Origin of the sequence: Mesorhizobium sp. M0894 (assembly GCF_040319725.1) — a bacterium.
In the GTDB taxonomy this organism is placed as follows: domain Bacteria; phylum Pseudomonadota; class Alphaproteobacteria; order Rhizobiales; family Rhizobiaceae; genus Mesorhizobium.
This window is the reverse complement of the sequence record NZ_JAMYOG010000012.1, coordinates 55,597-112,333: the sequence shown is the minus strand read 5'-3', so window position 1 is coordinate 112,333 and position 56,737 is coordinate 55,597. Positions and strand designations below refer to the sequence as shown.

General features: G+C 62.7%; 51 protein-coding genes and 1 tRNA gene (2 of these 52 running past the window's edge). 25 read left to right on the top strand and 27 right to left on the bottom strand.

Annotation, left to right across the window (positions count from 1 at the left end):
* The 4 genes from glgA to bglA all read left to right on the top strand — a co-directional run.
* On the top strand, positions 1-584 hold the 3' portion of the coding sequence (gene glgA, locus NKH91_RS22315; protein WP_352848357.1) for a glycogen synthase GlgA. Its footprint begins 862 nt before the window's first position; the window shows 584 of its 1,446 coding nt (coding positions 863-1,446); its start codon lies off the left edge, out of view; its stop codon occupies positions 582-584.
* Positions 585-587: 3 nt separating this feature from the next.
* A complete protein-coding gene (locus NKH91_RS22310; protein ID WP_352848360.1) occupies positions 588-2,216 on the top strand; it encodes an alpha-D-glucose phosphate-specific phosphoglucomutase in 1,629 nt (542 codons plus the stop codon).
* Positions 2,217-2,469: 253 nt separating this feature from the next.
* Positions 2,470-4,473, top strand: coding sequence for a glycogen debranching protein GlgX (gene glgX, locus NKH91_RS22305; protein WP_023718445.1), 2,004 nt, complete (start codon positions 2,470-2,472; stop codon positions 4,471-4,473).
* Positions 4,463-6,091 carry a beta-galactosidase BglA gene (bglA, locus tag NKH91_RS22300; protein ID WP_023718444.1) on the top strand — a complete coding sequence of 543 codons (1,629 nt, stop codon included), beginning with the start codon at positions 4,463-4,465 and terminating at the stop codon, positions 6,089-6,091. Before glgX ends, bglA begins: the two co-directional genes overlap by 11 nt.
* 13 nt (positions 6,092-6,104) lie before the next feature.
* Here the strand turns inward: bglA and NKH91_RS22295 are convergent, their stop codons facing one another.
* Positions 6,105-7,889, bottom strand: coding sequence for a pilus assembly protein TadG-related protein (locus tag NKH91_RS22295; RefSeq protein ID WP_023718443.1), 1,785 nt, complete (start codon positions 7,887-7,889; stop codon positions 6,105-6,107).
* A 1-nt stretch (position 7,890) separates the two neighbouring features.
* Positions 7,891-8,370, bottom strand: a complete 480-nt coding sequence (locus NKH91_RS22290; protein ID WP_084642568.1) for a TadE family protein — start codon at positions 8,368-8,370, stop codon at positions 7,891-7,893.
* Positions 8,371-8,743: 373 nt separating this feature from the next.
* Between NKH91_RS22290 and NKH91_RS22285 the strand changes: the two genes are divergently transcribed.
* The 4 genes from NKH91_RS22285 (at position 8,744) to NKH91_RS22270 (ending at position 14,158) form a co-directional block, all read left to right on the top strand.
* Entirely contained in the window at positions 8,744-10,336 is a 1,593-nt protein-coding gene (locus tag NKH91_RS22285) for a peptide ABC transporter substrate-binding protein (RefSeq protein ID WP_352848362.1), read from the top strand.
* A gap of 166 nt (positions 10,337-10,502) precedes the next feature.
* Entirely contained in the window at positions 10,503-11,426 is a 924-nt protein-coding gene (locus NKH91_RS22280) for an ABC transporter permease subunit (protein ID WP_023718440.1), read from the top strand.
* A complete protein-coding gene (locus NKH91_RS22275; protein ID WP_023718439.1) occupies positions 11,419-12,537 on the top strand; it encodes an ABC transporter permease in 1,119 nt (372 codons plus the stop codon). The genes NKH91_RS22280 and NKH91_RS22275 overlap by 8 nt, the downstream gene beginning before the upstream one ends.
* A 1-nt stretch (position 12,538) precedes the next feature.
* Positions 12,539-14,158, top strand: a complete 1,620-nt coding sequence (locus NKH91_RS22270) for an ABC transporter ATP-binding protein (RefSeq protein WP_352848366.1) — start codon at positions 12,539-12,541, stop codon at positions 14,156-14,158.
* Positions 14,159-14,228: 70 nt separating this feature from the next.
* Here NKH91_RS22270 and NKH91_RS22265 read toward each other — a convergent pair.
* Positions 14,229-14,305: transfer RNA gene (locus NKH91_RS22265), tRNA-Pro, on the bottom strand.
* A gap of 205 nt (positions 14,306-14,510) precedes the next feature.
* Between NKH91_RS22265 and NKH91_RS22260 the strand changes: the two genes are divergently transcribed.
* Positions 14,511-16,025 (top strand): phosphomannomutase/phosphoglucomutase, encoded by a 1,515-nt coding sequence (locus NKH91_RS22260; RefSeq protein WP_502899020.1) that lies wholly within the window; start codon positions 14,511-14,513, stop codon positions 16,023-16,025.
* A 15-nt stretch (positions 16,026-16,040) separates the two neighbouring features.
* Complete coding sequence (locus NKH91_RS22255; protein ID WP_352848163.1) at positions 16,041-18,311, top strand: AGE family epimerase/isomerase; 2,271 nt, start codon at positions 16,041-16,043, stop codon at positions 18,309-18,311.
* On the opposite strand, the gene betB is transcribed toward NKH91_RS22255, so the two are convergent.
* From betB to NKH91_RS22225, 6 genes are read right to left on the bottom strand one after another with little or no spacing between them, the layout of a single operon-like run.
* On the bottom strand, positions 18,275-19,738 hold the full coding sequence (gene betB / locus NKH91_RS22250; RefSeq protein ID WP_023718435.1) for a betaine-aldehyde dehydrogenase: 1,464 nt from the start codon (positions 19,736-19,738) through the stop codon (positions 18,275-18,277). The genes NKH91_RS22255 and betB overlap by 37 nt on opposite strands.
* A gap of 57 nt (positions 19,739-19,795) precedes the next feature.
* Positions 19,796-21,448, bottom strand: a complete 1,653-nt coding sequence (gene betA / locus NKH91_RS22245; protein WP_023718434.1) for a choline dehydrogenase — start codon at positions 21,446-21,448, stop codon at positions 19,796-19,798.
* A 3-nt stretch (positions 21,449-21,451) separates the two neighbouring features.
* On the bottom strand, positions 21,452-22,459 hold the full coding sequence (locus tag NKH91_RS22240; protein ID WP_502899019.1) for a threonine/serine dehydratase family protein: 1,008 nt from the start codon (positions 22,457-22,459) through the stop codon (positions 21,452-21,454).
* Entirely contained in the window at positions 22,459-23,988 is a 1,530-nt protein-coding gene (gene betC / locus NKH91_RS22235) for a choline-sulfatase (protein WP_352848169.1), read from the bottom strand. The genes NKH91_RS22240 and betC overlap by 1 nt, the downstream gene beginning before the upstream one ends.
* Positions 23,985-24,575 (bottom strand): choline-binding transcriptional repressor BetI, encoded by a 591-nt coding sequence (gene betI / locus NKH91_RS22230; RefSeq protein ID WP_023718431.1) that lies wholly within the window; start codon positions 24,573-24,575, stop codon positions 23,985-23,987. Before betI ends, betC begins: the two co-directional genes overlap by 4 nt.
* A 43-nt stretch (positions 24,576-24,618) precedes the next feature.
* Positions 24,619-24,798 (bottom strand): hypothetical protein, encoded by a 180-nt coding sequence (locus tag NKH91_RS22225; RefSeq protein WP_156948046.1) that lies wholly within the window; start codon positions 24,796-24,798, stop codon positions 24,619-24,621.
* Here NKH91_RS22225 and NKH91_RS22220 point away from each other — a divergent pair.
* Positions 24,797-25,963 carry an acetyl-CoA acetyltransferase gene (locus NKH91_RS22220; RefSeq protein ID WP_023718430.1) on the top strand — a complete coding sequence of 389 codons (1,167 nt, stop codon included), beginning with the start codon at positions 24,797-24,799 and terminating at the stop codon, positions 25,961-25,963. The two genes, NKH91_RS22225 and NKH91_RS22220, sit on opposite strands and share 2 nt — an antisense overlap.
* Before the next feature lie 130 nt (positions 25,964-26,093).
* Positions 26,094-27,098, top strand: a complete 1,005-nt coding sequence (locus NKH91_RS22215; RefSeq protein WP_023718429.1) for an asparaginase — start codon at positions 26,094-26,096, stop codon at positions 27,096-27,098.
* Here the strand turns inward: NKH91_RS22215 and NKH91_RS22210 are convergent.
* Together NKH91_RS22210 and NKH91_RS22205 are read right to left on the bottom strand one after the other, a co-directional pair.
* Complete coding sequence (locus NKH91_RS22210) at positions 27,091-28,467, bottom strand: TIGR03808 family TAT-translocated repetitive protein (protein ID WP_023718428.1); 1,377 nt, start codon at positions 28,465-28,467, stop codon at positions 27,091-27,093. The two genes, NKH91_RS22215 and NKH91_RS22210, sit on opposite strands and share 8 nt — an antisense overlap.
* 153 nt (positions 28,468-28,620) lie before the next feature.
* Positions 28,621-29,367: a TetR/AcrR family transcriptional regulator gene (locus NKH91_RS22205; protein WP_352848172.1), complete on the bottom strand. Its 747-nt coding sequence runs from the start codon at positions 29,365-29,367 to the stop codon at positions 28,621-28,623.
* Between NKH91_RS22205 and NKH91_RS22200 the strand changes: the two genes are divergently transcribed.
* Both NKH91_RS22200 and NKH91_RS22195 read left to right on the top strand, forming a co-directional pair.
* A complete protein-coding gene (locus NKH91_RS22200) occupies positions 29,367-30,245 on the top strand; it encodes a class I SAM-dependent methyltransferase (protein WP_352848175.1) in 879 nt (292 codons plus the stop codon). The genes NKH91_RS22205 and NKH91_RS22200 overlap by 1 nt on opposite strands.
* A 74-nt stretch (positions 30,246-30,319) precedes the next feature.
* Positions 30,320-30,793 (top strand): GreA/GreB family elongation factor, encoded by a 474-nt coding sequence (locus NKH91_RS22195; RefSeq protein WP_352848178.1) that lies wholly within the window; start codon positions 30,320-30,322, stop codon positions 30,791-30,793.
* On the opposite strand, the gene NKH91_RS22190 is transcribed toward NKH91_RS22195, so the two are convergent.
* The 4 genes from NKH91_RS22190 to NKH91_RS22175 form a co-directional block, all read right to left on the bottom strand.
* Positions 30,790-31,179, bottom strand: a complete 390-nt coding sequence (locus NKH91_RS22190; protein ID WP_352848180.1) for a type II toxin-antitoxin system death-on-curing family toxin — start codon at positions 31,177-31,179, stop codon at positions 30,790-30,792. The two genes, NKH91_RS22195 and NKH91_RS22190, sit on opposite strands and share 4 nt — an antisense overlap.
* Positions 31,176-31,397 carry an AbrB/MazE/SpoVT family DNA-binding domain-containing protein gene (locus NKH91_RS22185; protein WP_095496758.1) on the bottom strand — a complete coding sequence of 74 codons (222 nt, stop codon included), beginning with the start codon at positions 31,395-31,397 and terminating at the stop codon, positions 31,176-31,178. Before NKH91_RS22185 ends, NKH91_RS22190 begins: the two co-directional genes overlap by 4 nt.
* Before the next feature lie 73 nt (positions 31,398-31,470).
* Positions 31,471-33,594: a methylmalonyl-CoA mutase gene (gene scpA, locus NKH91_RS22180; RefSeq protein WP_352848183.1), complete on the bottom strand. Its 2,124-nt coding sequence runs from the start codon at positions 33,592-33,594 to the stop codon at positions 31,471-31,473.
* Positions 33,591-35,033, bottom strand: coding sequence for a methylmalonyl-CoA mutase subunit beta (locus NKH91_RS22175; protein WP_352885408.1), 1,443 nt, complete (start codon positions 35,031-35,033; stop codon positions 33,591-33,593). Before NKH91_RS22175 ends, scpA begins: the two co-directional genes overlap by 4 nt.
* A gap of 276 nt (positions 35,034-35,309) precedes the next feature.
* Between NKH91_RS22175 and NKH91_RS22170 the strand changes: the two genes are divergently transcribed.
* Positions 35,310-36,842 (top strand): helicase HerA-like C-terminal domain-containing protein, encoded by a 1,533-nt coding sequence (locus NKH91_RS22170; protein WP_352848189.1) that lies wholly within the window; start codon positions 35,310-35,312, stop codon positions 36,840-36,842.
* Between the two features lie 248 nt (positions 36,843-37,090).
* Here NKH91_RS22170 and NKH91_RS22165 read toward each other — a convergent pair whose 3' ends face one another.
* The 3 genes from NKH91_RS22165 to NKH91_RS22155 form a co-directional block, all read right to left on the bottom strand.
* Entirely contained in the window at positions 37,091-38,848 is a 1,758-nt protein-coding gene (locus tag NKH91_RS22165; RefSeq protein ID WP_352848192.1) for an adenylate/guanylate cyclase domain-containing protein, read from the bottom strand.
* Positions 38,849-39,144: 296 nt separating this feature from the next.
* Positions 39,145-39,969 carry a L,D-transpeptidase gene (locus NKH91_RS22160; RefSeq protein WP_352848195.1) on the bottom strand — a complete coding sequence of 275 codons (825 nt, stop codon included), beginning with the start codon at positions 39,967-39,969 and terminating at the stop codon, positions 39,145-39,147.
* 174 nt (positions 39,970-40,143) lie between these two features.
* Positions 40,144-40,806: a haloacid dehalogenase type II gene (locus NKH91_RS22155; protein WP_023718415.1), complete on the bottom strand. Its 663-nt coding sequence runs from the start codon at positions 40,804-40,806 to the stop codon at positions 40,144-40,146.
* A 151-nt stretch (positions 40,807-40,957) separates the two neighbouring features.
* On the opposite strand from NKH91_RS22155, the gene NKH91_RS22150 reads away from it, so the two are divergent.
* The 4 genes from NKH91_RS22150 (at position 40,958) to NKH91_RS22135 (ending at position 44,118) form a co-directional block, all read left to right on the top strand.
* Complete coding sequence (locus NKH91_RS22150; RefSeq protein ID WP_023718414.1) at positions 40,958-41,836, top strand: branched-chain amino acid aminotransferase; 879 nt, start codon at positions 40,958-40,960, stop codon at positions 41,834-41,836.
* 107 nt (positions 41,837-41,943) lie between these two features.
* Complete coding sequence (locus NKH91_RS22145) at positions 41,944-42,540, top strand: superoxide dismutase (RefSeq protein WP_023718413.1); 597 nt, start codon at positions 41,944-41,946, stop codon at positions 42,538-42,540.
* Between the two features lie 174 nt (positions 42,541-42,714).
* On the top strand, positions 42,715-43,158 hold the full coding sequence (locus NKH91_RS22140; protein WP_352848198.1) for a c-type cytochrome: 444 nt from the start codon (positions 42,715-42,717) through the stop codon (positions 43,156-43,158).
* Positions 43,159-43,167: 9 nt separating this feature from the next.
* The gene (locus tag NKH91_RS22135; protein ID WP_352848201.1) at positions 43,168-44,118 is read left to right on the top strand and encodes a cytochrome c; all 951 of its coding nucleotides are present in this window, start codon (positions 43,168-43,170) and stop codon (positions 44,116-44,118) included.
* A 12-nt stretch (positions 44,119-44,130) separates the two neighbouring features.
* On the opposite strand, the gene NKH91_RS22130 is transcribed toward NKH91_RS22135, so the two are convergent.
* From NKH91_RS22130 to NKH91_RS22120, 3 genes are all read right to left on the bottom strand, one after another.
* The gene (locus NKH91_RS22130; RefSeq protein ID WP_023718410.1) at positions 44,131-44,514 is read right to left on the bottom strand and encodes an SET domain-containing protein; all 384 of its coding nucleotides are present in this window, start codon (positions 44,512-44,514) and stop codon (positions 44,131-44,133) included.
* Positions 44,515-44,656: 142 nt separating this feature from the next.
* Positions 44,657-45,283: a LysE family translocator gene (locus NKH91_RS22125; protein WP_352848204.1), complete on the bottom strand. Its 627-nt coding sequence runs from the start codon at positions 45,281-45,283 to the stop codon at positions 44,657-44,659.
* A gap of 79 nt (positions 45,284-45,362) precedes the next feature.
* On the bottom strand, positions 45,363-47,474 hold the full coding sequence (locus tag NKH91_RS22120; protein WP_352848206.1) for a S9 family peptidase: 2,112 nt from the start codon (positions 47,472-47,474) through the stop codon (positions 45,363-45,365).
* Between the two features lie 115 nt (positions 47,475-47,589).
* Here NKH91_RS22120 and NKH91_RS22115 point away from each other — a divergent pair, with 115 nt between their 5' ends.
* Together NKH91_RS22115 and NKH91_RS22110 are read left to right on the top strand one after the other, a co-directional pair.
* Positions 47,590-47,961, top strand: a complete 372-nt coding sequence (locus NKH91_RS22115) for an SH3 domain-containing protein (RefSeq protein ID WP_352848209.1) — start codon at positions 47,590-47,592, stop codon at positions 47,959-47,961.
* 413 nt (positions 47,962-48,374) lie between these two features.
* On the top strand, positions 48,375-48,800 hold the full coding sequence (locus NKH91_RS22110) for a Ros/MucR family transcriptional regulator (protein ID WP_023677844.1): 426 nt from the start codon (positions 48,375-48,377) through the stop codon (positions 48,798-48,800).
* 113 nt (positions 48,801-48,913) lie between these two features.
* Here the strand turns inward: NKH91_RS22110 and NKH91_RS22105 are convergent, their stop codons facing one another.
* Together NKH91_RS22105 and NKH91_RS22100 are read right to left on the bottom strand one after the other, a co-directional pair.
* Positions 48,914-49,342 (bottom strand): SufE family protein, encoded by a 429-nt coding sequence (locus NKH91_RS22105; protein WP_023718407.1) that lies wholly within the window; start codon positions 49,340-49,342, stop codon positions 48,914-48,916.
* A 113-nt stretch (positions 49,343-49,455) separates the two neighbouring features.
* Positions 49,456-49,824, bottom strand: a complete 369-nt coding sequence (locus tag NKH91_RS22100; RefSeq protein ID WP_023718406.1) for a DUF5330 domain-containing protein — start codon at positions 49,822-49,824, stop codon at positions 49,456-49,458.
* Between the two features lie 519 nt (positions 49,825-50,343).
* On the opposite strand from NKH91_RS22100, the gene NKH91_RS22095 reads away from it, so the two are divergent.
* From NKH91_RS22095 to NKH91_RS22085, 3 genes are all read left to right on the top strand, one after another.
* The gene (locus NKH91_RS22095; RefSeq protein WP_352848262.1) at positions 50,344-52,089 is read left to right on the top strand and encodes an ATP-binding protein; all 1,746 of its coding nucleotides are present in this window, start codon (positions 50,344-50,346) and stop codon (positions 52,087-52,089) included.
* Positions 52,064-52,831 (top strand): peptidoglycan-binding domain-containing protein, encoded by a 768-nt coding sequence (locus NKH91_RS22090; RefSeq protein ID WP_023718404.1) that lies wholly within the window; start codon positions 52,064-52,066, stop codon positions 52,829-52,831. The genes NKH91_RS22095 and NKH91_RS22090 overlap by 26 nt, the downstream gene beginning before the upstream one ends.
* A 94-nt stretch (positions 52,832-52,925) precedes the next feature.
* A complete protein-coding gene (locus NKH91_RS22085) occupies positions 52,926-53,273 on the top strand; it encodes a DUF1491 family protein (RefSeq protein ID WP_023718403.1) in 348 nt (115 codons plus the stop codon).
* 4 nt (positions 53,274-53,277) lie between these two features.
* Here the strand turns inward: NKH91_RS22085 and NKH91_RS22080 are convergent, their stop codons facing one another.
* A complete protein-coding gene (locus NKH91_RS22080) occupies positions 53,278-54,288 on the bottom strand; it encodes a DUF2336 domain-containing protein (RefSeq protein WP_352848212.1) in 1,011 nt (336 codons plus the stop codon).
* Positions 54,289-54,475: 187 nt separating this feature from the next.
* Here NKH91_RS22080 and NKH91_RS22075 point away from each other — a divergent pair, with 187 nt between their 5' ends.
* Complete coding sequence (locus NKH91_RS22075; RefSeq protein WP_031193791.1) at positions 54,476-54,667, top strand: hypothetical protein; 192 nt, start codon at positions 54,476-54,478, stop codon at positions 54,665-54,667.
* 14 nt (positions 54,668-54,681) lie between these two features.
* On the opposite strand, the gene NKH91_RS22070 is transcribed toward NKH91_RS22075, so the two are convergent.
* The 3 genes from NKH91_RS22070 to NKH91_RS22060 form a co-directional block, all read right to left on the bottom strand.
* Positions 54,682-55,230: a DUF1254 domain-containing protein gene (locus NKH91_RS22070; protein ID WP_352885409.1), complete on the bottom strand. Its 549-nt coding sequence runs from the start codon at positions 55,228-55,230 to the stop codon at positions 54,682-54,684.
* On the bottom strand, positions 55,223-55,807 hold the full coding sequence (locus NKH91_RS22065; protein WP_023718400.1) for a DUF1214 domain-containing protein: 585 nt from the start codon (positions 55,805-55,807) through the stop codon (positions 55,223-55,225). The genes NKH91_RS22070 and NKH91_RS22065 overlap by 8 nt, the downstream gene beginning before the upstream one ends.
* Before the next feature lie 97 nt (positions 55,808-55,904).
* On the bottom strand, positions 55,905-56,737 hold the 3' portion of the coding sequence (locus NKH91_RS22060; RefSeq protein WP_023718399.1) for a transglycosylase domain-containing protein. It continues 1,327 nt past the right edge of the window; 833 of the gene's 2,160 nt are visible here — the last part of the coding sequence; its start codon lies beyond the right edge, outside the window — the gene reads right to left on this strand; the stop codon is at positions 55,905-55,907.

Below are 56,737 nucleotides of genomic sequence, written 5' to 3'. Positions count from 1 at the left end.
GCGATGACAGCCCGATCGTCTGCGTTGTCAGCCGGCTGACCTGGCAAAAGGGCATGGACATATTGGCGGCGGCCGTCGACGGTATCGTCGCGGCAGGTGCACGGCTGGCAATCCTTGGGTCTGGCGACGCCGGTCTCGAAGGCGCGTTGCTTGCCGCCGCAGCCCGCCATCGTGGTCGCATCGGCGTCGTCGTCGGCTATGACGAGGGGCTCTCCCACACCATGCAGGGCGGCTGCGACGCCATCATTATCCCGTCGCGCTTCGAACCTTGCGGGCTGACGCAGCTTTACGGCCTGCGCTATGGCTGCGTGCCGGTCGTCGCGCGCACCGGCGGCCTTGCCGACACGGTTATCGATGCCAACGAAGCCGCCATCTCTGCCGGCGTGGCGACCGGCTTCCAGTTTGCGCCCGCCAATGCTGGCGCCCTGCTGCACGCCATCCGCCGCCTTGTCGAAGCGCATGCCAATTCCGCGGTGTGGGCGTCGATGCAGCGGCAAGGCATGAAGGCCGACGTGTCGTGGGACAAAAGCGCCGAAAAATATGTCCAACTCTATCGCTTGCTGCTTTCGAAAAGGGCTGCCTGACTGATGATCCGCACTGTCGCCACAAAACCCTATCCCGACCAGAAGCCCGGCACCTCCGGGCTGCGCAAGAAAGTCCCGGTGTTCCAGCAGGAGCACTATGCCGAGAACTTCATCCAGTCGATCTTCGACGCGCTGGACGGGTTCGAGGGCAAGACCCTGGTGATCGGCGGCGACGGCCGCTTTTATAACCGCGAGGTCATCCAGAAGGCCATCGCCATGGCCGCGGCAAACGGCTTCGGCAAGGTGATGGTCGGGCAGGGCGGTATCTTATCCACGCCGGCCGCTTCGCATGTCATCCGCAAATACAAGACCTTCGGCGGCATCATCCTGTCCGCCAGCCACAATCCGGGTGGCCCGCATGAGGATTTCGGCATCAAATACAATGCCGGCAATGGCGGCCCGGCGCCGGAAAAGCTGACCGACGCGATCTTCGAAAAAACCAAGGCGATTTCGAGCTTCAAGATCGCCGATATCGGACCGGTCGACATCGACACGATCGGCACGGTCAAGGCAGGAGACATGACCGTCGAAATCATCGATCCGGTCGCCGACTATGCCGAACTGATGGAAAGCCTGTTCGATTTCAATGCCTTGCGGGCGCTGTTCAAATCAGGCTTCCGCATGCGCTTCGACGCCATGCATGCGGTGACCGGCCCCTACGCCAAGGAGATCCTCGAAAACCGGCTAGGCGCGCCCAACGGCACCGCTCGCAATTTTATCCCGCTGCCGGATTTCGGCGGCCACCATCCCGATCCCAATCTGGTGCATGCAAAACACCTCTACGACGAGATGATGGGGCCGGATGCGCCCGACTTTGGCGCTGCCTCCGACGGCGACGGCGACCGCAACCTGATCATCGGCAAGGGCATTTTCATAACCCCGTCGGATTCGGTGGCGATGCTCGCTGCCAATGCCCATCTGGCTCCGGGCTACAAGGCCGGGCTGAAAGGCATCGCCCGTTCAATGCCGACCAGCGGTGCCGCCGACCGGGTCGCTGAAAAGCTCGGCATCGGCATCTATGAAACGCCAACCGGCTGGAAGTTCTTCGGCAATCTGCTGGATGCCGGCATGGCGACGATCTGCGGCGAGGAGAGTGCGGGGACCGGCTCCAACCATGTCCGCGAAAAGGACGGGCTGTGGGCCGTGCTTTTGTGGCTCAACATCCTTGCCGCGCGTGGTGAAAGCGCCAGGCAGATCGTCACCGAGCATTGGGCGGCCTATGGGCGCAACTACTATTCGCGCCACGACTACGAGGAGGTCGAGACCGATCGTGCCAACGCGCTTGTCGACGAGCTGCGCGCCAAGCTCGGCTCGCTGCCTGGCACCAGCGTGCGCGGCATGACGATCGCCAGCGCCGATGATTTCGCCTATCACGATCCGGTCGATGGCTCGGTCAGCAAGAACCAGGGCATCAGGGTGTTGTTCGAAGGCGGCTCACGCGTCGTCTTCCGCCTGTCCGGCACCGGCACCTCGGGCGCGACGCTGCGCCTTTATTTCGAGCGCTACGAGCCAGACAAGAGCCGCCACGATCTCGACACCCAGGAGGCGCTTGCCGATCTGATTGCGGCGGCCGACGACATTGCCGGGATTCGCAGCCATACCGGCCGCGCCAAGCCGAGCGTGATTACGTGAGCTTGGAGCGGCGCGCCTTTCCTTCTCCCCTTGTGGGGTCCGAAGGACGGGGCGAGACCCGTGGCTCGCCCCCGGGCGGTGGATCGGCGCGAAGCGCCGAGACGGATGAGGGGTGTTGGAAGGAATGCCGTCCGCGCCAAGCTGGAGCACCCCTCATCCGTCGCCTTCGGCGACACCTTCTCCCACAACGGGAGAAGGGGGAGCTAACCTGGCAACGCCTCAAACTGTCTACGACCTGCTGCTGTGAGCGCGCGTGAGCCAACTCGGCGCAACCATCACCAAAGAAGGCATTCGCTTCGCCGTATGGTCCTCGTCGGCTCGGCGCATCTGGGTCTCGATTTTCGACGAGCGAGGAAGGCGCGAGATCGACCGGCTTGAACTGCAGCCCGAGGGCGACGGCGTGCATACGCTTTTTGTTGCCGGTCTCGCCGCCGGCACCCGATACGGGTTCCGCGCCGATGGCGACTACGCGCCGGAACAGGGGCTCTGGTTCGATCCCGACAAGCTGCTGGCCGATCCCTATGCCGTCGAGATCGACAGACCCTATGCCTATGACGGCCGGCTCGCCGCACGCCAGGGCGAGGGGGGCGACACGGCGTCGCTGATGCCGAAGGCCATTGCCGGCGCCTTGCCGGAACCCTTGCCCGCCTTGCCGCCTCTGTTTAGGCCCGGCGGCCTCATCTACGAGGTGCAGGTGCGCGCCTTCACAAAGCTGCATCCCGACATTCCCGAGAAGCAACGCGGCACCATTGCAGCCCTCGCTCATCCTCTTGTTGTCGAGCATCTGCAAAAACTCGGCGTTGCAGCCGTGGAGTTGATGCCGGTGACTGCATCGATCGACGAACGGCATTTGCCGCCGCTCGGGCTGGGCAACGCCTGGGGCTACAATCCCGTGACCTTCATGGCGCTGGATCCGCGACTGGCGCCCGGCGGTCTGGCTGAGCTGCGCGAAACGGTCGCCGCGCTGCGCGAGGCCGGCATCGGTACCATTCTCGACCTGGTGTTCAACCACACCGGCGAAAGCGACCGGCTCGGCCCGACATTGTCGCTGCGCGGGCTCGACAACCGCGCCTACTACCGGCACGAGGCCGACGGCGCTCTGGTCAATGACACCGGAACCGGCAATATGGTTGCCTGCGATCATCCGGTCGTCCGGGAAATGGTCCTCGACACGCTTCGCCACTTTGTCCAGCACGCCGGTGTCGACGGGTTCCGCTTTGACCTGGCGCCGATCCTTGGCCGCGTCGACGGCGTTTTCGACGCCGATGCGCCGCTGCTGAACGCCATTCGCAACGACCCAGTTCTTGCCGACCGTGTGCTGGTCGCTGAGCCCTGGGACATCGGACCGGATGGCTATCAGCTCGGCAATTTTCCGCCGCCCTTCCTCGAATGGAACGACAAATACCGTGATGATATCCGCCGCTTCTGGCGCGGCGACGGCGGCATGATCGGTGCGCTGGCGACGCGGCTTGCGGGGTCGTCCGATGTCTTTGCCAAACCAGGCCAGGCAACGGTCCGCAGCATCAATTTCATCGCCGCACATGACGGGATGACACTGGCCGACATCGTTGCCTATGAACACAAGCACAACGAGGCCAATGGCGAACAGAACCGCGACGGCCACGACGACAACCTGTCCTGGAACAATGGCGTCGAGGGCCAGACCGACGACCAGTCAATCGTTACGGCCCGTTTCGATGACCAACGCGCACTGCTGGCGACGCTCTTTGCCTCGCGCGGCACGATCATGCTGACGGCCGGCGACGAATTCGGCCGCACGCAGCGCGGCAACAACAACGCCTACGCGCAGGACAATGACATCACCTGGCTCGACTGGGCCGGGCGCGACCGGGCGCTGGAGCGGTACACGGCTCTGCTCGCCAAGATGCGTCGTGCCGCGCCGGCGCTTTTGGACGCAAGCTTTCTCACCGGCGAGCCTGCGGCCGGCTCGGAAATAGCTGACGTCGTCTGGCTGAGCGAAACCGGCGTGCCGCTCGACGAAGCAGCCTGGCACGATCCTAGGCGGCATCGGCTGGTCATGGTTCTCGGCGATGAGGACGGTCGCCTTGCCGTGATCATCAATGGTGACCGTCGGGCCTGCATGTTCACGCTGCCGGAACGGGCGGGTTTTCATTGGTGCCCAGCCATCGAAACGGATAGTGGCGATATCTCACGGCCGGTTTTGGGGCGAACGGTCATATTCATGATCGAAAGCAGGGCCGCGCAGGCGGGCGCAGGGGAGAGCCATGATGGGTGACAATGCCGAATGGTGGCGCGGCTGCGTCATCTACCAGATCTACCCGCGCTCCTTCCAGGACACGACAGGCGACGGTAGCGGCGATCTCCTCGGCATCACCTCGAGGCTTGCCCATGTCGCATCGCTCGGTGTCGACGCCGTTTGGCTGTCGCCTTTCTTCAAGTCGCCAATGGCCGACATGGGCTACGACGTATCGGATTACTGCGCCGTCGATCCGATGTTCGGCACATCAGAGGATTTCGACGCGCTGATTGCAGAGGCGCACCGGCTCGGCCTGAAAGTGATCATCGATCAGGTCTTGTCACATTCGTCGGATCGGCACGAATGGTTCGTCGAAAGCCGAACGAGCCGCGATAACGCCAAGGCCGACTGGTACGTCTGGGCCGATGCGAAGCCCGACGGCACCGCGCCCAACAACTGGCTGTCGCTTTTCGGCGGCCCCGCCTGGGAATGGGACGCAACGCGCAGGCAATATTACCTGCATAATTTCCTCGCCTCGCAGCCGGACCTGAATTTCCACAATCCGCAGGTGCAGGACGCCTTGCTGGAAACGGTGCGGTTCTGGCTCGAGCGTGGCGTCGACGGTTTCCGGCTGGATACGGTCAACTATTACGTCCACGACCGCTGGCTCCGCAGCAACCCGCCTTTGGCGGAAAGCGTCGCCGGCACCAATACGGCAACCAGCCCCTATTTTTACCAGGAGCATCTGTTCGACAAGACGCAGCCGGAAAACCTTGCTTTTCTCAGGCGCTTCCGGGCGTTGCTTGACGAGTACGAAGGCCGCGCCGCGGTCGGCGAGATTGGTGACGAAAGCCGTTCGTTGCAGACGCTTGCCGCCTACACGGGCGGCGGCGACAAGCTCCAAATGTCCTACACGTTCGACCTGCTTGGCCCGCAATTCTCCGCGGCGCATGTGCGCGGTTGTGTCGAGGCCTTCGAGAGTACGGTGTTCGACGGCTGGGTTTGCTGGGCATTCTCCAACCACGATGTCGTGCGCCATGTCAGCCGCTGGACAAGGCCGGGCGGCGATCCGGACAGGGTGGCGAAATTCTCAATCGTGCTGCTTTCTTGCCTGCGCGGGTCGATCTGCCTCTATCAGGGCGAGGAGCTCGGGCTGGAGGAGGCCGAACTGGCGTTCGAGGATTTGCGCGATCCTTTCGGCATCCGCTTCTGGCCGGAGATCAAGGGGCGGGATGGGTGCCGCACGCCGATGGTCTGGGAGGCTGGCGCCGATAATGCCGGCTTTTCAACCGGCAAGCCGTGGCTTCCGGTCCCGGCAAACCATCGCGCCCGCGCGGTCGATGTCCAGGACGGCGAGCAAACCTCCGTCCTGGCGAGCTACCGGGCGATGCTGGCCTTGCGCAAGCAGCATCCGGCGCTGGTTCGAGGCTCGATCCGGTTTCTCGATGCTGAGGGCGACGTCCTTGCCTTCATTCGCGAAGGCGGTGACGAAAAGCTGCTCTGCGTCTTCAATTTTGCCGATGAGCCGGCCGGCTGGCAATCGCCGCCGGATCTGGATGTGATAGAGCCGATAGATCTTGGCAGTACTACCGGCGTCTTGCAGGAAGGAGCTCTATCCCTGCCGCCGCTCGGCTGCTTTCTCGGCCGGATCGGCTGATCTCTATTTGATCTCATTGAACGAGTACGGAGCGCCCGCAAGTCGCGCCGACAACCCGGACATCGGCCTCGCCGACATGCACGCCAAGCGCTGCAAGAACGTTATAAACCAGTGCGTCGACAGGCGCCGTCACGCCGTTCAGAACCGTTACCACCGCCGGCTTCACCGTTCCGAGCAGAGCCGTCACGTCCAGCCCGAGGCCCAGCGCATTGACCGAGAGCGACAGCCCGCTGACCAGTGACGTGGTGAGCGATTGCGTCAGGTTCTTCGTCGAAACCGTCTTTATCGTCTTGTTGGCGATATCGGTGCTGTCGAACGTCAATGTGGTCGGATCGTTGTTGGTGATCGCAAGTGCTGAAGAACCCTTCACATCGAGCAGATTGAGGGTGAGCAGCAGGAGCTTCACGCTTACCTGTGCAATCGTGGCATCGGAGAACGATTGCGGATTGCTGAAATCGGCGAAGGCCGATGGGTTGTTGTCGGCGTCGCTGGCGGCAAGGTGCAGCGAGGCCACGCCAGGCTGCGCGGCGATCGAGACCTTGATGCTATCCGGCCGGCCCGTCGGGCAGCTGATGTCGGTTAGTTTGGCTTCCGCATAGGCGACTTCGACATGCAGAGGCAGGTTGACGGATAGCAGACTGATGCCGCCGCCGAGATTGGAATTGCCGATGCCGACTGTGGTGACCAGCTTGATTCGTGTCTGCGCAGTGCGCACCACGGTGCCTTTTTCCCCGACGGCCAGCCAGGGTGAATATTGCATCGGTTCACCGATGGCGACGGCGAGCGTGGTGGAGGTAAGTCCCGGAATAGTGGCGCCGAGATCGACCTGGACCTGGTTTGAGCCATTGGCCAGCGAGGCGGCGGCACCCAGCATGCCCATCGCGCTTGCGTCGACGGAAAAGCCTGGAGACTTTTGTCCGAGGCCGAGCTTGCCGATCGAACCAAGGTCGACAAGATGATTGAGCGGTATCTTGGCCGTGTTGGTAGCCCTCGACGCGATTGTCTGTAGGACAAGTTTGCTGGCGCTGCCCGTCCCCGAAGCATTGGCCATGGCGGTCGCGATCTGGCCTACCGTCGCTTTCGAGGCCAGCACTTCGGAATAGCTGACGCCGGTCAGTTGCAACTGCACCGCAAGGGCATCGACGAACGAAAGCACGTTGACGTCGGCCGAAATCAGCGCGTTGTAGTCCATGACGCTGAGCGAGATGTTTCCGCCCAGCAGCTTACTGAGAAGCGCGTTGAGGATGCCGCCGTTGACGCTGAGAAGCCTGGATCCGACCGAGAACATCGCTTGCGGCGTCATGCTGGCAATGGCTTCGGTGCCGACAACCGGAGTAGGGATGAGCGAACTGGCGAAATACCGGGCGGGGATTTTGTGTAGAGTGACGCGAACGGCGTTGTAAGGCGTTTTACCGGCTTCGAAGCGCTTGTCGACCCCGACCGAGGACGCCGCTGAGTATCGGCCGCCGGTGACGGACACGACGGTTTTCCCAACCGTGGGAACGATTGTCTCACCCGGCTTTTGAACAATGATGCCGGGCATTCGGTTGTCACTGAGCGTGGTTACCGCCGCGGCTTCCATATTGTTGATGTTCGACGCCGCGGTGATCGCCGCCAGATCGGTCATCGCCTGGGCTTCCCTGCGCTCCGTGTAGATCGAACCTTCGTCGACAGCGAAGGCCGCCAGCCCCAGCGCGAATGGCGCTATCAGCGCAGTCATGACGGCAAAGTTCGCCTTCTTGTCGCCAACGATGGAGCGAGCGATCCGCCCGATGCCCCTCAGCAAGAACTGCGACATTTCAAATGCCTCCAATCCTGATGGTAGACCTGCGCGAGATCGTGGTTTGCGGCATCGCAAGGCTGGGCAACAGGTTCCAGATCGGCAGGTTGCTGGCATCGTACTGGATCGACACGACGAACTGATTTCCGTCGGCCGTGCTGTCCGTCGCCTGATAGGTCAGCTTGCCGGAATCGACGAACGGGTATCCACTGGCATTGTTTTTGACGAAACCCGCCACCAGCGCCTGGCGCTCGGTTTGGTTCAATCCGGCAATTGCAGTACGGGCGGCATCGGCGGCGATTTGCTGCAACGAGTTGCTTGCACCAAAATAGATACCATATGCAACCATTCCGAGTACGAGCAGGATAAAGATCGGGGAAAGCAGGGCGAATTCGACCGCGGAAGTTCCGGATTCTTCTCCAATTTTGCGTAGATTTGCCCTTATTGGGCGCAATATTTTACGCTTTAATGTGACAGTATTACTGTCTATCTTGTTCATTGCCCTTGCCCGTTGGACCATAAAGGTCGATGTGCCGAACCCATCGGGATTTGTAACCCTTGGTTGCCTAAGAACCAATTAATACATTCCGGTAAACTGAAATGATCAGCCAGATTATCGGCGTTCTGGCCAGGAAACCCAGCCAAACTCATGCTTTCGATCATTGATTGGCGGTTCGCAAAGCGGCTGCCCCGGCCCCCTTACTTTGGGTGACCCCGAGAGTCTGTTGAAATAAAAAATCTCCACGTTACTGTTTGGCCACCAGCTGCCGGAAAGGGAACCGGCTGCGCGCTCGAAAGGAACCAGCCAATCGGTTTCGGGGCGTCAACACTTAGAGACGTAGCTGAAGGGCGACGTCATTAGGGAGAACTCCATGCTGAAACATGTGCTGAAGGCGACGGTACTCGCCACGACCATGGTCTTGGCCGCCGGTACGTTCTACACGCCGGCTTTCGCCGAAACCGTCTACAACCGCGGAGCCGCCGCCGAAGCGGAGACGCTCGATCCGCACAAGACCTCGACGGTCTACGAAGCCGATATCATACGCGACCTGTTCCAGGGCCTCGTCATGCATGACCAGAAGACGAACCTCATTCCGGGCGCAGCCGAAAGCTGGACGGTGTCCGACGACGGCACTGTCTACACCTTCAAGCTGCGCAAGGACGGCCTCTGGTCGGATGGCAGCCCGGTGACGGCGGACGACTTCGTTTATTCGTTCCGTCGGCTGGAAGATCCGGCCACCGCTGCCGAATACGCTTCCATGCTCTATCCGGTGAAGGGTGCCGAGGAAGTCAACACCAAGAAGGGAAAGCCGGAGGATATGGGCGTCAAGACGATTGACGCAAATACCCTCGAAGTCACCCTCAAGGCGCCAACGCCTTACTTCCTGGAGATGCTGACCCATCAGGCGACCTTTCCGGTTAACAAGGCGTCCATCGAAAAGCTTGGCGCCGACTGGATCAAGGCAGGCAAGCTGGTCTCCAACGGGGCCTTTACAGCGGCGGAGTGGATTCCCAACGACCATCTCAAGCTGGTGAAGAATCCGAAATTCTGGGACGCCGCCAGCGTCAAGTTAGACGTGGTCAACTACATCCCGACCGAGGATCGCTCGTCTGCGATGAAGCGCTTCGAGGCCGGCGAATTCGACAGTTACGGTGACCTGCCGACGGAACAGCTCGCCGATCTCAAGTCCAAATTCGGCGACCAGGTCCGTGTCGGGCCATATCTCGGCACCTACTATTATGCGATCAAGACCGACAAGGCGCCGTGGGACAATGTCGAACTGCGCAACGCCATCTCGATGGCGATCGATCGCGACTTTCTCGCCGAAAAAGTCTGGCAGAATTCGATGCTGCCCGGCTATTCGATGGTGCCTCCGGGCATCGAGGGCTACACGCCGGCACTGGCCAAATACGCTGACATGCCGCAGATCGACCGCGAGGATGAAGCCAAGAAAATCCTGGAGAAGCTCGGCTATACGCCCGAGCATCCGTTGAAGATGCAGATCCGCTACAACACCTCGGAAAACCACAAGAACACCGCTGTCGCCATCCAGGAACAGCTGAAGCCGCTTGGCGTCGAGGTCACGCTGCTCAACACCGATACCAAGACCCACTACTCCTTCCTTGAGCAGAAGGGCGACTATGATGTGGCGCGTGCCGCGTGGATCGCCGACTACAAGGATCCGGAAACCTTCCTTGGCATCACCCGCAAGGCCAGCGGCAACAACTATTCGAGCTACGTCAGCCCGAAATACGAAGAGGCCATGGACAAGGCCGCCGCCGCCGGCGGCAAGCCCGAAGAGCGCATGAAGGAACTCGCCAAGGCCGAGCGCATCCTCGTCGACGATGTCGGTAACATCCCGCTTCTCTACTACAGCTACCACGACATCGTTTCCTCGAAGCTGCACGGCTTCGACGACAATGTGATGGACATCCATCCGTCCCGCTTCATCAGCAAGGACTGATCCCTTAGCCAGGCCGCCGCGCAACTCGATGCGCGGCGGCGCTGGTTTGCCATCGCATCGGCCCGGGAACCGGATTCGATTTTCGACAATGTCGGTGCGAAGATTTGAAGGCTAGAGCGCAATCGTCCAGTTGGACGCGCGCTGCTCTGGATCAAGCGGGGCACCGATGCTGCGTTACGTATTTCGGCGGCTGCTGACCGCCATCCCGACGCTGTTCGTCATCGTGACCATAGCGTTCTTCCTGATACGCGTCGCGCCGGGCGGCCCGTTCAACCAGGAGCGGGGCCTGAGCCCCGAGATCAGGGCCAATCTCGAAGCCCAGTTCGGGCTCAACGACCCGCTCTGGCTGCAGTACCTCCATTATTTAGGCAATCTTCTGCGCGGCAATTTCGGCCCCAGCTACAACATGCCGGATTTCACCGTCGGCGAGTTGTTCAGGGAAGGCCTGCCTATCTCGATCCAACTCGGCGCTTCGGCGCTCGTTCTGGCGCTGCTTCTCGGCAGCGTGCTCGGCACTGTTGCCGCGCTCAACCAGAACAAGCTTGCCGACTATTCGGTGATCGCGTTGGCGACCGCCGGCAGCACCATTCCGACCTTCGTCATCGCTCCGGTGATCCAGCTTGTATTCGGATTGACCTGGAAGCTGCTGCCGATCGGCGGCTGGGGCGATGGAGCCGTCATCAATAAGGTCGGCCCGGTGCTGACGCTCGCTCTGCCGCAGATCGCCATCGTCGCTCGATTGATGCGCGGCTCGATGATCGAATCGCTGCACTCGCATCACATCCGCACCGCCCGCGCGCTTGGGTTGTCGAACTGGTCGGTCGTCGTCAAGCATGCGCTGCGCGGCGCCATCCTGCCGATCGTCTCCTTCACCGGTCCGGCGGCCGCAGCCCTTCTCACCGGCTCGATCATCGTCGAGACCATCTTCTCTATCCCGGGCATCGGCCGCCATTTTGTCGTTGCCGCACTCAATCGCGACTACACACTGGTGATGGGGACGGTGGTGGTCATCGCGCTCTTCACCATTGTCTTCAACCTGATCGTCGACGTCCTCTATGGTGTCGTTGATCCGAGGGTGCGCTATGACTGATATCGCAGTTGCAGCACCGGTCGTCGGCCGATCCCTGTGGGGGGATGCGTGGGCGCGCCTCAAGGCCAACCGCGCGGCCATGTTCAGCCTCTATTATCTTGCCTTCATCGCCGTCATCAGCGTGTTTGGACCCTCTTTCGTGCCGCACCAATACACCACCATCTATGGCGACTATGTCCGCACGCCGCCGAGCTTCTCCGCCTATCCAAAGGCCGACATGATCGAAGGCGCTCTCGACGAGGCGATCAGGCGTATGCGCGTCGACATCAAGGAGTGGCGGCAGGAGGGCAGCCGTGTGTTCGTTACCGTCAGATCGTCCAAGCCGATCGACGACCGCAACATTCGCTACCTTGATCGTTCCGATACCTTCGATGACACAAAGATCGAGAGCAAATCGCCGGACGGTCTCGAAATGGTGATGAGTGCATCGATCAAGCAGCAATATTTCCTGTTCGGCACCGACAATACCGGCCGCGATCTCCTGTCGCGAACGCTGATGGCCGGGCGCATATCGCTGGCCATCGGCCTGCTTGCCGGCATTGTGGCGGTGGTGATCGGCGTGCTCTATGGCGCCACCGCCGGCTTTGCCGGCGGCAGGGTCGACGAGGTGATGATGCGTATCGTCGACGTGCTTTATTCTTTGCCGTTCATCTTCTTCGTCATCATGCTGGTGGTGTTCTTCGGCAGGAATTTCGTGCTGATGTTCCTGGCCGTCGGCGCCGTGCTGTGGCTCGACATGGCGCGCATCGTGCGCGGACAGGCGCTATCGATCCGCCGGCAGGAATATGTCCAGGCGGCGGAGGCGATGGGCGTCGGGCAGCGCGGCATTCTGCTGCGCCATGTGATCCCCAATTTGCTCGGGCCGGTGGTGATCTACATGACGCTGCTGGTGCCGCAGGTCATCATCCTGGAGAGTTTTTTGTCGTTCCTCGGGCTCGGCGTCCAGGAGCCGATGACCAGCTGGGGCGTGCTGATTTCGGTCGGCGCCCAGAATATCGGCTCGGCCAACTGGCTGCTTTTGTTCCCGGCCTTCTTTCTCGTCTCGACATTGTTCGCGCTGAATTTCGTCGGCGATGGGCTGCGCGACGCGCTCGACCCGAGGGATCGTTGAGATGGCTGCTTCCGAAACCATTCTCAGCGTCAAGGATCTTCGCGTCCGCTTCCGCACGCTCGACGGCGTGGTGGAGGCGGTGAAGGGCATCAATATCCATGTTAAATCAGGCGAGACGGTAGCCGTCGTCGGCGAATCCGGCTCCGGCAAGAGCCAGACGATGATGGCGGCGATGAGCCTGCTGGCCTCGAACGGCGAAGCCACCGGGAGCGTCGACTACCGCGGCCGCAATCTTTTGACCCTGAGCAAGCCCGAGCTCAACAAGATCCGCGGCCGCAAGATCAGCATGATCTTCCAGGAGCCGATGACTTCGCTCGACCCGCTCTATTCGATCGGTAGCCAGTTGATCGAACCGATCCGCAAGCATCGCGGGCTTGGCGCCGCCGAGGCGCGCGAAGAGGCGCTCAAGCTGCTGCGGCTGGTCCATATTCCAGATCCGGAGCGGCGGATGAAATCCTATCCGCACGAGATGTCGGGCGGTCAGCGCCAGCGCGTCATGATTGCCATGGCGCTGGCCAATGACCCCGACATATTGATCGCCGACGAGCCGACGACGGCGCTCGACGTGACCATCCAGGCGCAGATCCTCATGCTGCTCGCCGAACTGCAGCGCAAGCTCGGCATGGCGATCGTCTTCATCACCCACGATCTCGGAATCGTCAGGCGCTTTGCCGACCGGGTCTATGTGATGCGCTATGGCGAGGTCGTCGAGGAGGGCGAGGCGGAAGCAATCTTCGTCGACCCGCAGCACGCCTACACCAAGATGTTGCTTGCCGCCGAGCCGACCGGCACCAAGGCCCCGCCGCCTCCGAATGCCCCCGTCCTGCTCGAAGGCAGGAACGTCGAAGTGACCTTCAAGATCGGCGGCGGCTTTCTTGGTGGAGAACCGCTGATATTGCGCGCTGTCGATAGCATTTCGATCCGGCTGAAGCGCAACCAGACCATCGGCATCGTGGGCGAATCCGGTTCGGGAAAGTCGACGCTCGGCCGCGCCTTGCTGCGGCTCCTGCCCAGCGACGGCATCATCCGGCTTGGCGACCGCGACATCTCCCACGCCGACCGCCAGGCGATGCGGCCGCTGCGGCGCGAATTGCAGCTGGTCTTCCAGGACCCGTTCGGCTCGCTGTCGCCGCGCATGACCGTCGGCCAGATCATCACCGAAGGGCTCCTGGTCCACGAGCCCAATCTGTCGGGCAGGCAGCGCGATCTCCGCGCCGTCGATGCCTTGCTCGAAGTCGGGCTCGACCCGAACACGCGCAACCGCTATCCGCACGAATTCTCCGGTGGTCAGCGGCAGCGCATCGCCATTGCGCGCGCCATGATACTGAAGCCGAAAGTGGTGGTGCTGGACGAGCCGACCTCGGCGCTGGACCGCTCCGTGCAGAAGCAGATCGTCGAATTGCTGCGCAAGCTGCAGGCCGACCACGAACTGTCCTATCTGTTCATCAGCCACGATCTCGCGGTCGTGCGCGCCATGGCCGACTACATCATCGTCATGAAGCAGGGCAAGATCGTCGAGGAGGGGCCGTCCGAGGCGATCTTCAGCAATCCGCAGGCAACCTATACGCAGACACTGATGGCCGCGGCCATCGATGTGACGCGATTTCGCCTGAGCGCATAGCGCGATTGGTCAGAACTGCGGCGGAAGGTGGTTGTTTCGGGAACAAGAACAGCTAAGCCGCTGTTTTTTCTGGTCGGAGTGGCAGGATTTGAACCTGCGACCCCATCGTCCCGAACGATGTGCGCTACCAGGCTGCGCTACACTCCGTGACCAGACCGCGGGCTTATAGCCGCCGCATTTGGTTACTGCAAGCGCCAATGGCAGCGCTTCCGTCGCATTTCTTTCGCTTTAGCCGCTACGTCATACAGGTTTCAGTTTCCTGTCGCACAAACACGGCTTAAAGGGGCTTCTAGGTAACCGTCCACTTGCCTCGAAGCATCTGATTCAGCCGCCTGGAGTTGCAGCCTTGTCGATGAAGATCGTTAGCGATGTCAAACCAAACACTTTTGAGTTCGAAACCTCGGCGTTGATCAAGCCATCCGGGTTTCGCGAATATGATGCGCGCTGGTGGTTTGGCCATCCCGGTTCGAACGAGCCGCCGGAGCTCAATCTGATCGGCGTCCAGGCGCTCGGCATGGGGCTCGGCACGCTGATCCGCCGTCTGGGTGCCGGACCCGACATCGTCACCGGTCACGATTTCCGCTCTTATTCGCTTGCCATCAAGCTGGCGCTGGTTTCCGGGCTGATGGCCGCCGGCGCGCGGGTCAAGGATGTCGGGCTGGCCTTGTCGCCGATGGCCTATTTCGCCCAATTCGCGCTCGACACGCCGTCCGTCGCCATGGTCACCGCCTCGCATAACGAGAATGGCTGGACCGGCGTCAAGATGGGCGCGGCGCGCCCGCTGACCTTTGGTCCGGAGGAGATGAGTGCGCTGAAGGCGATCGTGCTCTCAGGCGATTTCGACCTTGTCGGTGGCGGCTCCTATGACTTCGTTGCGGATTTCCGCAAAACCTACCTCGACGATCTGACAGCGGGAAAGCGTATCTCGAGGAAGCTCAAGGTGGTGGCCGCCTGCGGCAACGGCACCGCCGGGGCTTTCGCTCCCGAGGCACTGGAAAGGAGCGGCTGCGAGGTGATTCCGCTCGACGTCGCGCTCGATCATACGTTTCCCAATTACAATCCCAACCCCGAAGACATGAAGATGCTGCACGCCATTCGCGACAAGGTGCTGGAAACTGGCGCCGATGTCGGGCTCGGCTTCGACGGCGACGGCGACCGCTGCGGCGTGGTCGACAATGAAGGCAACGAGATCTTCGCCGACAAGGTCGGCGTCATGCTTGCGCGCGACATCTCACACCTCTATCCCGGCTCGACTTTCGTCGTCGACGTCAAGTCGACCGGATTGTTCATGACCGACAAGGTGTTGCGGGAAAATGGCGCGGTCACCGACTATTGGAAAACCGGTCATTCCTATATCAAACGGCGCGTCGCCGAGCTCGGCGCTGTCGCCGGTTTTGAGAAATCGGGCCACTTCTTCTTCAATCCGCCGATTGGCCGCGGTTATGACGATGGCCTGGTCACGGCCATTGCTATATGCCAGATGCTGGATCGCAGCCCGCAAAGCAGCATGGCCGACCTCTACCGCGATCTGCCGCTGACGTTCGGCACGCCGACCATGTCGCCACATTGCGCCGACGAGCTCAAATACGGCGTCGTCGAGCGGGTCGTAGGCGATGTTCGCAAGATGAAGGACGAGGGCGCGGTCTTCGCCGGCCAGAAGATCGCCGAGCTGATCACCGTCAACGGCGTCAGGGTCGTGGCGGAGGATGGTACCTGGGGGCTGGTGCGGGCATCATCGAACAAGCCGGAGCTTGTGGTGGTGGTCGAAAGCCCGGTATCGTCCGAGCGGCGTCGCCAGATGTTCGAAGCCGTCGACGCGGTGCTGCGCCGCAGCCCGGAAGTCGGCGCCTACAATCAGACCTTTTGAGCGGGACTTATTTTCATGACCGAACGGATCGTCAGTTTTGTGATGAGCGGCGGCATCGGCTCGCGGCTGTGGCCGCTGTCGCGCGAGGACAATCCCAAGCAGTTCCATGATTTCTCCGGCGACGGCTCGATGCTGGCCAAGACGCTACGCCGGCTGACTGCGCGGCCGGAAGGCGAAACGCCGGTTTTCCTGATTGCCTCGGAAAGGCACGCCGACCGCGTTCATGCCGACATTGCCGGCCACGAGCTTTCCGGCGGCGGCCCGCTGTTCGAGCCGACCGGACGCAACACTGCCGCGGCCGTCGCTTTGGCAAGCCTGCGCACTTTGTCCGAATTCGGCGACAGCCTGGTGCTGGTGGTGCCGTCCGACCATGAGATCGCGACCGCGCAGCAATTCTGGCGGAGCGTCGAGGCCGGCACGGCGGCGGCGCGCGAAGGCAGGCTGGTGGTGTTCGGCATCAAGCCCACCCAACCGGAGACCGGGTATGGCTACATCGAGGTGGCAGGCGAGCGCGATGGCATCTGCGATGTCTCGCGTTTCGTCGAAAAACCCGATCTCGCCACCGCGCAGAGCTATCTTGAGGCCGGCAATTTCTACTGGAACACCGGCATCTTCCTGTTTCGCGCCAGTGCCATGCGCGACGCGTTCATCGTTTTCCAGCCAGACATCTGGAGCGCCACAGAGGCTGCCTACCAGGCTGCGACATCGGATCTTTCCGGCCTCTACATGCCTCTGGAGCTCTATGCCGCCATCCCTTCGACATCGATCGACTATGCGATCATGGAGCGCGCCAGCGGCATCGCCATGGTGCCGGCCGGCTTTCGCTGGAACGATCTCGGTTCCTGGCAATCGCTGCTCGATGTCGGGCCGTCCGACAAGCAGGGCAACGTCATTGTCGGCGACGTCGTCGCCATCGATTGCGAGAACTCCTATATCCGCAGCGACGGCCGCCTGCTGTCGGCCATTGGCCTGAAGGACGTCGCCATCGTCTCGACCGCCGACGCCACTTTCGTCGCGCCGGTCAGCCACAGCCAGAACGTCAAGAAGATCGTCGAGCAGCTCGAAAAGAGCGGCCGCCTGGAGACCAGGTTCACGCCCGCCGACGATCGCGTCATCGAAAGCGGCGCCTGGCAACGCCGCGTGCACCATTGGCTGTTCGAGGAGACGGTGCCGCTGTGGTCGACGATCGGCGTCGATGAGCGCCATGGCGGGTTCCATGAGGCGCTCGGTTTCGACGCCACCCCGCTGATGAAACCCAAGCGCATGCGCACGCAGGCCAGGCAGATCTATGCCTTCGCCGTCGCCAAGGCGCGCGGCTGGAACGGCCCGGCCGATCGGCTGATTAGCCACGGCCTCGAATTCATGGCCAGGAACGGCCGCACCGATAATGGCGGCTGGGTGCGCACGCTCAACGTCGACGGCACCGTCGCCGATGCCGCCGAGGATGCCTATGACCATTCCTGCGTGCTTCTGGCGCTGGCGCATGCCCATATGTGCGGCAATCCGGATGCATTGCGGCTTGGCGAGGAGACCTTTGCGTTCATCGACGCGCATCTCGAGGACGAACGCCTGACCGGCTTCCGCGAGACCTCGAGCGGCGAGGGCGAACGCCGCTCCAACCCGCACATGCATCTGCTCGAGGCGTTTTTGGCCTGGCATCAGGCGACCGGCGAGCGCGCCTATCTTCGCCGCGCCGCGCGCATCGTCGATCTGTTCCGCAGCCATTTCTTCGACCCGGAAAGCTGGACGCTGGGTGAGTATTTCGACAATGAATGGCGGCCAGCCCCTGGCGAGAAAGGCACGTGGACCGAACCGGGCCATCATTTCGAATGGGCCTCGCTGCTGGTCGACTTCGCGGGCCGCAGCGGCCAGAGCGGCTTGACCGGCCTCGCCAGGAAACTCTACGCGTCGGCGATTGCCAATGGCCTGAACCGCGCCACAGGCCTCGCCTACGGCGCCGTCTCGCGGCAAGGGCTGCCGCTCGACCGCGTCTCGCGCAGTTGGCCGCAGGCCGAAGCAATCAAGGCAGCGATCGCGCTGGACGGCTCGGGCGGTCCCGACCTGAAGCCGGAAATCGAGGCGCGTGTCGGCCGGCTGTTCCGCTGGCACATCAATCCGGCACCGCTCGGCCTGTGGATCGACCGCATCGACGAGCGTGGCCGCTCGCTGGCAAGCGAGGTGCCGGCCAGCATCTTCTACCATCTGGTCTGTGCGCTGACGCAGTATCTGGACGGTACGGCCCGCAAGGATCAGTACGGGCTGGCGACATCACCGGTCTCGACGTAGACCGACTTTAGCTGCGAATAGAGTGCCAATGCCGCGAGCGAATTCTCGCGGCCGATGCCGGACTGCTTGAAGCCGCCGAACGGGATTTCGACCGGCGTCAGATTGTAGGCGTTGATCCAGCAGGTGCCGGCCTGCAATTCGGCGATGACACGGTGGGCGCGCGCCAGGTCGCGCGTGAACACGCCTGCAGCGAGGCCGAATTCGGTGTCGTTGGCGCGCTCGATCACCTCGTCCTCGCTGTCGAACTTCAGCACGCTCATGACAGGCCCGAAAATCTCCTCGCGGGCGATGCGCATCGTGTCGGTGACACCGGTGAACACCGTCGGCTCGACGAAGAAGCCGCCCTGAAAACCCTGCAGCGAAGGCACATTGCCGCCGCAGGCGAGCACCGCACCATCCTGCTTGCCGGCCTCGATGTATGAGACGACCTTGTCGTGCTGCGCCTTCGAGACCAGCGGCCCCATCTGCGTGTCCTGGTCGAGCGGGTCGCCGATGCGGATTTTCTTGGTCCGCTCGGTCAGCCTTTCGACGAAACGGTCATGGATGCTGCGCTGCACGAAGACCCGTGTGCCGTTGGAGCAGATCTGACCGGTCGAATAGAAATTGCCGAGCATCGCGCCGCCGATGGCGTTTTCGAGGTTGGCGTCTTCGAAGACGATCAGCGGCGACTTGCCGCCGAGCTCCATCGTCGCGTGCTTCATCTTCGAGCCGGCGAGCGACAGCACCTTGCGGCCGGTCGGCACTGAGCCGGTCACCGAGACTTTGGCGACGACCTCATGGCCGACAAGGCCGGCGCCGACATCGCCAAAACCTTGCACGACATTGAACAGCCCGTCGGGCAGCCCGGCCTCGGTGTAGATTTCGGCGAGCGCCAGCGCTGAAAGCGGCGTGTTTTCCGACGGTTTGAACACCATCGCATTGCCCATGGCGAGGGCGGGTGCGGATTTCCAGCCGGCGATCTGGATCGGGTAGTTCCACGCGCCGATGCCGACGCAGACGCCGAGCGCCTCGCGCCTGGTATAGGCAAAGGGACCGCCGAGATCGACGGCCTCGCCATTAAAGGCGGCGACCGCGCCGCCGAAATATTCGAGGCAATCCGCCGCCGAAGGGGCGTCCGCAACCAGCGTCTCCTGGATCGGCTTGCCGGTGTCGAGCGTCTCGATACGCGCCAAATCGGCATTGCGGGCGCGCAAAATGTCGGCGGCACGGCGCAGTATGCGGCCGCGCTCGACCGGCTTCAGCCGTGCCCAGGCCGGCTGTGCCGCACGCGCGGCTTCGATCGCGAGTTCAAGCACGTTCGGCGTCGCCGAGCGCAGCATGGCAATGGTCTCGCCGGTCGCCGGATAGATGACCGGCAGCGGCGCGCCGCGCTCGTCGTCGATATAGCGGCCGTTGACATAATGCGATGCCGTTGGCTGGGCGCGCATGACTGTTCTCCAATCGTCTTTCGCGGCAGGCGGAATGTGCGTCCGCCGGATCATGGCCTATCTGTCCGACGCCTGCCAGCGCGGATTGATCCATGGTTCCTGGTTGGACGGCGCCAGCGGCGAGCGCCCGAGAACGTGGTCGGCGGCCTTCTCGCCAGTCATGATCGACGGCGCGTTGAGATTGCCATTGGTGACGCGCGGGAAGATCGAGGAATCGGCGACCCGCAGCCCTTCGACGCCGATGACGCGGCATTCCGGATCGACGACGCTCATCGCATCGTCGGCACGGCCCATCTTGCAGGTGCCGCAAGGGTGATAGGCGCTTTCGGCGTGGTCGCGGATGAAGGCGTCGAGCTCGTCGTCCGATTGTACGTGCGAACCCGGCGACAGTTCCTTGCCGCGGTAAGGATCGAAGGCCGCTTGCCCGAAGATCTCACGGGTCAGCCGGATGCAGTGGCGGAACTCCGTCCAGTCGTCCGGATGCGACATGTAGTTGAAGCGGATCACCGGCTTCGATTTGGGATCGGGCGAGCGCAGCGTGACCGAACCGCGCGACTTCGACCGCATCGGCCCGACATGCGCCTGGAAGCCATGCGCCTTCGCCGCCGCCTTGCCGTCATAGCGGACTGCTGCCGGTATGAAGTGATACTGGATATCGGGATAATCGACGCCGGCGCGCGAGCGCACAAAGGCGGCCGCCTCGAAATGATTGGTGGCGCCGAGGCCGGACTTGAAGAACAGCCACTGCGCGCCGATCAATGCCTTCGAGAACGGGTTCAAGATGGAGTTCAGCGTGATCGGCTTTGTCGATTCCTGCTGGATGTAGAGTTCCATGTGGTCCTGCAGATTGCGGCCGACGCCGGGCCGGTCGACAATCACCGGAATGCCGTTCTCTTTGAGGTGCTGGCCGGGGCCGATGCCGGACAGCATCAGGATCTTGGGCGAGTTGATCGAGGACGCGGCAACGATCACCTCACGCCGCGCTCTGATCACCTGAATCCGCTTGCGCGCTTCGATCTCGACTCCGGTGGCGCGTTGATTCTCGATGATTACCCGTCGGGCGAACCCCTTGACCAAGCTGACATTTTTCCGCCTGAGTGCCGGCCTGAGATAGGCGCTCGCCGCCGACCAGCGGCGACCGCCACGAATGGTCTGCTCCATCGGCCCAAAACCTTCCTGCTTCGCGCCATTGTAATCATCGGTTAGCTCGAAACCGGCCTGACGGCCTGCCTCGACAAAGGCGCCGTAGAGTGGATTGGTCCGCGAGCCGCGCTGCACAGTCAGCGGGCCGCCATGGCCGCGCCAGCCATTCTCGCCGCCATTGCTGTCCTCCATTCGCTTGAAGTACGGGAGCACGTCTGCGAAGCCCCAGCCGGCCGCGCCCTGTTCGGCCCAATGGTCGAAGTCGCGGGCATGGCCGCGCACATAGACCATGCCGTTGATCGAGGATGAGCCGCCGATGACCTTGCCGCGAGGCGTTGCCAGCACGCGGCCGCCGAGATGCGGCTCCGGCTCGCTGGCAAAGCCCCAGTCGTAGAGGCTCATGTTGAGCGGGATCGACAGCGCCGACGGCATCTGGATCAGCGGCCCGATATCGCTGCCGCCATATTCGATGACGATCACCGAATGCTTGCCGTCCTCCGACAGCCGGTAGGCCATGGCCGAGCCGGCCGAGCCGGAGCCGATGATGACGAAATCCGCTTCAAGCATGGTTCATGCGCGCCCATGGTTCATATGCGCAGTGAAATCGGCCAGCGAGACGTTGCCGCCGGTTGCCACTACGAGAACGGTCTTGCCGGTCACGTCGACCTTGCCGCCGAGCAACGCCGCGAGTGAAGCAGCGCCCGAAGGCTCGAGCACCAGCTTCAGCCGCTCGAAGGCGATCCGCATAGCGCGCCGCACCGAAGCATCGTCGACGGTGACGCCGCGAACGCCGGCGGTCTTCACCGCTGCGAACGGCGCGTCGCCAGGCCGCCGCGACATCAGCCCGTCGCAGATCGATTTCGGCCCGATCGGCATGGTTTCGATGGCGCCATGTGCCAGCGACGAGCCCATGCCGTCAAAACCTTCCGGCTCGACGCCGATGATCTTCGTGGCTGGCGACAGGTAGTGGAAGGCCAGCGAAACACCGCCGATCAGGCCGCCGCCGCCGACCGAGCAGAACAAGAGATCGGCCTCGGTTTGCCTGGCGGCGAGCTGGTCGAGTGCCTCCAGCCCGGCACCGGCCTGGCCGGCGACGATCTCCGGATCGTCGAACGGGTGCAGCAGCGCCAGGCCTTCGCTCGCGGCGATCTCGCGCGCCCTGGCGGCAGCGACTTCCTCACGCGCGCGCTCGCCATGGTCGGTCAGCACGACGTGCGCGCCGTAGCCCGATGTGGCGTCGCGCTTGGCGGCCGGCGCGTCGATCGGCATGACGATGGTGACAGGAATGCCGAGCGCCTGGCCCGCCGCCGCCAGCCCTTGCGCGAAATTGCCGGAGGAATAGGCGACGACGCCCTTTTTGGCTTCGTCAGGCGACAGCCGCTTCAGCCGCCAGTAGGCGCCGCGCACCTTGAACGATCCTGCCCATTGCAGCGACTCGGCCTTGACGAAGAAGCGGGCGGCGCCGGTCTCGCGGGCGAGTGCCGCCGATTCCAGCAGCGGCGTGATCTGCGTCGCCTTGGAGGTGGCGGCATAGGCCTGCCTGAGATGGTCGAGCGAGGGGACGAGACTGTCTGCCATCATTTGCCTCGCGGAAAGCGCTTCTGCTCTTCGAGCAGGTCGAGGTTCATGTGATTGCGCATGTAGCGCTCCGATGCTTTCTGCAGCGGCTGGAATTCCCAAGGGTAGTGGGTGCCGTTGCGCAGCGCCGGGTAGACCACCCAGCGGCGTGCCTGGCTGGCACGCACCGCGGCATCGAACGCCGCCATGTCCCAGCGCTCCCGCACCTTGCCGGTGAAAGCCGCCACCAAAGCCGCATTGGCCGGATCGGCGGCGAGGTTGGTCAATTCCAGCGGATCCGATTCAAGATCAAACAGTTGCGGCGGATCGATCTCGCAATGGATGAATTTGTAGCGGCCCTCGCGCATCGCCACCATCGGCGCGTTCGAGCCTTCGGCTGCATATTCCATCAGCACCGGCGCGGAGCGTTTCCTTCCGTTCAGCAGCGGCAGTAGCGACTGGCCGTCGGTCCACGGCGCAATCGCGCTGATGTCGATGCCGGCGAGATCGCAAAGCGTCGGCGTCACGTCGAGGTTGGAGACCGGCGTGTCGATCAGCCCGGTGTGTATGCTCTTGCCGGCGATCATCAGCGGCACCCGCGCCGAACCTTCGAAGAAGCACATCTTGAACCACAGGCCGCGCTCGCCGAGCATGTCGCCGTGGTCCGAGCAGAACAGGATGACCGTGCCGTCGAGCATGTGCGTGCGCTCGAGCACCGACAGCAACTCGCCGAGCTTGTCGTCGAGATAGGAGATATTGGCGAAATAGCCGCGCCGCGCGCGGCGGATCTGCTCCGCGGTGATGTCAAAACTATCATAGTCGCTGGCGCGGTAGAGCCGCTGCGAATGCGGGTCCTGCCTGTCGTAGGGAATGAAGCCGATCTCGGGCTCGAGCGCCGGGCAATCCTCGTAGAGGTCCCAGTAGCGCCGCCGTGCGACGTAGGGATCGTGCGGATGGGTGAAGGAAACCGTCAAGCACCAGGGCCGATGTGCGACGTCGTCGGAGACGCGGGCAAGATCGTAGAGCTTCTGCACCGCATGGAAGGCGACCTCGTCGTCATATTCCAGCTGGTTGGTGATTTCGGCAGTTCCGGCACCGCTCACTGAGCCCAGATTGTGATACCACCAGTCGATCCGCTCGCCGGGCTTGCGATAGTCCGGCGTCCAGCCGAAATCGGCCGGATAGATGTCGGTAGTCAGCCGTTCCTCGAAGCCGTGCAACTGGTCCGGCCCGACGAAATGCATCTTGCCGGAGAGGCAGGTGTGATAGCCGGCGGCGCGCAGATGATGGGCAAAGGTCGGGATCGACGAGGTGAATTCGGCGGCGTTGTCATAGACCCCGGTGCGTGACGGCAATTGGCCGCTCATGAATGCGGCGCGGCCCGGCGCGCAGAGCGGCGAGGCCGTGTAGTTGTTGCAAAAACGCGCCGAACGCGCGGCGAGCGCCTTCAGATGCGGCGCGTGCAGGAAGTCTGCCGGCCCGTCTGGAAACAGCGTTCCGTTGAGCTGATCGACCATAACGATCAGGATGTTGGGTCGCTTGGATGTCACTGCTTCTGCCGTCCGCTAAGCTTCATTTCGAGATAGTCCTCAACCAGTGCGATCGCGGTCGCGGCATCGGGCACGCCGTCCTTCAGCGCGCGCCTGATATAGAGCCCGTCGATCAGCGCCGCCGTCGCTTCGGCAACCCGGTCGGCCTCGCTTCTCGGCAGGATGCCGGTCAGCCCGCTGAGCAGATTGGAATGCAGCCGCCGTGCATAGACCTTGAGCAGCCGGCGAAGTGCTGCCGATTTCTGCGCCTCGACATAGAAGGCGAGCCAGGCGGCGATCGTTTCCGGCTGGAACTGGACGTCGGAGAAATTGACCGCGACCACTGCCGAGACGCGCTGGCGCGCCGTGCCGGCCGTGCGAAGCGCGCGCCGCGTATCGGCGGTGAGCCCGCTCAGGATGTGCCGCATCGTCGCCAACAGCAATTCGTCCTTGGCGCCGAAATAATGGTGGGCAAGCGCCGAGGACACGCCGGCGCGCCCGGCGATTTCCGACATCGTGACATCAAGCGAACCGCGCTCGCCGATCGCCGAGATCGTTGCGTCGATGAGCGCCTTGCGGCGCAACGGCTCCATTCCGAGTTTCGGCATTCTTGCTCCGGCCTGTTGGGTAAGTTTATTTTTTATTGACGCATCAATCAACAAAAAATTCAGCCTGATTTGCTGGCAAATGCCAGGCGTTATGACCAGATATCAAGATCAAGCGATTGTGCGGTTCTGGCCCCTTCACGAAACCGGCGGAACGGTTCATCCTTGAACAATGCCGAGCGGCCGCGACATCGCGCAGCCGGGCCTGCAGGATGGGGATCGCCATGACAGCATGCATCGTCGGTTGGGCGCATTCGCGCTTCGGCAAGCTCGAAGGCGAGACGCTGGAGGGCCTGATCACCAAGGTGGCGGTCGAGGCGCTCGATCATGCCGGCATCGGTCCAGATGACGTCGACGAGATCGTGCTCGGCCACTTCAACGCCGGGTTTTCCGCCCAGGATTTCACCGCGAGCCTGGTCCTCCAGGCAGACGACCGGCTGCGCTTCAAGCCGGCGACCCGCGTCGAGAACGCCTGCGCCACCGGCTCGGCGGCGGTCAGGCAAGGCATCCGCGCCATCGACGCAAATGCCGCCCGTATCGTGCTGGTGGTCGGCGCCGAGCAGATGACGACGACGCCCGGTCCTGAGATCGGCAAGAACCTGCTCAAGGCCTCGTATCTGCCGGAGGATGGTGACACGCCGGCAGGCTTCGCTGGCGTCTTCGGCAAGATCGCTCAAGCCTATTTCCAGCGCTACGGCGACCAGTCGGATGCGCTGGCGATGATCGCCGCCAAGAACCATAAGAACGGCGTCGACAATCCCTACGCGCAGATGCGCAAGGATTTCGGCTACGAGTTCTGCCGGCAGGAAAGCGAAAAAAACCCCTTCGTCGCCGGTCCGCTGAAGCGCACAGACTGCTCGCTGGTTTCGGACGGCGCCGCCGCCCTTGTCCTCGCCGACACGGCGACGGCGCTGAAGATGCGCCGCGCCGTCGCCTTCCGCGCCAATGAGCATGTGCAGGATTTCCTGCCGATGTCGAAGCGCGACATCCTCGCGTTCGAAGGTTGCGAGCAGGCCTGGAATCAGGCGCTGAAGCAGGCCGGCGTGACGCTCGGCGACCTGTCCTTCGTCGAGACGCATGACTGTTTCACCATCGCCGAGCTGATCGAGTATGAGGCGATGGGCCTGGCCAAGCCGGGCGAGGGCGCCAAGCTGGCCTTGGATGGCGATACGGCGAAAGGCGGAAGGCTGCCGGTCAATCCGTCCGGCGGGCTGAAGGCCAAGGGCCACCCGATCGGTGCCACCGGCGTATCGATGCATGTGCTTACCGCCATGCAACTCGTCGGCGAGGCGGGCGGCATCCAGGTGCCGGGAGCAAAGCTCGGCGGCATCTTCAACATGGGCGGCGCGGCGGTCGCCAACTACGTTTCCATTCTCGACCGGATCAGATAAAAGCGGCCCCGCATTACAGCGCGCGCGCCGCTTCGCGCGCGCAAAAGGGCGCTATATCGCTTTGATTTTGCGCATGATCCTTTTCGAAAATTGATTCCGAGTTTCGAGATCATGCGCTAGCGGGGAATTCATGACAAATCCGGTTCTGGTCGAAGTTTTGCGCGGCGCTATCGTCGAGAGCGCGCATCGCGGCGCTGTTGCCGTCTTCGACGCCGACGGCAAGCCTGTCTGGGAGATCGGCGACACGGCACAACCGGTGTTCCCGCGTTCGGCGGTCAAGGCGATCCAGGCGTTGCCGCTGGTCGAGAGCGGCGCTGCCGATGGCTACGGCTTCGGTGACCGGGAGCTGGCACTGGCCTGCGCCTCGCATTCCGGCGAGCCGCCACATGTCGAGCTCGCGAGGGCTATGCTGGCGAAGGCCGGCCTGGACGAGACGGCACTCGAATGCGGCGCGCATTGGCCGTCGAGCCATGGGGCGACGCTGGCGCTTGCCCGCGCCGGCAGCGTGCCGAACGCGCTGCACAACAATTGTTCCGGCAAGCACTCAGGCTTCCTATGCACCTGCGTTCACAGCGGCATCGCCCATCGCGGTTACGTCAAGGCTGGCCATGCTTCGCAGGAGATGGTGCGCGAAGCGATGCAGGCGGTGACCGGTGCTGCCCATGACGCCGATCACCGTGGCACTGACGGTTGCTCGATTCCGACCTATGCCGTGCCGCTGCGCAGCTTTGCGCTTGGCTTTGCCCGCATGGCGACAGGCGCCAGCTTCGAGCCGGTGCGCGCCCGGGCGGCGAAGCGGCTGCTTTCCGCCTGCATGGCCGAGCCGTTTTTCGTCGCCGGCACTGGCAGGTCCGACGTCGCGATGATGGAGGCCGCGCCTGGCCGGATCTTTGCCAAGGGGGGCGCCGAGGGCGTCCATTGTGCCGCCCTTCCAGAGCTTGGCCTTGGCATCGCGCTGAAATGCGACGACGGCGCCGGCCGCGCAACTGAAGTCATGCTCGCGGCCGTGCTGTTAAAGCTTTTGCACGCAGACCAGCCGCTGGCGGCAAAGCTGATCGAACAGGCAAATCCGCCTATCGAAAGCCGGATCGGCGCCAAAGTCGGCGCGCTCCGGCCCACCGCCGCCCTCAACTGACGTGATTGCGCTCGACGGTCAAATGCGCATAGCCGGCATTGCCTGACGCGGCGAGGTCGCCGGTCACCGGCTCGGCCCAGCGCTGGCCGACGATCGCGCCGTTCTGGACTCCGTCGATGACATTGTCGGAGATGATTGCCGTCCCGGCACCTTCGACCACGGTGACGACGATGCCGGTTCCGGCCTTGCGGATGACGTTTCCCGTGGCGACCACATTGCGCATGAACGGTCCCCAGCCGATCTGCATGCCGTAGAGCGGCGCATTCTCAACGACATTGCCGGAAACGGTGGTGTCTGCCTCGACGCTGATGCCGACGCCGAAGCCGGGCGCATCGGCAGGGTAGGGGCCGCTGGTCGACAGGTTGCGGACGATGTTGCCGGAGCAGACCCCCATGCGGCCGCCTTCGTTGAAATTGACGATCGAAATACCGTTCGCAGCACTATCGACGATGTTGTTGCTGATGATGGCGCCTTCGAATGAGAATTCGGAATACACGGCTGTTTCGCCCGAGCGCGAGCAGGTGTTGCCGGTGATCTGCAAATTGCTGGCACTGTTGGCGCGGATAGCCGAAAACGCGCAATCCGAAACAATATTGCCGGAGATGATGACATTGCCGGCGCGGAAGGCATTGATGCCGTTGCCGTTCTGGCCGGTTCCGCCGCTGCGCGCCTGGATGCGTTCGACGCGGTTGCCGCTGACGATGGTACCATCTTCCGCCGCCTGCCAGCGGTGCACCAGAATGCCGCCATTGGCGCAGTCGGAGACGCTATTGCCTGATATTTCCAGGCCATCGGCCTCGACCGAATAGATGCCGGCATCGGCCGCATCGGATATCTCCGAGCGTTCGATACGGCCCGAGGCGTGTTCGAGCGCCAGACCGTTCTTGCCGCTGCCGGTAAGCTGGCAATTGTCGACGACGAGATGGGCGATGCGGCGCAGATCGAGCAGGCCTTGCGTATAATCGCCCATCCAGTGGTTGCTGCCGTCGAACACCAGTCCACTGAGTACGATATGCTCGGCCTGTTCCGCCATGATGAGATGGCCGTTGCCGCCATAGACGATCCGCGATGCGCCCGCCACGCCGGACAGGCGCACGCGGCCGGGCAGCGACAGGTTGGAAACGATATAGGTCCCCGGCGGCAGGAACACCGGCATGTCGCGAACGTGCGCTTCGCGCAGCAGCTTGGTGAAAGCCTTGCTCTGGTCCTCAAGCGCGCCGGGCCGGACGCCGAGATCGGTCGCATTGATCGCCCCGCGCATCGCGGCTTTGTCGATGCCGTGCAGGTTTTCCGCCGCTGCCTTGCCGAGCGAAAGCCCCATGACGGCAAAGCCGGCGGTCTGCGTAAGCAGCGTTCTTCTGTTCAACATCGGCACAGATCCCTGGTGTTCAAAGATCATGTCGCAGGATTCGTGCCAGACTAGCCCGGTCGAACTCGTGGTGAAAATCTGAAGCTTGCCAGCCAGGACGGAATATCGCTTTCGGCCCTTCTGTGGGCGATCAAACGAAGCCCCTTTTGACCTCTATTCGATCCTCGTTGGCTCGGCGAACACCGCATTTACCCCGTTGAAGGCAAGTTGCACGAATGTCTGGTCGATCTCCGCGGGGGACAGCTTCGTATCCCTCTCAAGCCACCAGTGCATCACTTCAAAGAACGCGCCAACGATGAAGCGTGTGGCGATCTCAAGTCTGGCCCCGCCTTGATCACCTTGGATATTCGCCAATTCATGTCGAACCTGCCTGCTTATCCAGCCGCGGATCTCTTCTGGCATTTCGCGCTTTTTCCCGCCCATCAGCGCACGGTGCATCTCCCGCGTGGCATGAGCATGCTCGAACACCGGACCGCTGAAGGAAAAGCCCTTGGCGTTTCGCTGCGAATGGCGTTCGGCACCGTGTGCCTGCAAGGTCATCAGATGGTCGTCGGTCGTTGCTTTCCTCAAGCGGTCCTTGTCGGGATAGTGTGTGTAGAAAGTCGAGCGGCCGACATCGGCTTCCCTGCAGATATCCTCGACCGTGATCGCCGTATACCCCTTCTCGGCGGTCAGTCTGAAAAGCGCCTGCTGCAGTCGGCTGCGGGTCCTGGCGACCCGCCGGTCGATCGATCCGGCTGGCATCGGCAACATCCTTTTCCGGTCATAAGACACCAAACTGTCCAGTATTGGGCGCGCCGGTGCGACGTGGCCAGTAAAACTGATACTGGACACACTGTCCAGTATCATATGCTCTTGCGGAAGGCCCAGCGCGAGGCCGGCTGACAGGAGATAAAGCAATGCACCAACGCCTTTTTGGAACAATAGTTGGCGGGCATGCGCTAGTCGCGCTCGTCAAAGTGGCCGTGGTGCTTGCGGCATTTTTCTCGGTGGGACAGGCAAATGCGGTCTTTTCCTTGGGAATTCCCGTCCTTTTGCTTCATGCTGGGGTACTCGTCGTGATCGCAAGCCTATTGATTTGGCAAAGCGCTCACGGGCGGCTGTCCGCCAAGGACCGCAGACCGGCCGCCGGCGAGGAGAAGGCGCCGCATGTCGGCATCACGCTTCATTCCGCCGCCCTGTACGATATGCTGGCGTGGCTTCTGACCTTCGGTCGCGAGCGTGCTTTTCGCGAAAGGATATTAAGCTTTGCGGAGCTGAAACCGGGAGAAGTGGTCCTGGACGTCGGGTGCGGCACCGGCACCACCGCGCTCCTTGCCAGACAAAAAGTGGCGCCGGAGGGGCGCGTGCACGGCGTCGACGCCTCCGCCGAAATGGTTGCGCGCGCGACGGCAAAGGCCCGGCGAGCCGGGCTACAAGTCGGGTTCTCGACCGCCACCGCTCAGGAACTGCCTTTCAAGGATGGGGAATTTGATGTCGTCCTCAGCACGCTGATGTTCCACCATCTTCCAAAGAAGGGCCGCGAGGATTTTGGCAGAGAAGCCTTCCGCGTCCTGAAGCCGGGCGGTCGCGTGCTTATCGTCGATTTTGCAAAACCGCCGCGCCAGAAGAGCACGTTTCGGCTCCACCGGCATGGTTACGTCGATTTGGACAAAATCGCAGCGGATCTCGGCCGGCTCGGCTTCAATATCGTTGAGCGAGGCGACGTCGGAACCAAGCGGCTCCGCTATCTAATTGCGCAGCCGGACCCCAAGCGGCTGTCTAACGTCGGGTATTGAACCCAGATTTTCGTCTCCATCCTCTTCATCAGCAATGGCTTGTGGAGTCGCCATTCCAAGCCTAAGTTCGTCGGATGAGCAGGGCCTTCACCCGCGAGGAAGACAGCGAAAACGCCATCGCCGGCATCGGCGAGCGGCCGATCAGCCATCACCGCAATCTGGTGACGGAACGCGGCCTGACGCTGATCGATGCCGAACTGGCTGCCCTGCGCGATGAACTGGGCAGAGCGGAGAAGAGGGCCGACCGCGAGCGCATCGCGCTCATCTCGCGCGACCTGCGCTATTGGACCGCGCGGCGTGAAAGCGCCGAGCTTTCCGTGCCGGAGCCGGGTAGCGACCTTGTTCGCTTCGGCATGGGCGTCACGCTGGAAGGCGATGACGGCAAAAAGGTACATTGGAAGATCGTCGGCGAGGATGAGGCCGATCCGGCCAAGGGCACAATTTCCCATGTTTCGCCGATGGCCTTGGCCTTGTATGGCAAGAGGGTCGGCGAAATTGCCGTGGTGAACGGCAAGGAGTGGGAAATCGTCAAGCTGACTACCAGTTAGGCCTCGATCTTGACGACATGGTCTCGGAAGAACGCCGCGGCACCAGCCTCGTTGATCTCGCCGGCGGTAACGCCCATGACGAATTCGTAGACCGTGCCGTTGTCAGCCGTCAGGGCATAACCGTTAACGATCAGAAATGCGCCAGCCGCGACAATAGCGGTGCGCTTGTTGCCGTCGACAAAGGCGTGGTTCCGGGCGATGCCGAAGACGGAGGCAGCAGCGAGATCTTCAATCGACGGATCTCCGTAGTTGGCCTTGTTCTCGGCGCGGGCGAGCGCCGATTCAAGGGCATTTTCATCCCTCAAGCCTTGTGCTCCGCCGTGTCGGCGCAACTGCTCCGCGTGCATCGCTTCGATTGCACGCCGCGTCAGAAACTCCCAGCTCATTCGGCGAGCTTCTGAAGCGCGACCTTGTATTTGTCCATCACCTCGCGGGCGGCTTTCATTTGCCGCTCGAAGCTGTCGTCCACCGGCTTCAGCGCAAGGCCGTCACCTGTTTCGACGATTTGAAGCTGGTCGCCAGCCTTCAGGTTCAGGCGGTCGAGAAGCTCCCTCGGCAGGATCACGCCTTCGGAATTGCCGATCTTGCGAATGGTCGTGTTCATGGGAAGACATCCTGTTGCAACGCTGATTATAACTCAGCGTGTTTCTCGTTACAACAGACATTATAACAAAGCGTCAGCCAACCTGCAGCAGCCGGTCCATCAGCCGGTCCGCCGCTTCCGGGATGACCGTGCCGGGCGGGAAAATTTCAGTGGCGCCTGCCTGCCGGACTGCGTCGTAATCCTGCGGTGGAATGACGCCGCCGGCGACGATCAGCATGTCGTCGCGGCCGAGCTTCTTCAGCGCATGTTTGAGTTCGGGAATAAGCGTCAAATGGCCCGCAGCCAGCGACGAGGCGCCGACGATGTGCACGTCATGCTCGACGGCCAGCCTGGCGATCTCGTCCGGCGTCTGGAACATCGGCCCGACGGTGACGTCGAAGCCTAGGTCGGCAAAGGCGGTGGCGATCACTTTCTGGCCGCGATCATGGCCGTCTTGCCCCATCTTGGCGACCAGAATGCGCGGCTTGCCGCCGGACTTTTCCTCGAACGCCACGATCTTGTCCTGCAGCCGGTCGACCACCGGATTGTCGCCGAGCGCGTTGCGATAGACGCCGGAGATCGTCTGCACCGAGGCGACATGGCGGCCGAAAACCTTTTCCAGCGCCAGCGAAATCTCGCCGACCGTGGCGTTGGCGCGTGCGGCCCGGATGGCGAATTCCAGCAGGTTTCCGTTACTCCCGGCAGCACGGGTAAGCGCATGGAGCGCGCTCTCGACGGCGGCGACGTCACGCGTGCCTTTCAGCCGCTGCAGCTTCGACAATTGCCGTGCCCTGACCTCGGCATTGTCGATCCTCAGCACGTCGACATCGATGTCCGTCCCGGGCTGGTGGGCATTGACGCCGACCACGATCTGTTCGCCGGAATCGATGCGCGCCTGGGTGCGCGCGGCAGCCTCTTCGATGCGCAGCTTCGGTAGGCCCTTTTCGATCGCCGCGGCCATGCCGCCGAGGCTCTCGACCTCCTCGATATGCGCAAGCGCACGCGCCGCCAGGTCATGCGTCAACCGTTCGACATAGGCGGAGCCGCCCCACGGGTCGATAATGCGCGTCGTGCCGGATTCCTTCTGCAGGATGAGCTGTGTGTTGCGGGCGATGCGGGCCGAATGGTCGGTCGGCAGCGCCATTGCCTCGTCGAAGGAATTGGTGTGCAGCGACTGCGTATGCCCTTGAGTCGCCGCCATCGCCTCGATCATGGTGCGGATGATGTTGTTGTAGGGGTCCTGCGCCGTCAGCGACCAGCCCGAAGTCTGGCAATGGGTGCGCAGAGACAGCGAACGCTCGTCCTTCGGCGAAAAGTTCTTCAGCATCAGGCTGGCCCACAAAAGGCGCGCTGCTCTCAGCTTCGCGACTTCCATGAAGAAATTCATGCCGATCGCCCAGAAGAAGGAAAGGCGCGGCGCGAAACGGTCGATGTCGAGGCCGGCCGCGACGCCGGCGCGGGCATATTCGATACCGTCTGCAATCGTGTAGGCGAGCTCGAGGTCCGCCGTCGCTCCCGCCTCCTGCATGTGGTAGCCGGAGATCGAGATCGAATTGAACTTCGGCATGTGCTTCGACGTGTAGGAAAAAATGTCCGACACGATCCGCATCGAAGGTTTTGGCGGATAGATGTAGGTGTTGCGCACCATGAACTCTTTCAGGATGTCGTTCTGAATGGTCCCGGCGAGGTCCTTCTGCGCAACGCCCTGTTCCTCCGCCGCGACGATATAGAGCGCCATGATCGGCAGCACCGCGCCGTTCATCGTCATCGATACCGTCATCTCGTTAAGCGGGATGCCGTCGAACAGCTGGCGCATGTCGAGAATGGAATCGATGGCGACGCCGGCCATGCCGACATCGCCAGCGACGCGCGGATGGTCGCTGTCGTAGCCGCGGTGCGTGGCGAGATCGAAGGCGACCGACAGGCCTTTCTGGCCGGCGGCAAGGTTGCGCCGGTAGAAGGCGTTGGACTCTTCGGCCGTCGAGAAGCCGGCATATTGCCGGATCGTCCAGGGTTGCTGGACATACATCGTCGGATAGGGGCCGCGCACGAAGGGCGGCAGGCCCGGATAGGTATCGAGATGCGGCAAGCCCTTGAGATCGCGCTGGTTGTAGAGATGCTTGACGGCGATGCCTTCCGGCGTCATCCGCTGGCCTTTGACCTCGACCGGCGCCCGCCGTGGCGGCGACCAGCCGATCTGGCTGAAATCGGGGATCATGGTACGGCTCCGATCGACTGATCGATGCGGATCGGAAACAGCGGCTCGCACACCGCAACGCCTTCGGTGAAGGCTGGCCGCCGCTCCGCCGCCAGCGTCTCGACCGGACGCTCGGTTTTCGACGGGTGCAGCGTCGTGCCGACGATCGCCCGTTCGCCCGCCTGGTAGGCAGCGTTGCGGCGGGCGGAAGCTGCCTGCACGCGTCTCTGGACGTGGCCTTGTTCGAGGCTGGTCAGCACGCCGCCTTCCGCCTCGATCTGCTGGAACTCCTGCCAGGCCGCCGCGCAGAGCTCCGCAGTCAGGGCTTCGACGGCGCCCGAACCGCAAGCCGGATCGGCGACGTGGTCGATGTGGCTTTCATTGGCCATGATCAGTTGCGCGTTGCGGGCAACGCGGCGTGCAAAACCCGCGGGCAGGCCGTGCGCGATGGTATGCGGCAGGATGGCGATCGAATCCGCTCCGCCGGCGGCAGCGGCAAAAGCGGCGATGGTGGTGCGCAGGATGTTGGTTTCCGGGTCGGCCGCCGTCATCATCCTGAAGGAGGTTTCGGCATGGATGCTGGCGGTGGAGGGCGGTATCGAGCAGGCCTCCTGGACACGCGCCCACAGTCTCCGTAACGCCCTGACCTTGGCCGTCGACACGAACTGGTCCTGGTCGACGCTGAGCGCAAAACCGATATGCGGCGCCGCATAGACAAGCGGCTGGCGCGCCTTCTCGAACAGCCTCAAATAGGAGACTGCCGAGGCGAGCATCGTGCCAAGCTCCTGCGCCTCGGTTGCGCCGGCATTGTGGAACACCCGCCCGTCGGCTTCCAGCAGCACGCCGGGCACCCCCATCGAAAAGAAATGCGCCAGCGACTGCGGCATCGATGCCTGCAAAGCTTCGATCGACATGCGCAGCCTGCCGGTCCCGGCAAATATCGCCGCCGGATCAATGCCGAAGGAGAGGTTGAGCTTTGCCGGGTCGGAGCGGCGCTTGGTCAAGAACGCCACCAGCCAGTCGGCCACGGCGCGGCTCCAGGGATGGGCATCGATGCGGATCTGGATGCGGTTGAGCGGCACGCCGTCGAGCACGCCCTCCAGCGCCTCGGCCGTCCTCGGCAAGCCATAGCCGAAGGCGTTCGGCGCGCCTTCGAAGACAAGCGACAGTCCGGTAGCACCCTGCGCGACGTCTTCCAGCGCCTGTGCCCTGGCGCGGACTATGTCCGGATCGTCGATACGCTGGCTGACGATCCACGGTGATCCCGGGTTGGCGCGCACGACAGGCTCGGCGGTGACCGAACGCTCGTAGAGCGGCTCGATGCGGATGGCGTCGTCCGTATGCGAGACGAGCTTTTCCTCGAAGGAACCGCCGGCCAGCGCTTTCTCCGCCAGCGCCAGCCATCGTTGCCGGTCGGCGTTCGGAAGGTCGGCATCATGGGTCAAGGCACCGGCGCCCATCCGTTCTCCTCGTTCTAGTGGCCGTGTCAGCCTACTATGTCAGTCTACGGTCCCCGGTCCCATATCACAATGCAGCACACATGCCGTGCAACTCGCCTTCCGTGACGGTGACCGTCAACCGATTGCCAAACATGGGCAGGTTCCGCAAGCTCCAAAAGCCATTTTCGACGATGCCCATTGTCGCTGCGCAATGGCCTCACTATACCTGCGGCGGGCCTCCCTTTTCTTCAAGGGGATCAGGGCATTCAACCCTATAGGTTTGCGGAGACCGGACACATGGCCGACGACACCAGTATCTTCATGGGAGCCAGCCGCAAGCCGGACGACAGCTATCAGCGGCCGGAACGGCTTTTGCTGCAATATGGCAATCGTCACGGCCTGGTCACCGGCGCGACCGGCACCGGCAAGACGGTGACCCTGCAGATATTGGCCGAGGGTTTCTCCAATGCCGGCGTGCCGGTATTCTGCGCCGACATCAAGGGCGATCTGTCGGGTATCGCCATGATGGGCACAGCGCAGGATTTTCTGGTCAAGCGGGCCGAGCAGGTCAAGCTCGATCCCTATGAGTTCCAGGAATTTCCGGTCATCTTCTGGGATCTGTTCGGCGAGCAGGGTCACCCGATCCGCGCCACCATCTCGGAGATGGGGCCGCTGCTTCTGTCGCGGCTGATGAACCTCTCCGAGGCGCAGGAAGGCATTATGAACATCGCCTTCCGCATCGCCGACGAGGAAGGCCTTTTGCTGCTCGACTTGAAGGACCTGCAGTCACTGCTTGCCAACATCGCCGACCGCGCCGAAGAGATCGGCGCCCGCTACGGCAATGTGACGAAACCTTCGGTCGGCGCGATCCAGCGCACGCTGCTGGTCCTGGAGCAGCAGGGCGCTGCCAATTTCTTCGGCGAGCCGGCATTGCGGATCGCCGACATCATGCGCACCACGCGCGATGGACGCGGCGCCATCAGCGTGCTCGCCGCCGACAAACTGATGATGAATCCGCGGCTCTATGCGACGTTCCTTCTGTGGCTGATGTCGGAACTGTTCGAGGAACTGCCCGAGGTCGGCGACCCGGACAAGCCGAAGCTGGTCTTCTTCTTCGACGAGGCGCATCTTCTGTTCGACGACGCGCCGAAGGTGCTGATCGACCGCGTCGAACAGGTGGTCCGGCTGATCCGTTCGAAGGGCGTCGGCGTTTATTTCGTCACGCAAAATCCGCTGGATATCCCTGAAACGGTGCTGGCGCAGTTGGGCAACCGCGTGCAGCACGCACTGCGTGCCTATACGCCGCGCGAACAGAAGGCCGTCAAGACGGCGGCCGAGACGTTCAGGCCCAATCCCGATTTCGACTGCGCAACCGTTATCACGCAGCTCGGCACCGGCGAGGCGCTGGTCTCGACGCTAGAAGCCAAGGGCGTGCCGTCCATGGTGCAGCGGACGCTGATCCGCCCGCCATCGTCGCGGCTTGGCCCGATCACGCCCGACGAGCGCCGCAAGCTGATCACTGAGAGCCCGGTTGCCGGACAGTACGACCAGACCGTCGACCGCGAATCGGCTTTCGAGATCCTGCAGAAAAAGGCCAAGGACGCCCAGGAGGCACAGGCGCAGCAACAGGAGGCCGGCCGCTCACGCTGGACCATTCCAGGCTTCGGCAATGACGATCCCCAGCCGACCGGCGGCCGCCGCGCGCCGCGCCCCTCCAACCGCCAGACGGTGGCGGAGGCGGCGATCAAATCAGTCGTGCGCTCGGTCGGCTCGTCGGTCGGACGAGCGATCGTCCGCGGGATTCTCGGCAGCCTGTCCAGGGGGCGGTGAGGGGTATCGGACCGAAGGCGGGCATCGGTGTTGGCAAATTCTGTCTTGGCATCAAGCGCCAGTAGCCAGATCTGGAGGACAGCGGACGGCGGCTATGCGCCAGGAGCGGAAGCTTAGCAGAGGTCACGCCAGCGCCCAGTTAGCGCTACGAAGCAGACCTTCAGCCTGTGCCGGAAGCGGGGGGCGGCTTACCAAACGGCATATCCAGGAAGCGCGTCCTCCTCCTCAGCTAGGCACCGTTTTCGGCTCTACGCTATACCTGCGCGACGAGCCCCTTCCTTGATCGCAGCGAGGGCCAGAGGATTGGTGACGGGATAGGTTCGGATGAAGTTCTCGACGGTGAACCTTGGAAACTCGACGGCAATCCGCCTGGCGATCGTCTGCGCCTGTGTGGGCTCTTCTAACAGCGCGTGGCACAGGGCACGGAACATCAGAGTGACGGGACTTTCCGGCGGACTTTGGCACAGCGACGATAGACTGTCGGCATACCGACCGGCGACGAAACGGGCCCGCGCGAGCTGCGCGTAGTGCCAACTCGGAGCCTGCGGATTGAGGCGAAGCGCCCGTTCGGCAAGAGCACAGCCTTCTTCCGGATTTCCACACACGAGAGCCCGGCTTGAGGCAAGCATCGACAGCACATCGGCGTCATTGGGTGCCAGGGCCAGCGCCCGGTCGTATTCCTCTGCGGCCCCGCTGATATCGCCGTCAATGGCGCGGAGAGCGCCCATGTAAAGGCGCGTCATCGGATCGGCAGGGTCGAGCGCCAGAGCCTTCTCCACGCATTCTCGCCAGCGCTCGACCGAAGCGGCTGAATCTGGCGTGAAGGCATTGAAGGCATCGACCGCATGTGCCAATCCCAACGTCATCCAGGCCCGCGCGAAGCCGGGGTCGAGTTCCACGGCGCGGGACAGCATGCGCATGGCTTCTGCCCTCGCATCAGTCGTGAATCTGTCGTGCAGTTCCACCCCGAGTAGATAGCAGTCGTAAGCACCCAGGCTCGAGGGAGGCTTCCGCCGAGCCACCTCGCGCCCGAGATTGGCGAGCTTGCCGAAAGTGCCTGCCAGGGCATTGATGACGTTCTGTGTGATCCTGTCCTGCATGAGAAAAAAATCATCGGTCGACTCGTCGAACCGCGCCGACCAGAGGTTGGCTCCGGTCCGGGTGTCGACCAGCTGCACCGCGACGCGGACACGCTGTCCGATCGCCTGGAGGGTACCTTCCAGCAGGTAATCGGCGTTCAGTTCCCGTCCAACCGAGCGTGTGTCGCTCGCCCGTCCCCGATAGGACTGCATGGTCTGGCGCGAAATGACCGCAAGGTCGGGATAGCGCGCTAGGTCGCCGATCATGTCGGCCGACAGGCCGTCTGCCAGCCGCGTCCAGCCGTCGTCGGCGCTCAGGTTTTCGAACGGCAAAACCGCAATTACCGGCGGCTTACTGTCGTCGCCGGCAGAAAGGCCTGGTTTGGCACCGACGATCTTGCCCGCAGTAGCGGGGTCGATCAAGACACGGTATACGCGAACCGGTTCGGCGATACTTTTCATTTTCTGCTCGCCGAGTGAGGCAAAGCCGATCGGCACCTTTCCCCTCACATGGTCGCAGGCGGTGGCGGAAATCGCGATTCCTCCAGGTTCCGCCAGCCCTTGCAGCCGATCGGCGATGTTCACCGCATCGCCGTGGATGTCGTCACCCTCAACGATAACATCGCCCAGATTGATGCCGATGCGGAAATCAAGCCGCCGTTCTGGCTGCGTGAGAACGTTCACCTCCGCCTTCTGTTGCTGGATTTCGACCGCGCAGCGTAGGGCGTCGACCACACTGTGGAACTCGACCAGCATCCCATCTCCCATGGTTTTCACCAGTCGACCATGGTGCGCAGCGATCCTTGGCTCGAATACTTCGTTCAGGTCGGTTCGGAAAAGCGCACGCGTACCCTCCTCGTCGATCTGGCTCAAGCGGCCATAGCCGACGACATCGGCAATCAGGACGGCTGCGAGATGACGTTCCATCCCCCAATCCTTCGGGGATTGTTACCCGCTTTACCAAGCTTACAGCAGGTCGCAGGTTGATGCCATTGCCGCCGCCCCTGAAAGACGGCTTTTCGGGTCTGTGTACCTTGCTGCATGAGAGCCCGAATGTCGGACAAGGGTCATAAGCTGTCACTGGTGGCGTCTGCACACAGTGCGGCAAAATCCGCTGCTCGGCGTAAGCATCGGACCTAAAGGCGGGCACCGGTACGGGCACGCCGACGCTCAGCAAAACCAGCAGGAGCGAGGAAGATCCCGCCCCTGTGCTTTCGACCAGCTCAGAAGATCGAGTTCGTTACCGCTTTTATCGGGCCGAGCAGGATCGACCCTTCCGGCACGCCGGCGTCGATCGGAATGGCTTTGCGGTTTGCTGTCGCCACCATCGGCTGGCCGATGTCGGCCGTCACCACGACCGGGGTCTTGTTCGGCACACGATCATAGAGATCGATGATGTCCTGGTTCATCAGGCGCACACAGCCCGACGACACCGACTTGCCGATCGACCGCCATTCCGGCGAACCGTGCAAGCGGTAGAGCGTGTCCTGGTTGCCCTGGAAGAGATAGAGCGCGCGCGCGCCAAGCGGGTTCTTGAGCCCGCCGGGCATGCCGCCATTCTCGGCGCTGTAGGGTTTCAACTCCGGCTGCCGGGAGATCATTTCGTCCGGCGGCGTCCATTTCGGCCATTTCTGCTTCCATTGGACCACCGCATCGCCCGACCATTCGAAGCCGGCGCGGCCGAGGCCGACGCCGTAGCGGATCGCCTGGCCGCCCGGGCGCACCAGATAGAGGAAGTGATTGGTGGTGTCGACGACGATGGTGCCCGGCTGCTGCCCGGTCGGATCGTCAACGATCTGGCGCAGGAACTGCGGGTCGATCTTGTCGACCGGTATGGCCGGCAGCTCGAAGCCGCCATCGGACATCGGCCCATACATCGTCACATAGTCGCCGAGCGCCGGCTCGACATAGGTCGGCGGCGGTGGCTCGACCGGCTGTTGCGACAACGTGGTGCAACTGGAGACGGCGACCGAGGCGGCGCCAAGCGCTGCTGCGTTGAGGAAACCGCGACGGCTAAGGCGCAGAGAGGACGATTGGGGTGTGAACATGATTGCCTTTTTTAAGTCTCAAATCGCAACAAAGCATGAATGCGTCCTGTTGTGCGCAGGTGCTCGAGCAATGCTCGGCGCGATAGGCGGTTCCAATTCTGGCCGCAGGGTGGACAAACAAAGGCAAAGCTGTGACTGGATCGCCACTGTTGCGCCGACGCAACATTTCCGGTGTCAAACCGCGGCAACCAGACCTTCAAGGGACGGCAGGATCAGGGCCGGTGGGAAATCCCGGTATTCCTCTGGGTGATTGGCGCGGTTGATCCACACCGTCCTGAAGCCGAATTTGGTGGCGCCGGCGACGTCCCAGCGGTTGGATGACTGGAAAGAGACAGCGCCTGGATAGAGGCGCCAGCCCGTGGTGACTATGTCGTAGACCGACGGGTCGGTCTTGAAGCGCCTGACGCTGTCGACGGAAAAGACGTCGTCCAGGACCTGGTCGAGCGCGGCGGACTTGACGGCCGCCTCCAGCATTTCAGGCGAACCGTTGGACAGGATCGCCAGCCTTGCCCCCGATGCCTTGAGCGCCTTGAGCACGGCCGGCACCTCCGGATAGCAGTCCAGCCGCCAATAGGCCTCGAGCAGCTTCGCCTTCAGCCCGGCATCGGCGGATGGAACCTTGCGCAGGGCGAAATCGAGGGCCTGCTCGGTGAGCTGCCAGAAATCGGCATAGGCCCCCATCAGCGTCCTGACCCAGGAATATTCCAGCTGCTTTGCGCGCCAGATCTCGGACAGCAACTGGCCGTCCGGCCCGATCTGGTCGGCGTGACGGCGCACGGCCGCGTGCACGTCGAACAGCGTGCCATAGGCGTCGAAAACGTAAGCTGCATGGTGCATGCGACAGTTTTGAGGCTGCGCAAGGCAAGGCGCAAGCGCCGATTGCAGTCCGCCAGCCCGCTGGCCTCAACAAATCTCAGCCAAACCGGTTGACGGCGGCCGCCAAAGCATCTTCCAATGCGCCGCAACAAGCATCGAACGGAACCTGGCAATGACACTGGCGACTGCGGCGCAATCCGCGACATGGACCTTCGTCGACGGCGACTGGTATGAGGGCAACGTCGCCATCCTCGGGCCGCGCAGCCATGCCATGTGGCTCGGCACCAGCGTGTTCGACGGCGCCCGTTGGTTCGAGGGCGTCGCTCCCGACCTCGATCGCCATGCAGCAAGGGTGAACGCCTCGGCGATCGCGCTCGGCCTGAAACCGACGATGAGCACCGACAAGATCGTCGGCCTGACCTGGGACGGGCTGAAGAAGTTCGACGGCAACACAGCGGTCTACATCAGGCCGATGTATTGGGCCGAGCATGGCGGCTATATGGGCGTGCCGGCCGACCCGGCCTCGACGCGTTTCTGCCTTTGCCTCTATGAATCGCCGATGATCTCGCCAGCGGGTTTTTCGGTGACGGTGTCGCCGTTCCGCCGCCCGACAATCGAAACCATGCCGACTAACGCCAAGGCCGGCTGCCTTTATCCCAACAACGGCCGGGCCATCCTCGAAGCCAAGATGCGCGGCTTCGACAATGCGCTCGTGCTCGACATGCTGGGCAATGTCGCCGAGACCGGGACCTCGAATATTTTCCTGGTCAAGGACGGCCATGTCCTGACGCCGGCGCCGAACGGCACCTTCCTGTCCGGCATCACTCGCGCGCGCACCATGGCCCTGCTTGGCGAGTACGGTTTCACGACGACGGAAAAGACGCTGTCGATCCGCGATTTCCTGGAGGCGGACGAAATCTTCTCGACCGGAAACCACTCGAAAGTCGTGCCGGTCACCCGTATCGAGGATCGCAATCTGCAGCCCGGGCCGGTGGCCAAGAAGGCGCGCGAACTCTATTGGGAATGGGCGCATTCGACTTCGCCCGGCTGACCCGCTAAAAAGCGGCCCGGCGCTTCGTTTCCGGAGTTGTTCCAGACCAATCCAGTCCTATGTTAGTCCGGTATCGACACCGGATTTTCCACGAGGGAGTACGACCGATGGCTTTTGAATTGCCCGCCTTGCCCTATGATTACGAGGCTTTGCAGCCTTATATGTCCAAGGAAACGCTGGAATATCATCACGACAAGCACCACAAGGCCTACGTCGACAACGGCAACAAGCTGGCCGCCGAGGCGGGCCTGGGCGATTTGTCGGTCGAAGAGGCCGTCAAACAGTCCTTCGGCAAGAATGCGGGGCTCTTCAACAATGCCGCCCAGCACTACAATCATATCCATTTCTGGAAATGGATGAAGAAGGGCGGCGGCGGCAACAAGCTGCCGGGCGCCTTGCAAAAAGCGGTCGACAGCGATCTTGGCGGCTACGACAAGTTCAAGGCCGACTTCATCGCCGCCGGCACCACCCAGTTCGGTTCGGGCTGGGCCTGGGTCTCGGTCAAGGACGGCAAGCTGGCGATCTCGAAGACGCCGAATGGCGAGAACCCGCTCGTCCATGGCGCGACGCCGATCCTTGGCGTCGATGTCTGGGAACATTCCTACTACATCGATTATCGCAACGCCCGGCCGAAATATCTCGAAGCCTTCGTCGACAGTCTCATCAACTGGGACTATGTGCTCGAACTCTACGAAAAGGCCTGATCCGTTCCAGAAAGCCCCGGCAGAACCGGGGCTTTTCTTTTTCAGCATCAGAACGACAGTTGCAAAAATTTCACGCAAGCGTGAGGCGAAGCGTCGGAATTTTTAAGCCATCCTTGCCGTTTGTCATCGGGGTGGGACCGCACCCTGAATTGCCTTCAACATGGAGCCAAGTGAATGAGAAAGCTTATCCTCGCCATCTCGATGCTCGCCTTCGCCGGTTCGGCGGCATTTGCCGACCCGGTCGCTGACCGGCAGGCCCTGATGAAGGAACGTGGCAAGATCGCCGCCGGCTTGTCGAAAGTGGTCAAGGGCGAGACGCCCTACGACGCAGCTTCGGTGCTGACGGCGTTGCAGGCACTGCAGGCCAATGCCGAGAAATTCCATGCCGGCGTCGACGCGCTGTTCCCGGCGGGCAGCGACACCGGCGACACCACGGCGTCTCCCAAGATCTGGCAGGACATGGCCGGCTTCAAGACGGCTGAAGGCAAGTACCTCGCCGACGTCAAGGCGGCGGTCGCCGCGGCACCTGCGGATGCCGACGCGTTGAAGGCACAGTTCAACACCATCGGCGGCGGCTGCGGCAACTGTCATCAAAGCTACAGGGTGAAAAAAGGCTGATAGCGGGCAATGCCCTTGCTGAAGAAACTCGTCGGCGCCGCCCTCGTTCTGGGCGGCGTCGCCGCGATTGCCGGCTGGTTCCTGTCGGCTCCGGTCAGGCTCGGTGCCGCCACGCTGGCGCAGCTTGGCCCCGGTGACGCTGACAGGGGCAACCGCATCTTCTACGCTGGCGGCTGCACATCCTGTCATGCCAAGCCTGGCTCGCAAGGCGACGCTCGCCTTCAGCTGGTCGGCGGCCTCGAGCTCAAGACGCCATTCGGCACCTTCGTGCCGCCGAATATCTCGCAGGATACCAAGGACGGCATCGGCGCCTGGTCGGTCGAAGACTTTGCCAACGCCATGCTGAAGGGCGTGTCGCCGTCGGGCGGGCATCTTTATCCAGCATTTCCCTATATTTCATACGCGCGCATGAAGCCGGCCGACATTGCCGATCTCTATGCGTTCCTGAAGACCTTGCCCGCGGTCGCCGGCAAGGCACCCGCCAATTCGCTGGGGTTTCCCTTCAACGTCCGACGCGGCCTTGGTCTGTGGAAATTGCTCTATCTGAGCGACAAGCCGGTCGTTTCCTTTCCCGAAGGCACGCCGCAGCCGGTGCAGGCCGGCCGCTATTTGGTCGAAGGCCCCGGCCATTGCGGCGAATGCCACACGCCGCGGGACCTTACCGGCGGTACCAGGAAGAGCCAGTGGCTGGCAGGCGCCGCGGCCGCGGAAGGCAGCGGCATCGTGCCCAACATCACGTCGGGCGAGGGCGGCATCGCCGACTGGTCGGAAGCCGACATCGCCAACTATCTCGAAACCGGCTTCACGCCGGACTTCGATACGGTCGGCGGCGCGATGGTCGACGTGCAACGGAACATGGCCGTGCTGACCCCGGAGGACCGCGCGGCGATCGCCGCCTATCTGAAAGCCGTGCCGCCGCATCCCAACGGCTATCCGGCGCGCAAGAAGCCGGCGAGCTGACGGGCCGTTGGGTCAGCGGTCGCCGAGGAAGTCGAAGCCGGTTTCGAAGAAGTGATTGTAGTCGCAGGTCATTTCCTCGCCGGGCGCAATGTCGCGCAAGGCATAGGTCTCCTCCGGCTGCGAGACGTCGCAATTCGGGCTGTCGGCATGGTTCATGTAGCGCGCATCGTCGGCTTCGAAGACGATGTAATTCGGGTCGCGCCGGTCCGGATAGGCGTAGCGGTCGAGATAGGTTTTGACCGGCCCGGTTTCCCGCTCGTAGGTCTCCACCTCGATGCGCCGGTCGTATTTCGGGTCGAGCTTCCAGACCAGCGTGCCGCGGGCAATGTGGTTTTTGGCAAAGACGCCGATGCCCTGGATGGGCGATTTGTCGAGATAGACATCGACGAGCAACATGGCAGATCCCTGGGTGATTGTGTGTTGGCGCGGCTGTGAAAAGCCGCGCACTGGGTAGCGCGCGGCCTTTGCAATTGCGAGCGGAAAATCAGCTGTGCCTGCCCATTATCCGAAGCCTCATACGGCGTCGCCTGTCGAGGTCCTAGCGCTGTTGCAGCGCCAGCCGGATGCCCAAGGCGCAATAGATGCCGCCGACAGCCTTGCCTTGCCATCTCAGCACCGTCGGGTTTCGGCGCAGGAATGCACCGAGGCCGCCCGCACCCACGGCGAAAACCAGCGTGCTGATGAGGCCCAACAGAACAAAGATCACGCCCAATGTCGCCAGTTGAAGCATCACCGATCCGTTTTCAGGCCGCACGAACTGCGGAAGAAATGCAAGGAAGAAAAGCGCGGTCTTGGGGTTGAGAACCTCGGTCAAAACAGCCTGCCGAAATGCTTTGGCAGCGGGGATCGCAAGTGCGCCGGCGGCCGGATAGGCAGGCGTTTTCTCGATGATCGCGCGAATGCCGAGATAAATGAGGTAGGCTGCGCCGATGTATTTCACGATGCTGAAAAGCGCCGCCGACGTGGCAATGATCGCCGAAATGCCGACGATCGCCATGAAGGTGTGAACCACGTCGCCGGCCGCGATCCCCGCGCCGGTCGCGATGCCAACCCTGGTTCCGGAACTGGTAGCCCGCGCCACGGTCAGAAGGGTGGCCGGACCGGGGATGAAGACAAAGCCAAGCACAACCGCGACATACGCAATCAATGTGGTGAGATCGATCATTGGTGGGCGTCTCCGCAACTCTCACCGCGAATGAAAGCCACGTCTTGGAACGGAAGGCAATGACCGCTCTCCCCCGACTTCACGCGGCTGGTTCGGCTTTGCCTGTCACCTTGAGCGCGAAGGCGTAGGTGAAGGCGATTTCCTCCAGCCTGGAAAACCGGCCGGAGGCGCCGGCATGGCCTGAATCCATGTTGATCTTGAACAGAACCGGATTCCCACCTGTCTTGCGGTCGCGCAACCGCGCCACCCATTTGGCCGGCTCCCAATAGGTGACACGCGGGTCGGTCAGGCCGGCCAGCGCCAGGATCGGCGGATAGTCGAGTGCGGCGATATTGTCGTAGGGCGAGTAGGCAGCGATGGTCCGGTAATCCTCCGCCGAGGCGATCGGGTTGCCCCATTCCGGCCATTCCGGCGGCGTCAGCGGCAAGCTGGCGTCGAGCATGGTGGTGAGCACGTCGACGAAGGGAACCTCGGCGACGATGCCGCCGAAGCATTGCGGCGCCATGTTGGCGACCGCGCCCATCAGCATGCCGCCGGCCGAACCGCCTTGCGCAACGATGCGGTCATGCTGCGTATAGCGTTCGGCGACGAGGTGGTGGGCGGCAGCGACAAAATCGGTGAACGTATTCATCTTGTTCGCCCGCTTGCCGTCGTCGTACCAGCCATAACCCTTGTCCTTGCCGCCGCGGACATGGGCAATCGCGTAGACAAAGCCGCGGTCGACCAGCGAAAACAAATTGGTGTTGAACGCGGCCGGCACGGCTATGCCGTAAGAGCCGTAGCCGTAAAGCAGGCAAGGCGCCGACCCGTCGAGCGGCGTGTCGCGGTGATGGAGGAGCGAGATCGGCACCAGTTCGCCGTCGGCGGCAGGCGCCATCAGCCGGCGCGTGACATAGTGCTCCGGGTCATGGCCGGACGGCACTTCCTGGGTCTTGAGCAGCACGCGCTCGCGGGTGCGCATGTTGTAATCGAAGACCTGCGCCGGGGTCGTCATCGACGAATAGGAAAAGCGCATGATTTCGGTGTCGTATTCGTAGGAGCCGGACAGGCCGAGCGAGAAGGCTTCCTCGTCGAAGGAGATCAGGTGCTCTTCGCCGCTCTTGCGATCGCGCACGACGATGCGTGGCAGGCCTTCCTTGCGCTCCAGCCGGACCATGTGGTCCTTGAAGCCGATTACCGAAAGGATCAGCCGGCCCGCTTCGTGCGGCACCAGTTCCTGCCAGTTGGCGCGCACCGGATCATGGGCCGGCGCCGTCATGATCTTGAAGTCCTTGGCGCCGTCGGCATTTGTGAGGATGAAGAAGATGTCGCCGCCTTCCTCAAGGTCGTACTGCAAGCCGGTCTGGCGTGCCGCAACCAGCTTCGGCTCTGCGGACGGTTCGTTGGCGTTCATGATGCGATATTCCGAGGTCTCATGGTCGTTGATGCCGATCATGATCCACTCGTTGGAGCGTGTGCCGCCGACATCCATGAAGAAGCCCGGATCGGTTTCCTCGTAGATCAGCCGGTCGTTTTCAGGACTATCGCCAAGCGCATGGAACAGCACTTTGGAAGGACGGTGGTTGGGGTCGAGGCGGGTGTAGAAAAAACCGTCATTGCCGGCATCCCACACACCGCCGCCGCCGGTGTCGGGGACCCTGTCCGCCAGATCGTTGCCGCCGGCGAGATCGCGGACGCGCAGCGTGTAGAATTCGGAACCCTTGTCGTCGAAGGCCCAGAGCAGCTTGCGGTGGTCGTCCGAATGATCGACGCCGCCCAGGCGGAAATAGGGCTTGCCCTCGGCCTCGGCATCGCCGTCGAGCAAGATCTGCTTGTCGCCGCCGTCGCGCGCCGTGCGGAAATAACGCGGCTGCTGGCCGCCAAGCTTGAAGGAGGAGCCGTAGGCGTAAGGCCCGTCCTTCATCGGCACGGAAGAATCGTCTTCCTTGATGCGTCCCTTCATTTCCGCGAAAAGCTGTTTCTGCAGTTGGACCGTATCGGCCATCAGCGCCGCCTGGTAAGCATTCTCGGCTTCGAGGTGGGCGCGGATCTGGCCGTCGAGCAGCGACGGGTCCCTGAACATCTCTTGCCAATTCACGGCCCTCAGCCAGGCATAGTCGTCCGTCCGCGTCATGCCGTGATGCGTGTCGAAGATCGGCCGCTTCTCCGGCTGCGGCGGGGTGGCGGTCGGAAACACTGAGGTTCTGGTCATTGCGTCTCGCTGTGGAAGTTATTTGAATGGCGAATGAACACGCCGATCAGCGCGGGTTCAAGGGCTACGATCTATTGTCGTGGTGGCTCAAGAGGACGGGCTGGAGGAGAGGACAGTGAATATTTTTTCTCGGACTGCCGCGGCCCTCGCCGTCGCTGCGATGACCCTGGCCAATGCCGGTCAATCTCATGCAACTGCCTTTGCGGCTTGGCAAGTGGCCAATGTGCCGTTCGGCGACACGCTCAATGTGCGCAAATATCCTTCAGGAACTTCGCAGAAGCAGGCCGCCTATCCCAACGGGACGGTTCTGCAGATGACCGGCAAATGCACCGGTGGGATAAACCTGCTCGACATGACCAGCCAAACCTACTGGCAGCAGAAACAGAAGATCCGCCATCGCTGGTGCGAAGTCTGGCACGATCCGGCACAGCGCGGCCAGTTCGTCACCGGCTGGGTCTACGGAAAATACATCACCCCGTTTCAGTGACGCAGCACGCCGCTCCGGCCGACGGCTCACGAGCAACAGTAACGCTTCGCAACCTATGATTTTACTGAATCCGCCGATCGGCCAGGCTGTAATGCTGCCGGCAGGATCAAGCATCGAGCTCTATTTACCTGCTGCCGTCTGTGTAATGGCTGCTTGCCGCGGCGTCAGTCGATGCTGGTCTGACCAGAAAAAACGGCAAAGTTACACTCTGCACGAAAGAGTGAAGCTGAATATGAAAGATTTGACTTGTATCGCTGAATAGAGCGCAAGAAGCGAATTGACTTACTTGACGCTCAGGCCCATTAAGATGCCGCGACGCGAATCGCGGAGGCTTTTTCCTGCACAAGTTCGCGCGATGCCCAACTATCGAAACGGGCGCAAACAGAAACAATTCTCGTTGGGGCCTGAACGCCATGGATATTACCGAAACACCTTCCAGAAACAGTGACGCGCTGATCGAGCTCACCGCCGATGTGGTGGCCGCCTATGTCAGCAACAATCCCGTGCCGGTCGGCGAATTGCCGAACCTCATCGCCGATGTCCATGCCGCTCTCGGGCGCGTCGGCGGGGCCGCCGAGCAGCCGCCTGCCGACAAGCAGAAGCCGGCGGTAAATCCGAAGCGTTCGGTGCATGACGACTACATCATCTGTCTCGAAGACGGCAAGAAGTTCAAGTCGCTCAAGCGTCACTTGATGACCCACTATGATCTGACGCCCGACCAGTATCGCGAAAAGTGGAACCTGGACCCGAGCTATCCGATGGTTGCGCCCAATTATGCGGCCGCCCGTTCGCAGCTCGCCAAGAAGATGGGTCTCGGTCGCAAGCGCAAGGGACGCTGACAAGCGGCTCTTCCGGTTTGACACTCAAGCGGCGCCTTCGGGCGCCGTTTTGTATTGTGGGGAGACCAAGCTCGGGCCGCCAGTTCTTCATACTGCCGGTAATTGCCGTCCGGTCAGGCGGTCTGCTTCAGCGCCGCCTCGGCGTCACGCTTGATACGCTTGACCATCGAGCGAAGACCATTGGCGCGCTGCGGCGACAGGTGCTCGTCAAGTCCGAGTGCCTTTAGCGTTGCCTCTGCGTCGGTCCTCTGGATTTCGCTGGCGGGCCGTCCCGAAAACAGCGCCAGCATGATGGCAACCAGGCCGCGCACGATATGGGCGTCGGAATCGCCCTTGAAGGTGATAACGGGATTGGCACCCTCGCCTTGCTCGGTGGTCAGCCAGACCTGGCTGACGCAGCCGGGCACCTTGTTGGCTTGTATGCGTTGCTCGTCGGGAAATGGCGGCAGCGCTTCACCCAGTTCAATCACATACCGATAGCGGTCTTCCCACTCGTCGAGCAGGGAAAAGTCGTCGCGGATGGTCTGGATCGTCGTGGTCATTTCCCCGGATATAGTCATCCGGCGCGGCCGCGTCACGGAAAAAGAGGAGAAACGCCGCAGGCGCCGAGAGCGGGGCGCCCTGCGGTTTAGCGATGGATTCGGCCGAAACAGTCTCAGTTCTTTGCCGGCAAGTGCACTTTCGCCGGCAAATCGACTTTCGCCGGCAAGACGATTTCCTCGGGCACGCTGCCGGTGGTCGTCACCGTATCGGGTTCAGCGGCCTTGTCGTCCAGCATGGCGGCCGCGATCTTGGCGGTCTCCTTTGCGCGGGCGGTGATGGTGTGCATTGCCGATTTGCCGGTCTCGCACACGTCCGGCTTGCGCTCGCAGATGCCGGCGATGTCGCCGACGGCTTCGCGCGCGGCAAACAGCGCCTGGAGCGGTCCGACGCTTTCACGGCCCGCATCATCGGAGCCGACACCCAGCGGCAGCGCCAGAAGCACCAGCGAAAACCAGAAAGCAGCTCTTATCAGAAAGCCCATCTGTCTGTCCTTTATGACGGTCATGCATCCGAACCGCACGACCCCTGTACGGCGATATTGGCACGGACGCGCAAAGGACGGCTTGTCCCGAAAGCAACAGTTTTCCTCAAATTTTAGGCAGATTCGAAACGAAGCGTTTTGAAATTCATTTGCCTCGAACGACTTAGATTTTATTCAGCAAAGGGTAACCATCCAACCTGTTGTTTTTCCTGCTCATTTTTTGAACCGGCGACAGTTTGGCGGCCTCGGCCGCAGGTCCAGGCGCGGGCGGTCCGGATAACGCTCCGTTTACTATGGCGGCAATTGCCCCGGTTTTTCGCCGCCGGTATCCCGATATTTGCAGCCGGCCGGGGGACGATCGGCCCAGCCTTATCCATTCCTTAAACGCTGGATGCGAGTTTCGGATCGACAAAAGCCACCTGCAAAGCAGGGCCGTTCACGACCGGGTGCGTTGAGTTGAGTGCGATCAAGGCCAGATACGCCGAGTTGCCGGGCGCGATAGCCGCCGGTTGCGAACGGATGGTTCATCCGTCCGTCCTCGGCCAGGACGACCGCCGCCGCCACAGCCGGTTCATTGGCGTCATGCTGGCGGCTCCGTTCTTCAGCGCAGGTGCAGCGGTGACGCTGGTCACGTCGGGCATGGGCGCGGCCGTGACTGTGGCTGCGATCTTTGCCGCGTTCGGCCTTTGCTGGTTCGCCGCCCTGCTGGTGGCTGCATCGGGTAAGATCACCCTGGCCGGCCAACTAGCCTTGGTCGTGAGCAGTGTTGCCCTGGGTGCCCTTGTCGCTGCCGCCGGCGGTGTGGCCTCGCCGGTTGCCGTGCTTGCGGTGGCGCTGCCGTTTGAAGCCTGGTGGATCGGCCAGTCGCGCCGTGCCGTGATCTGGGGCGCCATATCGGCCCTTGTCGCAGTCTTGCTGCAGCCTTTCGCCGGTTCCGTCTTGCCGCTCGGCCAGACCGAAATCGCCGCATGGCACTGGCTGGTACCACTGGCCTGGGCGCTCACGCTCTTTCCGCGTGTCGCTCCACTTCGTGGCGCCGCCAACGCACAGCTCGATCCTGCCGGCAGCGACCGGCTCGAAGACCTGATCGACGCTGTCGTGCTGCGAATAGCGGCGCATGGCGAGGTTCTGGACGCCTCGACCAAGGCGCGCACGATGCTCAGGCTGCCGCCGGAGTTGCTTTTCGGCGCCGGGCTTTTCGATCGCATCCATCTGTCCGACCGCGTCCCGTATCTCAGCGCGCTGGCCGATATGCGCGATGGCGCTCTGTCGCGCCGGCTCGACCTTCGCGTCCGGCTGCCGCAGAACAGCGGCGTGACGGCCGACAATTACCGGCCGTTCTCGCTCGAGATGATGCGCGCGCCGGGGCAGGAGACTGTCTTCACGCTCGTTCTGCGCGAGAATGATGAACTGGCCGGACTGCGCCAGGAGCTTGCCGCCGCCAATGAAGCGGCTGCCTCGGCCGAGGTGGCGAAAGGACGCTTCCTTGCCGTCGTCAGCCACGAGCTGCGCACCCCGCTCAATGCCATCATCGGTTTTTCGGACATGCTGCTGCACGAGATGTTCGGCACCTTCAAGGATCCGCGCCAGAAGGAATATGTCGGCTTGGTACGGGATTCGGGCCAGCACCTGCTTGCCGTCGTCACCTCGATACTCGACGTATCGCGGATCGAATCGGGCGCCTATGCGACCGAACCGGAACCGTTCCGCTTCCGCGAAGCGGTCGAGATGTGCCAGTCGATGATGCGCCTGCAAGCCGAGGCAAAAGCCATTGATCTGCAGGCCCAGATCGCGCCGGACGCAGGTGAAATAAATGCCGACCGTCGCGCCGTGCAGCAGATCCTGATCAATCTCGTCTCCAACGCGATCAAGTTCACGCCCGAAGGCGGCAACGTCGTCATCGGCGCCAAGCGGATCGGCTCGCGGCTGCATTTCTGGGTCCGGGACACCGGCATTGGCATCGCCGAGGAAGATTTAGCCAATCTCGGCAAGCCGTTCATGCAGATACAGAACGACTATACCCGTCGGTTCGAAGGCACCGGGCTTGGGCTTTCGCTGGTGAAGGGGCTGGTGGCGCTGCACGACGGCACCATGTCGATCGAAAGCATGCCGGGCGAGGGCACCACGGTAACGATCAGCCTTCCCGTGAACGGCCCGACGGGCCACTCGGCGGAGAAGACCGGCGTGGTGCCGATGTCCGCGGCCAAAGCCAGAGCGGACGGTGGCAAAGGGGAGAGCAATGGGTCGCTCCGCAAAACAGCCTAAGGCGGTCAAACGCCGCGGCAATGCCTTCGAGCACGGAGCGATGGCTCTGGGCAGCCTGATCTCGCGCAACCCAGTTGTGGTCGGCGGCTCCACCGCATTCCTGGTGACGCTGTTCTACGTCTCGGCGAACGCTCTTTGGTACCAGCCCTTTCCGCACGCCGGCGCGTTTTTCGTCACCAGGAGCATCGAGCGCTTTCCCCGGGCGGACAGCGACGAGCCCGAAACCACCATCAACATCGTGCGTCCGGCGGCTGCGCCGATCAAGAGCGACCCGGTCGTCGAGCAGGTCCAGGGCATATTGAAGGATCTCGATTTCTATTCCGGCACCGTCGACGGCATTCCCGGACCGAATACGCGCAAGGCCATCCAGGCCTATCAGCAGAAGGTCGGATTGAATGCCTCCGGCGAGATCGACAGCATTCTGCTGGATCAACTGGGTGCCACGCCGACGACCGCGGCCGTGGTGCCGCATCCCGTGCCGCGGCCGGTCGAAACGGCCGCTGTTCCAGCCGCCATTCCAGCGTCCGCACCGGCAAATGCGGCGGCACCTGATCCCCGCATCGTCAAGATCCAGGCCGGACTGAAAGCTTTCGGCAATGACGACATGCAATTGGACGGCGTCGTCGGCGCACGCACCAAGGCCGCGATCAAGGAATTCCAGGCGCTTTTCGGCCTGCCCGAGACCGGCGAGCCCGACGAGATCGTCTACGTCAAGATGCGCGAGATCGGCCTGACCAACTGAGGGTCGTGACGGCCGCACGCCGGTCGCTCGGCAAAGACCGGTTACAGTCTTCCGGCCAATGCTGTAAGGACCGCCGCATGGCCAGGAATTCTCCATGCGGGTAACCACCGACCTGTGGGTATCGGCGCTGTTGCGTCGGGTTTTCAGCGCCGGCGGCTTTGCCGCCGTGGTCAAGCGCGGCGCGACGGAAGCCGGCGCGGTTTTCGTGCTGGCGCGGGGCAGGCTGGGGGAGATGGCGCTGTTCGGGCCGGCGCCGCAGACGAGCTACGATTCGGCCAGGCCGGACGACCGTTTCTTCAGCCTTCTCGGCGAGGGCGACGATGCCGCCATCTTCGACGCGCGGCTGGAGCGCGAGAAGAAATTCGATCCCGATATCTGGGTGGTCGAGGTCGAGGCGGGCGCCATTCCCGTTGAGGAGCTTATCTCGGTCAAGTTGCCGTAACTTTTCAGACGCGACGCGCCTTTGGGACAGCGGCAACATCGGCGCTGTTCGGCTTGTGCAGGTCGGCGTTTGCGGCGACGCGCCCGGGCTTGCGAACGATTTTCGACACGGTGTCGGCCTTCCAGCCGCGGAGCCTGTCCAACGCCGCGTCGCGGTGCAGCAGGCGGTAGCGGTCGAGGAAGATGCGGATCGCCTGCGGGTGCGGAAACTCGGTCGGATAGATGGTGGCCGTGATCAGGAACGCCTTGTCTTCGCTGAGGTCGAGCGCGCGCAAGGCGGCCAGCAGCGGTGTGTAATTTTGGCTCGTGGTGAGCGTCCGCGCCGTTGAAAAATCGACTTCGAGCGCATCGGCGAGCGCTGTCTGGAAGAATGCCGCATTGCCGGTCAGCGCGGTCTCGCGCAGCTTGACATAGGTTTGCGGCTCGACGAACGGACCGATAGCGGTGCCGCTCTCGGCGCGCATCATGGATCGCAACCGGCGGCGTACTGTTTCGGCGGCATCGGAAGCCTCTTGCCTGTTGGCATCGCTCGCAACCACTTCGGCGTTTTCGGACGCGGCTTTGGCGGTTGTTTCCGGCTGCTGTTGCGACCGCACCAGCGTCGGCCTTTCGAGCACTTTGATGAGATCCGCGATCGTTTGATTGAGATCCTTGCGGCGGGCAATGGCACGGGCATGCGGCAGCCCGTGGCGCCCGATCAGCGCGATGAGGTCGACGTCGCTGAGGGCACGCGAGCGGATGAGCAGCGGAGCGGCGATATCGACCCGCTCCTGGCAAAGCCGCCGCACCAGCGCGGCGGGTGCATATTCGCATTCGGAAAGGGCTGCCGCGACGTAGCGGCGCGATTCGACCGAGACATTGTCGAAAAGCGGCAGCGTCAGGTCTTCGAGCTGCGCGATCTCGCGGCGTGAAGGTCGGGTGAGCGAACAGAACGCCGACACCGCGGCGCGGAACAGCCTCTCGGCCTTTCCCGATTCAGCTCCTGCTGCGATTTGCCTGAAATCCGAAGCTGACACGAAGGATACGCCCGACACTCGACACGATCTGGACTGCGCTCTGCCGGGCTGTACCGGTTTCGCGTTTCCCAAGAACAAAGATCAATTTAGCGGCGATCCGTTAGCGCTCCGTTAACCTACTGCCTCCTTAATCGATTATGGAGGCGTTGCGTTGTGCTCCGGGGCAACCGAGAGGAATACGCGAACCATGGGCATGGTACTGTCTTTCGTGCCGCGAACGGCGGCAACCAATCGAGCACAACAAACCGCGGGAACGCCGGCGGCGGTGATCATCTTTCCCGGGGTCCGCTACGAGCAGCGGCCGCTGACCGGCGAGACGCGGCCGGTCGGCCCCGATAAGCCGGGACCTTCGGGGACATTGCCGGTACCGCATCACTGAGCATCGGAAGTGGGTTAAAAATCCTGCAGTTCGCAGGAACTCTGTTCGAGAAACCGCGAGACGATCGGCTTCCAGCTGTCGTCGGGCACGAACGAGCGGATGACGAACATGCCTTCCGCTATCGGCGCTTCGACGAAGATCGCCCCTTGCAGTTCCGCGGGAAGATTCTTGCGGGCCTCGATCATCTGCGCCGGCGTCAGCACCACGGTGTCGAGCACGCCTGCGGTCGCGCTGCGGTCGTTGAACGAGTAGATGTTGTGGCCGCCGCGGTCATAGACCGATATCGACCAGAACGGCACCTTTCCCGGCGCCTTGACCCGCACCATCCCCTCGGCAAGGTCGAAGCGGCAAGCCGCCGCATAAAACAGCGGATCGACCGATTTCACCACCGGCGCGCCGCCGGCTTCCGCGTCGAGCCTGGTCATCTTGTAGAGATCCGAAGCCATGGCCAATCGCGACCAGGCGTCGCGTTCGGAAAACTCGGGGACGAGCAGCAGCACGATGATGTGCACGATGCCGCCGCCAAGCAGGCCGAGCAGCACGGCATGCAGCAGGCTACGCATTGCAGCCGACCTTCTGGATCTGCGGCAGCGTGACGTCCGAGAGGCCGGTGCTGCTGGCGATCGGCGTGTCATAGAACGTGAGCACGAAGTACATCCCGCCGGCGCCGCTGGTCAGCAGCCAGTTGTCGGGCGCCGGGCGGCTGCCGACGGAAATGATCACCGAATTGTCGGCCTCGCGCAGCACTTGATAGGACTGCAGCGCAGCCAGCCTCGGCTTGCCGGTCTCGATCACGCCAAGCGACCGATCTGCGGCATAGAGGGTCCAGAACCGGGCGGTGGGAAAGCCGCCCGCAATCTTGTAGGCACATTGCCGCTTGAGTTGCTCGCCGCCGGAATCGCGCTCGGCGATGAAGGACAGTCCTTCCGCCTGTCCGAGCGCCAGCACGCCTTCGCGCGCCACGCGGGCCTTCGAATAAGGATCCGCCGTCGGCGTGCCGATATCGGGGAAGGCGGTCCATTGGCCGATCCTGATGGCGCCGACGCCGTCCTGCAGCTTCAGTGCATACCAGACGCTGCCGCCACCGCCGACGACGGCGATGGCAAGCGAAAGCAGTGTCAGGAAGGCATTCTTGAGCATGAGGAGCCGGGGAACCGAAGGCCGGGGACTGAAAGACTGTCGCTCGGGATATCGCGGTGCGGGGGCTTGTGGCAAGCGGCCCTGTGGAATTGACCGCTCAGAGCGCCGAGAGGGTCTCCGGTGCAGCGGGCGCGTCGAGCACGGGTGCCGCCTGGAACAGCTTGGTGAGTTCCTTCAGGGTCTGGGTGGTCCGGCTGGACAGCACCGGCGGACGCTCGGCGGCGGCATCGGCTGCTGCCTGTTCGGCGCTCTTCTTTTCCGCTTCCTCGGCCTTGGCAGCGATTTCGGCATCGACGAAGGGGTGATCGAGGCCAGGGATCGGTCTGAGGTCGATATTCTGGTGCGCATAGAGCATCAGGCGCTGCCACACCATGGCCGGCAGGGTGCCGCCGGTCATCTTGTTGGTCGCGGTGAAGTCGTCATTGCCAAGCCAGACGGCGGCCGTGTAGTTGCCGGTAAAGCCGACAAACCAGGCATCGCGGTAGGACTGGGTCGTGCCGGTCTTGCCGGCGACGACGATGTTTGGAAGGGCCGCGCGCCGGGCCGTACCGATCACCGGAACGGCGGCCAGCATGGTGTTCATGTATTTGAGCGCCTGCTCCGACAGCACCCGGTGCGGCGGCGGCGCATCCTTGGCGAAGTCGTAGACCACCTCGCCGGTGCGGGTGAAGAGTTGGCTGACGCCGTGCCGGGTTCCGGCAAAGCCGTTCTGGGCGAACACGCTGTAGCCCGTCGCCTGGTCCATCACGGTCATGCCCGACGTGCCGAGCACCATGGTCTTGTGTGATTCCAGCGGCGACTCGACGCCCATCGCCTCGGCCATCGCCTTGATCGGCTTTATGCCGAGATAATCCTTGGCCAGCCGCACCGGCACGGTGTTGATCGATTTGGCCATCGCCGTGATCAGCGTCACCTTGCCGGCCGACCCGC

Bases quoted from the DNA above. Each gene is read 5' to 3' on its own strand.
- NKH91_RS22170 (WP_352848189.1), top strand. From the start codon at position 35,310: ATGGCCGACGACACCAGTATCTTCATGGGAGCCAGCCGCAAGCCGGAC.
- betA (WP_023718434.1), bottom strand. From the start codon at position 21,448: ATGCTTGAAGCGGATTTCGTCATCATCGGCTCCGGCTCGGCCGGCTCG.
- bglA (WP_023718444.1), top strand. From the start codon at position 4,463: ATGATGGGTGACAATGCCGAATGGTGGCGCGGCTGCGTCATCTACCAG.
- scpA (WP_352848183.1), bottom strand. From the start codon at position 33,594: ATGATCCCCGATTTCAGCCAGATCGGCTGGTCGCCGCCACGGCGGGCG.
- NKH91_RS22095 (WP_352848262.1), top strand. From the start codon at position 50,344: ATGGTTCATCCGTCCGTCCTCGGCCAGGACGACCGCCGCCGCCACAGC.
- NKH91_RS22195 (WP_352848178.1), top strand. From the start codon at position 30,320: ATGAGCAGGGCCTTCACCCGCGAGGAAGACAGCGAAAACGCCATCGCC.
- NKH91_RS22190 (WP_352848180.1), bottom strand. From the start codon at position 31,179: ATGAGCTGGGAGTTTCTGACGCGGCGTGCAATCGAAGCGATGCACGCG.
- NKH91_RS22185 (WP_095496758.1), bottom strand. From the start codon at position 31,397: ATGAACACGACCATTCGCAAGATCGGCAATTCCGAAGGCGTGATCCTG.
- NKH91_RS22160 (WP_352848195.1), bottom strand. From the start codon at position 39,969: ATGTTCACACCCCAATCGTCCTCTCTGCGCCTTAGCCGTCGCGGTTTC.
- NKH91_RS22110 (WP_023677844.1), top strand. From the start codon at position 48,375: ATGGATATTACCGAAACACCTTCCAGAAACAGTGACGCGCTGATCGAG.
- NKH91_RS22130 (WP_023718410.1), bottom strand. From the start codon at position 44,514: ATGTTGCTCGTCGATGTCTATCTCGACAAATCGCCCATCCAGGGCATC.
- NKH91_RS22090 (WP_023718404.1), top strand. From the start codon at position 52,064: ATGGGTCGCTCCGCAAAACAGCCTAAGGCGGTCAAACGCCGCGGCAAT.
- NKH91_RS22120 (WP_352848206.1), bottom strand. From the start codon at position 47,474: ATGACCAGAACCTCAGTGTTTCCGACCGCCACCCCGCCGCAGCCGGAG.
- NKH91_RS22125 (WP_352848204.1), bottom strand. From the start codon at position 45,283: ATGATCGATCTCACCACATTGATTGCGTATGTCGCGGTTGTGCTTGGC.
- NKH91_RS22210 (WP_023718428.1), bottom strand. From the start codon at position 28,467: ATGTTGAACAGAAGAACGCTGCTTACGCAGACCGCCGGCTTTGCCGTC.
- NKH91_RS22175 (WP_352885408.1), bottom strand. From the start codon at position 35,033: ATGGGCGCCGGTGCCTTGACCCATGATGCCGACCTTCCGAACGCCGAC.
- NKH91_RS22285 (WP_352848362.1), top strand. From the start codon at position 8,744: ATGCTGAAACATGTGCTGAAGGCGACGGTACTCGCCACGACCATGGTC.
- NKH91_RS22145 (WP_023718413.1), top strand. From the start codon at position 41,944: ATGGCTTTTGAATTGCCCGCCTTGCCCTATGATTACGAGGCTTTGCAG.
- NKH91_RS22200 (WP_352848175.1), top strand. From the start codon at position 29,367: ATGCACCAACGCCTTTTTGGAACAATAGTTGGCGGGCATGCGCTAGTC.
- NKH91_RS22220 (WP_023718430.1), top strand. From the start codon at position 24,797: ATGACAGCATGCATCGTCGGTTGGGCGCATTCGCGCTTCGGCAAGCTC.
- NKH91_RS22135 (WP_352848201.1), top strand. From the start codon at position 43,168: ATGCCCTTGCTGAAGAAACTCGTCGGCGCCGCCCTCGTTCTGGGCGGC.
- NKH91_RS22225 (WP_156948046.1), bottom strand. From the start codon at position 24,798: ATGGCGATCCCCATCCTGCAGGCCCGGCTGCGCGATGTCGCGGCCGCT.
- NKH91_RS22275 (WP_023718439.1), top strand. From the start codon at position 11,419: ATGACTGATATCGCAGTTGCAGCACCGGTCGTCGGCCGATCCCTGTGG.
- NKH91_RS22150 (WP_023718414.1), top strand. From the start codon at position 40,958: ATGACACTGGCGACTGCGGCGCAATCCGCGACATGGACCTTCGTCGAC.
- NKH91_RS22240 (WP_502899019.1), bottom strand. From the start codon at position 22,459: ATGGCAGACAGTCTCGTCCCCTCGCTCGACCATCTCAGGCAGGCCTAT.
- betB (WP_023718435.1), bottom strand. From the start codon at position 19,738: ATGCGCGCCCAGCCAACGGCATCGCATTATGTCAACGGCCGCTATATC.
- NKH91_RS22295 (WP_023718443.1), bottom strand. From the start codon at position 7,889: ATGTCGCAGTTCTTGCTGAGGGGCATCGGGCGGATCGCTCGCTCCATC.
- NKH91_RS22070 (WP_352885409.1), bottom strand. From the start codon at position 55,230: ATGCGTAGCCTGCTGCATGCCGTGCTGCTCGGCCTGCTTGGCGGCGGC.
- NKH91_RS22155 (WP_023718415.1), bottom strand. From the start codon at position 40,806: ATGCACCATGCAGCTTACGTTTTCGACGCCTATGGCACGCTGTTCGAC.
- NKH91_RS22100 (WP_023718406.1), bottom strand. From the start codon at position 49,824: ATGGGCTTTCTGATAAGAGCTGCTTTCTGGTTTTCGCTGGTGCTTCTG.
- NKH91_RS22075 (WP_031193791.1), top strand. From the start codon at position 54,476: ATGGGCATGGTACTGTCTTTCGTGCCGCGAACGGCGGCAACCAATCGA.
- NKH91_RS22290 (WP_084642568.1), bottom strand. From the start codon at position 8,370: ATGAACAAGATAGACAGTAATACTGTCACATTAAAGCGTAAAATATTG.
- NKH91_RS22085 (WP_023718403.1), top strand. From the start codon at position 52,926: ATGCGGGTAACCACCGACCTGTGGGTATCGGCGCTGTTGCGTCGGGTT.
- NKH91_RS22255 (WP_352848163.1), top strand. From the start codon at position 16,041: ATGACCGAACGGATCGTCAGTTTTGTGATGAGCGGCGGCATCGGCTCG.
- NKH91_RS22165 (WP_352848192.1), bottom strand. From the start codon at position 38,848: ATGGAACGTCATCTCGCAGCCGTCCTGATTGCCGATGTCGTCGGCTAT.
- NKH91_RS22270 (WP_352848366.1), top strand. From the start codon at position 12,539: ATGGCTGCTTCCGAAACCATTCTCAGCGTCAAGGATCTTCGCGTCCGC.
- NKH91_RS22105 (WP_023718407.1), bottom strand. From the start codon at position 49,342: ATGACCACGACGATCCAGACCATCCGCGACGACTTTTCCCTGCTCGAC.
- betI (WP_023718431.1), bottom strand. From the start codon at position 24,575: ATGCCGAAACTCGGAATGGAGCCGTTGCGCCGCAAGGCGCTCATCGAC.
- NKH91_RS22310 (WP_352848360.1), top strand. From the start codon at position 588: ATGATCCGCACTGTCGCCACAAAACCCTATCCCGACCAGAAGCCCGGC.
- NKH91_RS22140 (WP_352848198.1), top strand. From the start codon at position 42,715: ATGAGAAAGCTTATCCTCGCCATCTCGATGCTCGCCTTCGCCGGTTCG.
- NKH91_RS22260 (WP_502899020.1), top strand. From the start codon at position 14,511: ATGAAGATCGTTAGCGATGTCAAACCAAACACTTTTGAGTTCGAAACC.
- NKH91_RS22065 (WP_023718400.1), bottom strand. From the start codon at position 55,807: ATGCTCAAGAATGCCTTCCTGACACTGCTTTCGCTTGCCATCGCCGTC.
- NKH91_RS22280 (WP_023718440.1), top strand. From the start codon at position 10,503: ATGCTGCGTTACGTATTTCGGCGGCTGCTGACCGCCATCCCGACGCTG.
- NKH91_RS22215 (WP_023718429.1), top strand. From the start codon at position 26,094: ATGACAAATCCGGTTCTGGTCGAAGTTTTGCGCGGCGCTATCGTCGAG.